Source organism: Micromonospora sp. NPDC049559 (assembly GCF_040676675.1).
Lineage (GTDB): Bacteria > Actinomycetota > Actinomycetes > Mycobacteriales > Micromonosporaceae > JBFAPK01.
The window spans coordinates 115,344-173,014 of sequence record NZ_JBFAPK010000011.1; the positions used below are offsets into that span (position 1 = coordinate 115,344).

Annotated in this window: 45 protein-coding genes, 2 tRNA genes and 2 pseudogenes (2 of these 49 cut by a window edge); 15 read left to right on the forward strand and 34 right to left on the reverse strand. The window is 72.7% G+C overall.

Translation table 11 applies throughout. The features are described 5' to 3' along the window. Positions 1–61 carry the 5' portion of a hypothetical protein gene (locus AB0J86_RS15190; RefSeq protein WP_363857326.1) on the reverse strand. Its footprint begins 503 nt before the window's first position, so the window shows 61 of its 564 coding nt (coding positions 1–61); it begins with the start codon at positions 59–61; its stop codon lies beyond the left edge, outside the window. A 119-nt stretch (positions 62–180) separates the two neighbouring features. After that, a pseudogene (locus AB0J86_RS15195) lies at positions 181–357 on the reverse strand (Tn3 family transposase); the annotation flags it as partial. 988 nt (positions 358–1,345) lie between these two features. Between AB0J86_RS15195 and AB0J86_RS15200 the strand changes: the two are divergent. Next, positions 1,346–3,220: a S8 family peptidase gene (locus AB0J86_RS15200; protein WP_363857328.1), complete on the forward strand. Its 1,875-nt coding sequence runs from the start codon at positions 1,346–1,348 to the stop codon at positions 3,218–3,220. 61 nt (positions 3,221–3,281) lie between these two features. Here the strand turns inward: AB0J86_RS15200 and AB0J86_RS15205 are convergent, their stop codons facing one another. From AB0J86_RS15205 to AB0J86_RS15220, 4 genes are all read right to left on the reverse strand, one after another. Next, positions 3,282–3,587 (reverse strand): hypothetical protein, encoded by a 306-nt coding sequence (locus AB0J86_RS15205; protein WP_363857330.1) that lies wholly within the window; start codon positions 3,585–3,587, stop codon positions 3,282–3,284. Between the two features lie 170 nt (positions 3,588–3,757). After that, positions 3,758–4,435: a hypothetical protein gene (locus tag AB0J86_RS15210; protein ID WP_363857332.1), complete on the reverse strand. Its 678-nt coding sequence runs from the start codon at positions 4,433–4,435 to the stop codon at positions 3,758–3,760. Between the two features lie 48 nt (positions 4,436–4,483). Continuing rightward, the gene (locus AB0J86_RS15215; RefSeq protein ID WP_363857334.1) at positions 4,484–6,640 is read right to left on the reverse strand and encodes a PQQ-dependent sugar dehydrogenase; all 2,157 of its coding nucleotides are present in this window, start codon (positions 6,638–6,640) and stop codon (positions 4,484–4,486) included. Between the two features lie 41 nt (positions 6,641–6,681). Next, the gene (locus AB0J86_RS15220) at positions 6,682–7,674 is read right to left on the reverse strand and encodes a hypothetical protein (protein ID WP_363857336.1); all 993 of its coding nucleotides are present in this window, start codon (positions 7,672–7,674) and stop codon (positions 6,682–6,684) included. A gap of 293 nt (positions 7,675–7,967) precedes the next feature. Between AB0J86_RS15220 and AB0J86_RS15225 the strand changes: the two genes are divergently transcribed. The 3 genes from AB0J86_RS15225 to AB0J86_RS15235 all read left to right on the forward strand — a co-directional run bounded on the left by AB0J86_RS15225 (position 7,968) and on the right by AB0J86_RS15235 (position 13,170). Further along, positions 7,968–8,933: a DUF4268 domain-containing protein gene (locus AB0J86_RS15225; protein ID WP_363857339.1), complete on the forward strand. Its 966-nt coding sequence runs from the start codon at positions 7,968–7,970 to the stop codon at positions 8,931–8,933. Between the two features lie 12 nt (positions 8,934–8,945). Further along, positions 8,946–10,016: a hypothetical protein gene (locus AB0J86_RS15230; RefSeq protein ID WP_363857341.1), complete on the forward strand. Its 1,071-nt coding sequence runs from the start codon at positions 8,946–8,948 to the stop codon at positions 10,014–10,016. Between the two features lie 79 nt (positions 10,017–10,095). Then, positions 10,096–13,170 carry a DUF3427 domain-containing protein gene (locus tag AB0J86_RS15235; RefSeq protein ID WP_363857343.1) on the forward strand — a complete coding sequence of 1,025 codons (3,075 nt, stop codon included), beginning with the start codon at positions 10,096–10,098 and terminating at the stop codon, positions 13,168–13,170. 31 nt (positions 13,171–13,201) lie between these two features. Here AB0J86_RS15235 and AB0J86_RS15240 read toward each other — a convergent pair whose 3' ends face one another. Beyond that, on the reverse strand, positions 13,202–13,594 hold the full coding sequence (locus AB0J86_RS15240; protein ID WP_363857345.1) for a hypothetical protein: 393 nt from the start codon (positions 13,592–13,594) through the stop codon (positions 13,202–13,204). Next, positions 13,591–13,857 carry a hypothetical protein gene (locus tag AB0J86_RS15245; RefSeq protein WP_363857347.1) on the reverse strand — a complete coding sequence of 89 codons (267 nt, stop codon included), beginning with the start codon at positions 13,855–13,857 and terminating at the stop codon, positions 13,591–13,593. Before AB0J86_RS15245 ends, AB0J86_RS15240 begins: the two co-directional genes overlap by 4 nt. 407 nt (positions 13,858–14,264) lie before the next feature. Between AB0J86_RS15245 and AB0J86_RS15250 the strand changes: the two genes are divergently transcribed. Both AB0J86_RS15250 and AB0J86_RS15255 read left to right on the forward strand, forming a co-directional pair. Further along, a complete protein-coding gene (locus AB0J86_RS15250; protein ID WP_363857349.1) occupies positions 14,265–15,275 on the forward strand; it encodes a DUF5954 family protein in 1,011 nt (336 codons plus the stop codon). 54 nt (positions 15,276–15,329) lie between these two features. Further along, complete coding sequence (locus tag AB0J86_RS15255; protein ID WP_363857350.1) at positions 15,330–15,887, forward strand: hypothetical protein; 558 nt, start codon at positions 15,330–15,332, stop codon at positions 15,885–15,887. A 108-nt stretch (positions 15,888–15,995) separates the two neighbouring features. Here the strand turns inward: AB0J86_RS15255 and AB0J86_RS15260 are convergent, their stop codons facing one another. The 7 genes from AB0J86_RS15260 to AB0J86_RS15290 all read right to left on the reverse strand — a co-directional run bounded on the left by AB0J86_RS15260 (position 15,996) and on the right by AB0J86_RS15290 (position 25,072). After that, positions 15,996–17,297, reverse strand: a complete 1,302-nt coding sequence (locus AB0J86_RS15260) for a HAMP domain-containing sensor histidine kinase (RefSeq protein ID WP_363857352.1) — start codon at positions 17,295–17,297, stop codon at positions 15,996–15,998. Beyond that, entirely contained in the window at positions 17,294–17,980 is a 687-nt protein-coding gene (locus AB0J86_RS15265) for a response regulator transcription factor (RefSeq protein ID WP_363857354.1), read from the reverse strand. Before AB0J86_RS15265 ends, AB0J86_RS15260 begins: the two co-directional genes overlap by 4 nt. A 50-nt stretch (positions 17,981–18,030) precedes the next feature. Then, on the reverse strand, positions 18,031–19,317 hold the full coding sequence (locus tag AB0J86_RS15270; protein ID WP_363857356.1) for a cation:proton antiporter: 1,287 nt from the start codon (positions 19,315–19,317) through the stop codon (positions 18,031–18,033). A 34-nt stretch (positions 19,318–19,351) separates the two neighbouring features. Continuing rightward, positions 19,352–20,725 carry a cytochrome P450 gene (locus AB0J86_RS15275; protein WP_363857358.1) on the reverse strand — a complete coding sequence of 458 codons (1,374 nt, stop codon included), beginning with the start codon at positions 20,723–20,725 and terminating at the stop codon, positions 19,352–19,354. Positions 20,726–20,765: 40 nt separating this feature from the next. Beyond that, positions 20,766–21,875, reverse strand: a complete 1,110-nt coding sequence (locus tag AB0J86_RS15280) for an alpha-hydroxy acid oxidase (RefSeq protein ID WP_363857360.1) — start codon at positions 21,873–21,875, stop codon at positions 20,766–20,768. A gap of 11 nt (positions 21,876–21,886) precedes the next feature. Further along, positions 21,887–23,467 (reverse strand): NAD(P)-binding domain-containing protein, encoded by a 1,581-nt coding sequence (locus AB0J86_RS15285; RefSeq protein WP_363857362.1) that lies wholly within the window; start codon positions 23,465–23,467, stop codon positions 21,887–21,889. A gap of 93 nt (positions 23,468–23,560) precedes the next feature. Beyond that, the gene (locus tag AB0J86_RS15290; RefSeq protein WP_363857364.1) at positions 23,561–25,072 is read right to left on the reverse strand and encodes an aromatic amino acid ammonia-lyase; all 1,512 of its coding nucleotides are present in this window, start codon (positions 25,070–25,072) and stop codon (positions 23,561–23,563) included. 73 nt (positions 25,073–25,145) lie between these two features. Between AB0J86_RS15290 and AB0J86_RS15295 the strand changes: the two genes are divergently transcribed. The 4 genes from AB0J86_RS15295 (at position 25,146) to AB0J86_RS15310 (ending at position 30,124) form a co-directional block, all read left to right on the forward strand. After that, positions 25,146–26,699 carry an NAD(P)-binding domain-containing protein gene (locus AB0J86_RS15295; RefSeq protein ID WP_363857366.1) on the forward strand — a complete coding sequence of 518 codons (1,554 nt, stop codon included), beginning with the start codon at positions 25,146–25,148 and terminating at the stop codon, positions 26,697–26,699. Beyond that, positions 26,686–28,347, forward strand: coding sequence for an AMP-binding protein (locus AB0J86_RS15300; protein ID WP_363857367.1), 1,662 nt, complete (start codon positions 26,686–26,688; stop codon positions 28,345–28,347). The genes AB0J86_RS15295 and AB0J86_RS15300 overlap by 14 nt, the downstream gene beginning before the upstream one ends. A gap of 154 nt (positions 28,348–28,501) precedes the next feature. After that, positions 28,502–29,266, forward strand: a complete 765-nt coding sequence (locus tag AB0J86_RS15305; protein WP_363857369.1) for an SDR family NAD(P)-dependent oxidoreductase — start codon at positions 28,502–28,504, stop codon at positions 29,264–29,266. A gap of 150 nt (positions 29,267–29,416) precedes the next feature. Beyond that, entirely contained in the window at positions 29,417–30,124 is a 708-nt protein-coding gene (locus AB0J86_RS15310; RefSeq protein WP_363857371.1) for an MFS transporter, read from the forward strand. 90 nt (positions 30,125–30,214) lie between these two features. Here the strand turns inward: AB0J86_RS15310 and AB0J86_RS15315 are convergent, their stop codons facing one another. Beyond that, a complete protein-coding gene (locus tag AB0J86_RS15315; RefSeq protein ID WP_363857372.1) occupies positions 30,215–30,943 on the reverse strand; it encodes a hypothetical protein in 729 nt (242 codons plus the stop codon). Positions 30,944–31,065: 122 nt separating this feature from the next. Between AB0J86_RS15315 and AB0J86_RS15320 the strand changes: the two genes are divergently transcribed. Then, the gene (locus tag AB0J86_RS15320; protein ID WP_363857374.1) at positions 31,066–31,758 is read left to right on the forward strand and encodes a hypothetical protein; all 693 of its coding nucleotides are present in this window, start codon (positions 31,066–31,068) and stop codon (positions 31,756–31,758) included. Positions 31,759–31,952: 194 nt separating this feature from the next. Here AB0J86_RS15320 and AB0J86_RS15325 read toward each other — a convergent pair whose 3' ends face one another. Continuing rightward, the gene (locus AB0J86_RS15325; RefSeq protein ID WP_363857376.1) at positions 31,953–33,020 is read right to left on the reverse strand and encodes a Gfo/Idh/MocA family oxidoreductase; all 1,068 of its coding nucleotides are present in this window, start codon (positions 33,018–33,020) and stop codon (positions 31,953–31,955) included. A gap of 158 nt (positions 33,021–33,178) precedes the next feature. Here AB0J86_RS15325 and AB0J86_RS15330 point away from each other — a divergent pair, with 158 nt between their 5' ends. Both AB0J86_RS15330 and AB0J86_RS15335 read left to right on the forward strand, forming a co-directional pair. Beyond that, positions 33,179–34,198, forward strand: a complete 1,020-nt coding sequence (locus tag AB0J86_RS15330; protein ID WP_363857378.1) for an LLM class flavin-dependent oxidoreductase — start codon at positions 33,179–33,181, stop codon at positions 34,196–34,198. Between the two features lie 164 nt (positions 34,199–34,362). Next, positions 34,363–35,538, forward strand: a complete 1,176-nt coding sequence (locus AB0J86_RS15335; RefSeq protein WP_363857379.1) for a low temperature requirement protein A — start codon at positions 34,363–34,365, stop codon at positions 35,536–35,538. A 133-nt stretch (positions 35,539–35,671) separates the two neighbouring features. Here the strand turns inward: AB0J86_RS15335 and AB0J86_RS15340 are convergent, their stop codons facing one another. Next, the gene (locus tag AB0J86_RS15340) at positions 35,672–36,394 is read right to left on the reverse strand and encodes a methyltransferase domain-containing protein (protein WP_363857381.1); all 723 of its coding nucleotides are present in this window, start codon (positions 36,392–36,394) and stop codon (positions 35,672–35,674) included. Between the two features lie 105 nt (positions 36,395–36,499). Between AB0J86_RS15340 and AB0J86_RS15345 the strand changes: the two are divergent. Beyond that, positions 36,500–36,790 (forward strand): annotated as a pseudogene (locus AB0J86_RS15345) (alpha/beta fold hydrolase); the annotation flags it as partial. 69 nt (positions 36,791–36,859) lie between these two features. Here AB0J86_RS15345 and AB0J86_RS15350 read toward each other — a convergent pair. From AB0J86_RS15350 to AB0J86_RS15370, 5 genes are all read right to left on the reverse strand, one after another. After that, a complete protein-coding gene (locus tag AB0J86_RS15350) occupies positions 36,860–38,398 on the reverse strand; it encodes a hypothetical protein (protein WP_363857383.1) in 1,539 nt (512 codons plus the stop codon). Between the two features lie 457 nt (positions 38,399–38,855). Then, positions 38,856–39,284, reverse strand: coding sequence for a PASTA domain-containing protein (locus AB0J86_RS15355; RefSeq protein WP_363857385.1), 429 nt, complete (start codon positions 39,282–39,284; stop codon positions 38,856–38,858). A gap of 293 nt (positions 39,285–39,577) precedes the next feature. Next, positions 39,578–39,654, reverse strand: a tRNA-Ile gene (locus AB0J86_RS15360). Positions 39,655–39,787: 133 nt separating this feature from the next. Next, positions 39,788–41,056 (reverse strand): NAD(P)/FAD-dependent oxidoreductase, encoded by a 1,269-nt coding sequence (locus AB0J86_RS15365; protein ID WP_363857387.1) that lies wholly within the window; start codon positions 41,054–41,056, stop codon positions 39,788–39,790. A gap of 113 nt (positions 41,057–41,169) precedes the next feature. Then, a tRNA-Asn gene (locus AB0J86_RS15370) sits at positions 41,170–41,242 on the reverse strand. 379 nt (positions 41,243–41,621) lie between these two features. On the opposite strand from AB0J86_RS15370, the gene AB0J86_RS15375 reads away from it, so the two are divergent. Further along, a complete protein-coding gene (locus AB0J86_RS15375; protein ID WP_363857389.1) occupies positions 41,622–42,002 on the forward strand; it encodes a hypothetical protein in 381 nt (126 codons plus the stop codon). Positions 42,003–42,326: 324 nt separating this feature from the next. On the opposite strand, the gene AB0J86_RS15380 is transcribed toward AB0J86_RS15375, so the two are convergent. From AB0J86_RS15380 to AB0J86_RS15430, 11 genes are all read right to left on the reverse strand, one after another. Continuing rightward, a complete protein-coding gene (locus tag AB0J86_RS15380; RefSeq protein WP_363857391.1) occupies positions 42,327–43,334 on the reverse strand; it encodes a sugar phosphate isomerase/epimerase family protein in 1,008 nt (335 codons plus the stop codon). A gap of 316 nt (positions 43,335–43,650) precedes the next feature. Further along, the gene (locus AB0J86_RS15385) at positions 43,651–45,765 is read right to left on the reverse strand and encodes a ThuA domain-containing protein (protein ID WP_363857393.1); all 2,115 of its coding nucleotides are present in this window, start codon (positions 45,763–45,765) and stop codon (positions 43,651–43,653) included. A 248-nt stretch (positions 45,766–46,013) separates the two neighbouring features. Continuing rightward, a complete protein-coding gene (locus AB0J86_RS15390) occupies positions 46,014–48,878 on the reverse strand; it encodes a PQQ-dependent sugar dehydrogenase (RefSeq protein ID WP_363857395.1) in 2,865 nt (954 codons plus the stop codon). A gap of 598 nt (positions 48,879–49,476) precedes the next feature. Next, positions 49,477–50,544, reverse strand: a complete 1,068-nt coding sequence (locus tag AB0J86_RS15395; protein ID WP_363857397.1) for a polyprenyl synthetase family protein — start codon at positions 50,542–50,544, stop codon at positions 49,477–49,479. Further along, positions 50,541–51,938, reverse strand: a complete 1,398-nt coding sequence (locus AB0J86_RS15400; protein WP_363857399.1) for a nucleotide pyrophosphatase/phosphodiesterase family protein — start codon at positions 51,936–51,938, stop codon at positions 50,541–50,543. The genes AB0J86_RS15395 and AB0J86_RS15400 overlap by 4 nt, the downstream gene beginning before the upstream one ends. Beyond that, positions 51,935–53,143 (reverse strand): metabolite traffic protein EboE, encoded by a 1,209-nt coding sequence (gene eboE, locus AB0J86_RS15405; protein WP_363857401.1) that lies wholly within the window; start codon positions 53,141–53,143, stop codon positions 51,935–51,937. Before eboE ends, AB0J86_RS15400 begins: the two co-directional genes overlap by 4 nt. Beyond that, positions 53,143–53,994 (reverse strand): TatD family hydrolase, encoded by an 852-nt coding sequence (locus AB0J86_RS15410; protein WP_363857403.1) that lies wholly within the window; start codon positions 53,992–53,994, stop codon positions 53,143–53,145. Before AB0J86_RS15410 ends, eboE begins: the two co-directional genes overlap by 1 nt. Then, positions 53,994–54,617 carry an EboA domain-containing protein gene (locus AB0J86_RS15415; RefSeq protein ID WP_363857405.1) on the reverse strand — a complete coding sequence of 208 codons (624 nt, stop codon included), beginning with the start codon at positions 54,615–54,617 and terminating at the stop codon, positions 53,994–53,996. Before AB0J86_RS15415 ends, AB0J86_RS15410 begins: the two co-directional genes overlap by 1 nt. After that, positions 54,614–55,549 (reverse strand): sugar phosphate isomerase/epimerase family protein, encoded by a 936-nt coding sequence (locus AB0J86_RS15420; protein ID WP_363857407.1) that lies wholly within the window; start codon positions 55,547–55,549, stop codon positions 54,614–54,616. The genes AB0J86_RS15415 and AB0J86_RS15420 overlap by 4 nt, the downstream gene beginning before the upstream one ends. A gap of 124 nt (positions 55,550–55,673) precedes the next feature. Beyond that, the gene (locus AB0J86_RS15425; protein ID WP_363857409.1) at positions 55,674–56,534 is read right to left on the reverse strand and encodes an SCO3242 family prenyltransferase; all 861 of its coding nucleotides are present in this window, start codon (positions 56,532–56,534) and stop codon (positions 55,674–55,676) included. Next, a protein-coding gene (locus tag AB0J86_RS15430) for an inositol-3-phosphate synthase (RefSeq protein ID WP_363857411.1) crosses the window boundary here: on the reverse strand, positions 56,518–57,671 show its 3' portion. 88 nt of this gene lie beyond the right edge of the window; 1,154 of the gene's 1,242 nt are visible here — the last part of the coding sequence; its start codon lies beyond the right edge, outside the window — the gene reads right to left on this strand; the stop codon is at positions 56,518–56,520. Before AB0J86_RS15430 ends, AB0J86_RS15425 begins: the two co-directional genes overlap by 17 nt.

Genomic DNA, 57,671 nt, shown 5'->3' on the forward strand with positions numbered 1-57,671 from the left:
GGAAGACGGCGACATGCCAGGCCGCGAAGAGCGTCGCCACGACGATCAGTGTGACGAGCATGACGAGCAGGACCCGGCCCGGCGAGCGCCGCCATCCGCGTCGCTGTGACTCTACGGACGGACCTGCTCCGCCCGTAGACGATTGCCCCATTGCCCATGTCTCCTCGATTGACCTCACCCGATTCTGCGCCGGTACGTCTCGTCCGCGAGGCACCGCGCGGCGTAGATCGTACGCCGCAGCGCCCCGTACTACTTGATCGCGGAAATGAGCGCGTTCTGCTGCCGCTTGGAGGAGCACAGTTTCCCGACGACCAGCCCGGCGGTGATCTGTCCACCTTCGAGGGAGGCGGCGACGCGCCAGCGTGGCGCCGTGCGTGTCGGTGGCGTGCTCGGTGATCGGCAGGTCAGAGCCTACGGTGAGGTTTGGCGCGATTGCCGCGCACTACGCGCGGACGAGGCGGGCGACCGATGCTCGGCGCCGAGAAGTGGTTGACCGGGAGCAAGCGGCCCGCCGCGCTCACCCCGCACCGCCGCGTATCTACTCTGAGCACAAGATCATTCGATTCCGAAAACCAGGCCCGGACAACTCACACTCCGACCGTCCGAACCTACCTTTCGGATCGCAGGTCGCAGCCTTGATCATCCGAATCCTTGACGAGGACAGGACACCGTCCATGCACGCTCGACGATCCGAGACGCACGACCGGCGCCCCGCCTCGGCGGGTCCGAGCGGCCCGAGCCGTTCCGCCAGCCACGCACGTGGGCGCGGACGGCGCCGCGACCGTGCCATTCCGCGCGCCCTCCGGGCGGAATGCGGGAAAACGGAGCGCCGGCACGGAAATGAACCGGCGCGTGGCGAAAGCGGATGGCATACCGTCAAAGGCGACACAACCGCGCAGGCTGGGTCGATCTTGAGGAATACGGCATCATCGGCCCTCCGCCGGGGCGGCGCGTTTCCGCCCGGACTGGCGGGAAGCCGCCCCGCCGAATAACGTACGCGCAGCGTGATCATCGCGGCGGCAAGACCTTCGGAGCAAGCGCGTTTCCGCTGGCGGCAGCGCCGCCCGGGCCGCGATCGCCCGCCACGGCAATAGCGGAGCGTATTCCGATCCGGGCTCGGAAATCGGACCGTGAACCCGTTAACCGGGGCGATACGGCGACGAAACGAAAAACGTCCGATGAACCGCGAGTAATCGAAACCGCACAGCATACGTCAGGGGTTCAGCAAATCAAATATCTCTACATTTCGATCAATGAGATCTAGCATCGTCTCAACCGATCGCAGGAGCCATCGGCAGTGCGCGCCACAAACGCGCCGGTCAGGTATCAGAAGGGGAGACGAGTCATGACACGCGTACCACCGTCGCCCGGGCGCCGCTGGCGTCTCGGTGTCGCCGCGGCCGCCGCGGTCACCGCGGTCGGCTTCGGCACACCCGCACAGGCCACCCCCGCCGAGGGACAGATCCTCGAACTCGGCGGACCCACCGCGGTCGCCGACTCGTACATCGTGGCGTTCAAGGACGCCGCGGTGTCCCGTACCAACGTCGCCAGCGGCGCCCGCGGCCTGGCCGAACGGCACGGTGGCAAGCTCGGGCGGACCTTCGAGAACGCGCTGCGCGGTTTCGAGGTACGCCTGCCGGAGCGGGCCGCCAAGCGGCTCGCCGCCGACCCGTCCGTCCGGTACGTCCAGCAGAACCACACCGTCAGGATCACGGGGACCCAGGCACCCACCCCCTCCTGGGGCCTCGACCGCCTCGACCAACGCAACCTGCCGCTGAACAACTCCTACACCTACCCGAACAACGGGGCGGGTGTGCGGGCGTACATCATCGACACCGGCATCCGCTTTTCCCACAACGACTTCGGCGGGCGCGCGGTCTCCGGCTTCGACGCGGTGGACGGTGGCACCGCCGACGACGGCAACGGTCACGGTACGCACGTCGCCGGCACCGTCGGCGGCAGCACGTACGGTGTGGCCAAGGGCGTCACCCTGGTCGGCGTACGGGTCCTGGACAACGGCGGCAGCGGCACCTACGACGGCGTCATCGCCGGCATCGACTGGGTGACCGGCGACCACGACCCCGGCGAGCGGGCGGTCGCCAACATGAGCCTCGGCGGCGGCTTCAGCCAGGCCGTCAACGACGCCGTGACCGCCTCGATCGCCGACGGCGTCGTTTTCGGCGTCGCGGCCGGCAACGACTACGGCGCCAACGCCTGCAACGTCTCCCCCGCCAGCACCCCGAACGCGATCACCGTCGGCGCGACCGAGTCGAACGACGCGAAGGCCAGCTACTCGAACATCGGTACCTGCCTGGACATCTTCGCGCCCGGCACCGGCATCACCTCGTCGTGGTTCACCTCGAACACCGCCACCAACACCATCAGCGGCACCTCCATGGCGACGCCGCACGTCGTCGGCTCGGCGGCGCTGGTGCTCGCGGCGAACCCCAGCTACACCCCGCAGCAGGTGCGCGACAAGCTCGTCAACGACGCCACCAGCAACGTGGTGACCAACCCCGGCAGCGGCTCGCCGAACAAGCTGCTCTACGTCGGCAACATCGTTCCGCCGACGCAGGACTTCTCGATCTCCGTCGCGCCGGCCGCCGGGTCGGTCAACCCGGGCAGCACCCTCACCGCCACCGTCGGCACGACCACCACGGTCGGCGCCGCGCAGTCGGTGAGCCTCGCCGCCAGCGGCCTGCCCAGCGGCGTCACCGCCAGCTTCAGCCCCGCCTCGGTCACCTCCGGCGGCTCCTCGACGCTGACCCTCAGCACCACGGCCGCCGCCGCGCCGGGCACGTACCAGGTGACCATCACCGGTACGGGCAGCGTCACCACGCAGACCACCTCGTACACGTTGACGGTCAACGGCCCGCCCGGCTGCGCGCAGACCAACGGCACCGACCTGAGCATCCCGGACAACGCGACGGTGGAAAGCTCGATCACCATCTCCGGCTGCGCGAGCACCCCGCGTACGAACAGCACCGTCGAGGTGCACATCGTGCACACGTACAAGGGTGACCTCGTAGTCAGCCTGGTCGCGCCGGACGGCAGCGCCTACGTCCTGCACAACCGCGCGGGCGGCTCGGCCGACAACATCGACCAGACGTTCACGGTCAACCTCTCCAGCGAGACCGCCAACGGCACCTGGAAGCTGCGGGTCCAGGACACCGCCTCGCTCGACACGGGATACCTGAACAGCTGGACGCTCTCCCTCTAGGCCACACCTGCGGCAGGCCGTGGGCCGGGGCACCGATCGGAGCCCCGGCCCACGTACGTGCTCAGGAAGCTCTCGTCGCGATATCGACGAGCAACTGCCGGGCGCGCCGTCGGTCGGGGGCACACAGGTCCTCGTGCTCGTCGTCGACCCGCACCGCCAGGCCGGCCCGGAGCACCGCCCCCGCGTCGTCGGTACGGCCCCGCTCGATCAGCAGCTCGCCGAGGCAGCACAGCGCCGTCACGAGCGTCACCACGTCGCCTTCGCGCTCGGCCCCGGTCACCGCGTCGCGGAGCAGGCGCTCGCCTCGTCCGGGGTCACCCCGGTCGAGCAGCAGGAGCGCCTTGTGCAGCTGCCGCGACGCCGGCATCACGGCCGCCTACCTGCGCCGGTTCATCATCACCAGCGCGGTGGTGATCCCGGCCGCGACCAGCGGCAGGAGGCAGCAGAGCGACAGGAGGAAAAGGTGCCACGGCTTGATCGCTCCCATGGCCCGGCACGGTAGCCGATGCCCGCCACCACCGCCGCCCGCCGACCCGGTCAGGAGGTGGCGGCGGCGTCCCGAGCCTCGCGGTACGGCCCCAGATAGGCGCGGACCGGCTCGGACAGTTCGTCCCAGCTCCGGTTCGCGCGGACCACCTCGAACCAGGTCAGGTTCTCCACCCAGAAGCGGTAGACGAACGACTCGAAGTCGGGTGCGACCACCACCAGGTCGGCGGCGGCACTGTCCGCGTCGACCTCGTACGCGTCGTACTGTTCGACGCCGCAGACCACCCGGTGTCCGCCGTCCGGGAGCAGGTAGAGGTACCAGAAGCAGCAGCCCTGCTGGTCGTTGAGGAACCGGACCAGCCGCGCGCCGTCCCCGAGCGGGCTCGGCGTCACCGCCGGTGTCAGGTCCCACCAGCAGGCGGTGCAGGAGGGCACGGCGCTCAGCAGCTCGGGCCGGCGCATGAACGCCGTGAACGAGGCCGGCAGATCCGACCCGAGGCGCTCCAGCGGGGCGCCGTCGATCGGTTCCAGGTACTCGATGTCGTATTCCTCGTCCTCGTCGTCGCTGGTCAGGCCACCGACCGGCGCCTCGGCGAGCCACGCGAAGGTGCCGTCGAACCGCTCCGTGGGCAGCGGCGGCAGGCTCTCGATCGGAAAAGCGCCGTAGGTGCTGGGGCACTCGCGGTAGCGGCCGAGATCGGTCCCCACCCATCCCTGGTTGAGTTTCACGGCGGCACCGTACCGGCCCCCACCGACATCCGGCGGGGGCCGGCGCGGTCAGGCCGGGGTGCCGCGTACCGTCAGCGCGCGCAGTCGGCCGACGTTGTCGAAGGAGCCGAAACCGACCCGTCCGGAGGCGAACGTGGTGTCCCTGGCGGTCATCAGCGGGTCTCGCGCCCCGTCGACGTACACGGCGATCTCGCCGGTGGCGGGCAGGTGCTTGATCCTGACGTCGTGCCAGGCCGCGTCGGTGATCGCCGGCGTGGCGCCCTCCGAGCGCCCGTTCCACTGGTGGTCGATCCGCTCCCGGTCGGCGTTGTTCACCTTGTAGATGCCGTTGTGCGGGTAGATCGTGTTGTCGGTCGAGAGGTGCGCGTAGTAGAACTCCGTGTCCGACCGCCAGCCGAAGATGATGATCACGTCCCGGTTGGTCACCTCCACGGGGGTGTCGAGACGTACCTCGGCCCGGACCTCGACCGCGCCGAACTCCGGTCCGGCGGTCAGCACCGCGTACTCGAACGGGCGGCGGGGGCCGGGCCGCTGCTCGCCCGCCTCGGCGAGGATGACCTGCCGGCCGGTGAAACGCCACTTCGCGGGGGTGACCGGCGCCCAGTTGCCCGGCGCCATGGTGCCCCGCACCGCCGTGCTACCGGCCCGGGCGGCGGCGAACTCCCGCGTACCCGTGACCTTCCAGATCTTGCCGTTCGCCTTGGCCAGGAGATACAGCTCGCCCCGCGCGTCGGTGCCGAACCGCAGGTCGACCCGGTTCGGGTCGCCGGGCGCGCCGGGTCCGGAGAGGTCCTGCATCCGTACCGCGTTGCCGGCGGCGTCGAAGAGCGCGAGCCGGTGCACGGGCGCCGGGTCGTGCCCGCGCCGCATCTGGTCGGCCTCGGTGTAGAGCACGCGCCCGTCGACGAGGTCACCGAAGACGTACTTGCCGCGCAGCGCCGGCACGTCCCGGCCCCGGTAGACGAAGCCGCCGGCCACCGCGACCCCCACGTCCGAGGTGCAGTTCCAGTCCGGCGCGGGCTCGTGGTCGTACGCGGCGACCGGGTACGTGTAGCCGGCGTCGTCCGCCGGCAGCGGGAAGAGCCTGTCGCAGGGGTTGGTCGACGCCTTGTCGAAGACGAAGGCGCCCTCCCGCTCGCTCCAACCGAAGTTGTCGCCGGCCCGTACCTCGTAGATCGCCTCGACGGCGTGCTCGCCGATGTGGCCGAGGTACATCCGGCCGGTGGCCCGGTCCCAGCTGAACCGGTGCGGGTCGCGCATGCCGACCGCGTAGATCTCGCCGAGCGCGCCGGCCCGGCCGACGAACGGGTTGCCCGGCGGGATGCCGTACCGCCCGTTCGGGGCGTTCGTGCCGGCCGGGTCGACGCGGAGCAGCTTGCCGTGCGGCATCGCCAGGTTCTGCGGGTCCGTGTTGCGGACGCCGAGACCGCCGTCCCCGGCCGCGATGTAGAGCAGGCCGTAGTCCGGATCGCCCGGCCGCGCGGTCGGGTTGAAGTTGATCTCCTGGATGCCGTGCACCTGGCCGCCGAAGCCGATCCGCAGCACCTCGCGGCGCGAGCCGGCGAAGGTCTCCGCCGCCGGGTCGGTGGCGGTCCACTCGGTGATCACGCCGTGGTAGACGACCCCGCTCTGCGTGTAGTCCGGCACCTCGGTCGCCGCGGACGCGGCCTCGGTGTGCACGGTGTAGAACCTGCCGTTGCGCCGGAAGTCGGGGTGGAAGGCGACGTACCCGAAGCCCTGGCCAAGGCCGCGACCGGAGAAGAACTTCGGCGCGAAGGTGGCGGCGACGTCGAGGTAGACGTGCGGCACGCCGTCACGCACGAGGTAGAGGTTGCCGTTCAGGTCGGGTACCGCCCGCCGGCCGGAGCCGTCCGGTACCTCCATGATCGTGTTGATCCGGGCCTGCCGCATGAGGCGAGCATCGGTCGGCGCCGGGATCGGCTCGGACTTCGGAAACGCCGCGTACTCGGTGAGGACGAGGCCGAGCCGGGACTGGAGCTGCTGTTCCGGTACCGGGTCGTAGACGGCGCCCTCGGCCCGGACCTCGGCCCGCTCCCCGGCTCCGGCCTGGGCGTGCACCTGGGCGTGTGCCCGGGCGTACGCCTGGGCCGGTGCCGCCGCGACCAGGCCGGCCAGGACGAGGACGGCGGCCGTGAGCGAGGCTGTGGTGGCGGAGCCGCGGTGGCGGTGGCGTGCGATGCGCATGCGGGGTCACTCCGTTCTGCCGGCGGATTCCGGTTCGTGGGTCAGCGCCGTCCGGTCACGTAGCGGTACTGCCGCTCGACGTCGCGCGGCGAGAGGACGGTGTCGAGGAACATCAGCGAGTCGAGCCGGCAGTCGCACGGGTTCTGCTCCCGGGTGTCCTGCGGGAAACTGCCACCGATCTTGATGCCCCGGGGATCGGTCGCCGTCGTACGGTGCTCTCCCGGGCCAACGACCGACCAGGGATCGTCGGTGCGGGTGTAGAAGCCGTCGAGCGGCCTGCCGTTGCGGTAGAGCGCCATGCTGCCGGCGGTGAAGTCGAAGGTGGCGGCGAGGAAAACCCACTCGCCGACCGGCAGCAACGTACGCCAATCCCCGCTCGCCGCGTACGTCTGCGAGTCGCCGCCGTCGAGCCGCCGGCCGAGCGCGACCAGCCGCAGTACGCCGTCGACGTTGATGAGTTCGAGCAGCGCCCGCACGGCGTGCCCGTCCGAGTCGCCGGTCAGCACGCCGAGCAGCCCGATCGCGTTGAACCGGTCGTCGGGGTCGGCGGTGTTGGAGTTCGGGCCCGGACCCTCGCCGGTCACCTTCACCCAGCCCATGACGGTCATCCCCGCGACCGCGTTGAAGGCGCGCAGGCTCGGTACGCCGCCCGGCGAGTAGACGCCGGCCTTCCAGTCGTCGTTGCCGGCCTCGGTCGGGCTCACCTGCCGGGTCCGCACCGCCCGCCCGCTGCCCGGATAGGCGCGGTCCGGTACCCGCATCGCGGCGCCGCCGTTGACCAGGTCAATCGCGGTGCCGGAGCGCCCGAGGTCCCGCTCGCGGGCGGGGTCACCGGGGACCGGGTGGTCGAAGTCGTAGAAGGCGACGAGGTCCGGGCGCAGCGACGGGTGCACGTCCCGATGATGCCGGCCGTGCCCCTGTGCCTCATGGCCCTGTGCTCCATGGCCTTGTGCCGGCGGTGGGGCCACGCCGGTCACCAGCGCCGCCGCCAGCAGGACGGCGGTGGCGGTCGCACCGCGCCGGGGTACCGACATCGCGCACACCTCTTCCGGGTACGGCGGCACCGGAAACGCCGAAGGGCGGCGCTACCGGGGCCGCGTCGGACGATGGAGTTGGACGCTGCCCTGGCACGATTGTGATCGTTACCGCAATGGATGTCTATCTCCGCAGGTAACCGCCGTGCTGCCGCGCGAACATAGGACAACGCCGCTGGTTCGTCGGAGCGGCGGGCGGGCCGGTCGGCCACCGGAGAATGCCGTCCTGGGCAGTCGTGAGCGGCCGGCCGCCGGACGGCGATCAACCGCCGCCGCTCGGTACGGTCGACGGCGTGACGACAGTGGAGGCTGGCGGTCTGCCCGCGCTCGGCAAGCTCGAAACACTGGACATCCGGTCGGTGTGGAAACACGAGGCGTACACGTTCACGCCGTGGTTGCTCGCCAACGCCGACGTGCTCGGCGAGGTGCTCGGGATGCAGTTGAGGCTGAAATCGGCCGAATATCCAGTGGGAGGCTTTTCGCTGGACCTCATCGGCGTCGACGAGGCGACCAACGAGACGGTCATCATCGAGAACCAACTGGAGCGGACCGACCACAACCACCTCGGGCAACTGCTCACCTACGCCGGAGGCGCCGATCCGGTGAACGTGGTGTGGATCGCGGCCAGCTTCCGCGAGGAGCACCGCGCGGCCCTGGACTGGCTGAACAACCGGACGGACGAAAACACCCGCTTTTTCGGGATCGAGATCAGTGCCGTACAAATCGGTGATTCCGCTCGCGCACCGCTGATGCGGGTGGTCGTCCAGCCGAACGACTGGGGCAAGCAGGTGAAGTCCCTGGCCCAGGCCGGCACGACGAGCGGCAAGAACCTGGCCTATCAGGAGTTCTGGAGCATATTCCTCGACGCGATGCATGACCGAGGACTGCGCTGGACCACATCGAGCAAGGGACTCCCGAACAACTGGCAATCCCTGCCGAGCGGCACGAGTGGAATCTCTTACGCCTGCACCTTCGGCAAGTCAGGGCTGGGAAGTGAGATCTTCTTCCAGCACCCGGACGCGACAGTGAACGACGAACGGTTCGCGGCAGCGCGCGCAAAGCTCGAACCGCCACTCCCCAGCCTCTCCTACGAGCCGCTTCCCGGCCGGAAGGGTTGCCGCATCGCGGAATACCGGCCCGGCGACATCGCCGAGCGGGACCGCTGGGACGAGTACGTCGACTGGTTCATCGCCGCCCAGCAGCGCCTCCGGCAGGCGGTAGACACAGCGGGCGGGCTGACCTCGCTCATCTCCTCCTGAGAGGAAACCCCGGTGCCGCTGTACGAGATCGACGGTGACCGGCTGCGCCGGCATGACGCCGCCCACTTCGCCGCGCTCGGCATCTACGAGCGCAGCAACCTGCAACGCCTGCTCCGCGACGACATCGGCGTGCTGAGCCCGGACCTGCTCGTGATTGCCGAGGAGTTCGGCAACTGGGAGGATTCCCGGCGCAGGATCGACCTGCTCGCCGTCGACAAGACGGGGCATCTGGTCGTCATCGAGCTGAAGCGCACCGACGACGGCGGACACATGGAGCTACAGGCCCTCCGCTACGCCGCCATGGTGTCGGCGCTGAGCTTCGACGAGGTTGTCGCGGCGTACGAGGCCCATCTGACCAAGGTGCGTCCGGACGAAGACCTCGATGCCCGTACCGACCTGCTCGCCTGGCTCGACCTCGGGGACAGCGACGAGGCGCCCATCATCTCCTCCGACGTGCGGATCCTACTCGTCTCGGCGGACTTCGGGCGCGAGCTGACCACCGCCGTGCTCTGGCTGAACCGGTTCGACGGCATGGACGTCCGCTGCGTACGCCTCATCCCGTACCGGATCGACGGGCGGATCCTGCTCGACATCCAACAGGTCATCCCGCTGCCCGAGGCGGCCGACTACCAGATCCGGGTGGGTCGCAAGGTTGTCGAGCAGGAGCGACGCGGCACCGACAACCGGGACTGGACCCGGTACCACGTCGTCGTCGACGGCGAGGTGCTGCCGGACGAGAACAAACGCCGCGCGGTCCGCCTGATGATCGAGAAACTGGTGGAGCGTGGGGTGCCGGCCGCCTCGATCGGCGGCGTACTGTCACCGGGACGTTTCCGGCCGCTCGCGGGAGAGCATCACACCGAGGAGGAGGTGCAGGCGGCGCTGGCCGAGCAGTACCCGGGCGTCGAGGTGAGCCGTTGGTTCACCGAGCACGCCCTGGTGCAGGACGGCCGGACGTGGTTGGTACGCAGGATCTGGGGGCGCAACACGGAGCCGACCCTGACCACGCTGCGCGACACGTTCCCCGAGGCGAAGGTCGGGTTCCGGCGCGCCACGCCCGCTTCGGCCGGCGGACAGCCGTGACCGGGCCGGGCGGCGACGGCCGATCTGCGTACCAGCACCGGGGACAGCGGGAACGTGATCGAGTGGCTACGGTCGTGGCGTGACCGATCTTGAGCGGGGTCTCTACGAGCACCTGATCACCGAGGAGTTGGCCGATCGGCTCCGAAACGTCGAGCCCGCCCGGATCCAGCGGGCCGACCTCGACCCCGCCGACGCTCCCGACATTCTCGCCCGGCACCTCGCCGCCCTGGCCCGCCGCGCCCTCCAGGCCGTGCCGGGCGGCGACGACCGGCTGTACCGGCAGGTCGAGCTGGCCAACCAGATCGCGGCGAGCATCGCCGCCGGCAGCCCGCACGCGGCGACCGTACGGGACCAGGTCAGCGACGCCGAGCAGATGCTGCACGCCATCGCCGCGCCGGCCGTACCACCCGCGCGGCCGACCTTCCCGCAGCGCCCGACCACGCCGCTGGCCACCGGCGCGCTGCTGGTCAACGGCCGACACCAGCCGCGCATCGGGCACGAGGTCGGCCACGAGATGGCCTCGGCCGACAGCGTCGACCTGCTCTGCGCGTTCATCAAGTGGTACGGCCTGCGCATCGTGGAGCCGGCGATTCGCGAGCTGATCGCCCGCGGCGGCCGACTCAGGGTGATCACGACGACGTACCTGGGCGCGACCGACCAGCGGGCCCTCGACCGGCTCGCCGAGCTGGGCGCCGAGATCAAGGTCTCGTACGAGACCAGGACCACCCGGCTGCACGCCAAGGCGTGGCTGTTCCGTCGGCACAACGGCACCAGTACGGCGTACGTCGGCTCCTCGAACCTGTCGAGGACGGCCCTGGTCGACGGCGTGGAGTGGAACGTACGGGTTTCGAACCTGGAGCAGCCGCACGTCATCGACACGTTCGCCGCGACGTTCGAGGACTACTGGAACGACCCGGCCTTCGAGACCTACGACGCCACCAAGGACGCGGACCGGCTCCGGCTGGCGCTGCGCGGCGAGCGCCCCGAGGACGCCGCCACGGAGATCGCGAACCTGGATGTGCGGCCGTACCCGTACCAGGCCGAGATCCTGGCCGACCTGGACGCCGAACGACAGGTGCACGGCCGCCACCGGAACCTCGTGGTGATGGCGACCGGCACCGGCAAGACCGTCGTCGCCGCGCTGGACTACCGCCGGCTGTACCGTCGCGGCCAGGTCGACTCGCTGCTCTTCGTCGCGCACCAGGAGCAGATCCTGCGGCAGAGCCGGTCGACGTTCCGGCAGGTCATGGGCGACGGCAGCTTCGGCGAGACGCTCGTGGGCGGCGCGGAGCCGCGACACTGGCGGCACGTCTTCGCCTCGATCCAGTCGCTGCACCGGCGGGAGATCGACCCCGAGGCGTACGACATGGTCATCGTGGACGAGTTCCACCACGCGGAGGCGCCGACGTACGCGCGGCTGCTGGAGCGGCTTCGTCCGCGCGTACTCCTCGGGTTGACGGCGACCCCGGACCGGGCCGACGGTGGCGACGTGCGGCGGTGGTTCGACGGCCGGGCGGCCGTGGAGCTGCACCTGTGGGAGGCGCTGGAACGGCAGTTGCTGGCGCCGTTCCAGTACTTCGGGTCGCACGACGACGTGGACCTGTCGCGGCTGCGGTGGAAGCGCGGCCAGGGGTACGACCCCGCCGAGCTGGACGGCGTCTACACCGGCAACGACGCCCGGGCGCGCTCGGTGCTGCGGGCGGTGCGCGAGACGGTGGACCCGGCCCGGATGCGGGCGCTCGGGTTCTGCGTCAGCATCGGGCACGCCGAGTTCATGGCCGACTTCTTCACCGGCCACGGCGTACCATCGGCGGCGGTGACCTCCCGGCTCGACGCGGCCCAGCGCCAGGCGCTGCTCGCCGAGTTCCGCACCGGCACGCGGAAGGTCCTCTTCACGGTCGACCTGTTCAACGAGGGCGTCGACCTGCCGATGGTCGACACGATCCTGATGCTGCGCCCCACCGAGAGCGCCACCATCTTCCTCCAGCAGCTCGGCCGCGGGCTGCGGCTGGACGACGACAAACCCTGCCTGACCGTGCTGGACTTCATCGGCGGCCAGCACGCCAACTTCCGCTTCGACCTGCGCTGGCGGGCGCTCACCGGGCTGAGCCGCAAGGACGTGGAGGCCGCCGTCGAGCAGGACTTCCCGAGCCTGCCGAGCGGATGCCACATCCAGCTCGACCGCGTGGCCAAGGAGGTGGTCCTCGCCAATCTGCGCTCGGCGCTGCCCACCTCCCGGCGAGGTCTCGTCGCGGAGCTGCGGCAGCTCGGGGACGTCGGCCTCGCCGAGTACCTGCGCCAGACCGGGCTGGAGATCGAGGACGTCTATCGGTCGGCGGGCGTCGGCGGGTGGAGCGGACTGCGGCGCCTCGCCGGGTGGGAGACGCGGACGCCCGGCCCGCATGACCGGGAGCTGGGCCGGGCGATCGGGCGCATGCTGCACCTCGACGACCCGGACCGGCTGGACGAGCTGGCCCGGGTGGCGGCGGGTGGTCGCCCGGCACCGGGGCGGCTCTGGGACATGCTGCACTTCGACCTGTGGGGGCCGAACGCTGCACTGGCCTCCCGGGAGGAGCGGTTGGTGCGGCTCTGGGCGGAGCCCGCCCGGTGCGAGGAGTTGCGGCAGGTGGCCGAGGTGCTCCGGGACCGGATCCACCGGGTCACGGTCCGGCCGGCGTTGGCGGCCGTACCGCTGCGGGTGCACGCCCGGTACAGCCGCAACGAGGCGTGTGCCGGCTTCGGCATGCCCAACCCCGGTTCCCTGCGCGAGGGGGTGAAGTGGCTGCCGGAGGCCCAGGCCGACCTCTTCTTCGTCACGCTGGTCAAGTCGGAACGCCACTACTCCCCCACCACCATGTACGCCGACCGGGCCATCACCGAGACGCTCTTCCAGTGGGAGTCGCAGAGCACCACCTCGGCGGCCTCGGCGACCGGTCAGCGCTACATCCACCACGCCGAACGCGGCTCGACGGTGCACCTCTTCGTACGGGAGACCAAGGTCGCCGACCGTGACCTCGGCGCGCCGGCCTACCTGTACGCCGGCCCGATGATCTACCAGCAGCACACCGGCGACCGGCCGATGCGGATCGTCTGGCGGCTGCGGCACCCGCTGCCCGCCGACACGTACGCCGCCGCCCGCGCCATCTCCGCCTGAGCATCGCCTCACGCGTCTGGAAAGTAACCCGTCAGATACGGCGGATGACCAGCCCTGGCTTGGCGTCGGAGGCGGCCGACAGCTGCGCGATGTCCTCGGGATCGCTGGTGAAGACGATGGCGCCGCAGGCCAGAGCAACGGTGACCACCGTGGCGCCGACAACGTCGTGCGCGCCAGCCTTGCCGCACAGTATGCCGGCCGCCTTCGCCAGCTCGAGACCGACCGGAAGAATCTCGCAGCTGTGCAGGAACCGGCCGAGCTGGACCTGTCGGCGAGGATCGCGCCATGCCTGTCCCACGACTACGGAGGGGACGAGCAGCCGCCGGCCCTCCTCCACGGCGAGGTGGTGGATCGCCCACATCCGCCGGTCGTTGCCGTCGATCGCGAGCAGCACCCCGGCGTCGTAGACGTAGGGGACACTCACGCCGCCGCCTGGCCCGACCCGCCGAGCGCCTGGGCGTCGGCAGCCGCCATCTCCGCGCGCGCCGCGGCGATCTCCTCCAGGGTGAAGGCGCCATGCTCGGCCTGCCAGTCCGCGACCAGCCGCCGCCCGACCCGCCGTCGAAGTTCGCCCTCGGCCGCGTTCGCGAGCAGCCTCGACAGCGGAACGCCGTCCTCGCGCGCTGCGGCGCCGAGCGCCTCGACCAACTCCTCCGGGAGGGTAATAGTGACCTTCTTGACCGCCATACGTTCACCATACCGGAGTATGGCAGCGCTGAAAGCCCAACCACCACGAGCCGGTCAACGTCGCAAGGTCGCCGGACGCAATACCGGAGCCGGTCGCGGAGGGCGGCAGCCTAACGGGCAAAGTTGATCACCCCAGGCAGTTTCGGGGCCAGCAGCCAGCCGTGCACGACGCGGCCGGCGGCCTTTGAGCCCAGCGATCCGCACCGACCGGGGCGGCGCGGGTTCAGCCGCCGCCGGGTATCACCGGGGCCGTTCACCTGTACGTCGTCGCGCCGGCTCCGCCCCGCTCTCGCGGAGTCCACCACACCACCACCTGTGTAGATCAGCTGGTAACCGCGAGAAAACTGTGGAGCGCTGTGGTGGTGGCGATGGGCGTGGATAGCCGGGCGACAAGGGACACTGCGTTCATGAGCCATCACGGAGAGCCCGTACCCGACCATTTACTGATCAAAATCGAGCATCGGGACGACCCCGTTTCGGCCGTCTCCGAGGACGACGCGGTACGCCGGTCGCTCGCCTACCCCAAGACGATGTGGGGAGCGCCGGTCTTCGGCGCCGCCGAGGAGGTCGACGGCCGGTGGCGGATCCTCAACCTCCTCGACGACTACCCGCAGGGCGCCCGGGACAGCCTCGCCTCCCACTTCCGGCGGCTGTTCAGCGAGGCTCCGGACACCCCGGAGAACGAGACCGCGCGCAACGAGTACCAGGCGGCGTTCGAGCTGCTCGACTGGGAGGTGGTCAACGATCTGACCGTGCACGGTCGGCGGTACCGGATCATCCGGGCGCAGCCCTTCATCCGCAGCGGCCCGGACGGGCCCGAACCACCGCGCCCCTCCGACCCGGACCCCTATCCGCCCGGCAGGACGCGCGACGTGCGGTCACCGGTGGAGGGGTTCGTCATCGACCCGGCCGCCGCGACCGGGCTCGCCGCCGGCCTGCTCCGCATGGAGATGAGCCCGGCGTTCTACAAGGCCGGAATGGTGCCGGACGACGTACGCGAGGATTCCCGCCGGGCGTTGGGCACCCACCCGAACGTGGTGCTTCTTCCGGTCGGCTTCACGATCGGTGAGCAGGTCGACGGCAGGTGGCAGCCACAGACCCCGGCCACGTACCCGACGCCGCAGGCCGCCCGCGACTCGGTGTTCCCCCGGTTCAGCGACATCATCCCGCACGAGAACGCGTCGATAGAGGAGATTCAGGCGGCGTACGCCCGGGCCCGAGCGGAGTTCGAGGCTCCCCGTACCGACGAGTTCGAGGTGAAGGGTGTCCGCTGCCGGGTGACCCGGGTCGAGTGTTTCATCCGGGTGGGCCCGGACGGCCCGGAGGGGCCACGGCCCTCCGACTGGGACCCGGAACCGCCGCCCGAGCTGCACGTCCAACAGCTCCGCGAGCAGGGCCTGATGCCCGACCCGGAGTAGTCGCCGCACGTTCACCGCCAGCCGCCGCCTGGTTCGACGCCGCGAGGAGATCCGATGACCCTGCCCCCGGTGTGGCTGCTCGACATCGACGGCGTGATCAACGCCGTCAGCAGGAAGCCCGACCGCGGTGTGTGGCCCGCCGACCAGTGGATCACCGGCGAGGCGAACGCCGACGGCGTCGACTGGCCGATCCTGGCCGCCCGCCCGGTCGTCGACTTCATCCGCGAGACGCACGAGTCAGGACGGGCCGAGATCCGCTGGCACACCACCTGGCAGCGGGACGCCGCCAACCTGGCGAAGCTGCTGGGCCTGCCGGAGTTTCCGGTGCAGCCGTGCCCCGAATTCGCCGCCGAGCGCCAGCTGCTGGCCGGTGCGGCCCCGGTCGGCCCCACCTGGTGGAAGCTGCCCGCCGCCGAGCGGGTGGTCGGCGACGAGGGACGCGCCCTGGTCTGGACCGACGACGACGCCCGGTGGGAACTGCGCGACCAGGACCGGGACGCCCTGTCCAGGCTCGCGCCGACGCTGATCGTGGCGCCGCGTACGCACCTCGGGCTGACCCGCAAGCAGTTGCGGAAGATCGACGCGTTCCTGACCGAGCAGGGCGGCGCATGACCCGCGCCGCGCATGGGCGGGGTCCGGCAGATCGGCGGGGTCCGGCAGATCGGCGCGGTCCGGCAGATCGGCCCCGTTCGGCAGGTCGTAGGGACCGGACCGGCGGGCTCAGCGGTCGACCGTCGTCGGCCCGGGGAGCCGGGTCACGGACGGCGCCGGGCTGGACCTGAGCGGCAGCCGTACGGCGAACCGGGCGCCCTGGCCCGGGTGGCTGCGGGCGTCGATGGTGCCGCCGTGGCCGGTGACCACCTCGCGCAGCAGCGCCAGCCCGAGCCCCGCGTGCCGCCTCTCCGGTCCCACCCCGCTGTGGAACCGGTCGAAGATGCGGTCGGCTGGGTCGAAGCCGCTGCCGGTGTCGGCGACCACCAGTTCGGCGACGTCGCCGTCGGCGGGACGGTGCACGGTCACGTCGATCCGCCCGCCGGCGGGCGTGTGCGTCAGCGCGTTGGTCAACAGCTCGCTGATCACCCGGCGCAGCGCCGACTCCACCCCCGGCACCGGCAGCGGCTCGTCGGGGCGGTCGAGGGTGAGCGTGACGCCCTGTTCGCCGGCGCGGTCGGTCTCGGCGACGACCGCGGTCTCGGCCAGTTCCGCCAGGTCCACCGGGGCGGTGGCCGGCTGGTCGCCCGGTACCGCCGCCAGCCGGGCGGAGAGCAGCAGGTCGTTGACGACCTCGCCGAGTCGTCGGGTGGTGCCGACCAGCCGGTCCAGCTCGGTACGGTAGTCGGCCGGAACTCCGGCGTTGCCGGCGCGCCGGGCGAGCACCTGGGCCCGGGTGTGCACCTGGGCGATGGGCGTACGCAGTTCGTGGCTGACGTCGGTGATGAACCGGCGCTGCCGCGCGAGCGCCTCGGCGAGGGGCGCGACGGCGAGCCGGCCCACCAGCAGTCCGCTGGCGATGGCGGCGAGCAGCCCGACCAGTTCGGCGACGGCGAGGGCGAGGAGCAGGTGGCGCCGGTCGGCGAGCTGGTACCGCGCGTCGAAGATCGCCTGGATCACGTCGTCGCCGCGGGGCTGGGTGAGGACGTGGTAGACGGTGCCGTTGCGCTCGATCACGGTGGTGCTCGACGTCCGGGTGGCGGCGGTGGTCTCCAGCGCGCCCGTGAGGGGGAAGCCGGGCGGCGCGGGCACCCGGCCGGTGACCAGCCGGCCGTCGTGGAGCAGGAAGAGCCAGGTGCATCCGGGTGGGCCGGAGGGGTCGCCCTGGGAGGCGGTGTAGGCGAGTTCCCGTTCGATCTGGCGCTCCTGGCCGCGTACGAGCACGCCGTAGCAGACGCCGCCGACCGAGGTGACCAGGACGGTCACCGCGAGTCCGACCAGTACGCCGACGCGCCGGCGGGCCCGGGCGACCACCGCGCGCTCGGCCGCGATCCAGGAGATTCCCGCCGGCGCCGAACGGCGGGCCCTCACAGCTCACCGAGCCGGTAGCCGAGACCGTGCACGGTACGGATCACCGTTCGGCCGAGCTTGCGGCGCAGGTAGTAGACGTACGTGTCCACGATGGAGGTGGCGGCGGCCTCGTCGAAGACCCGCCGGCGCAGCTCGGCCCGGGAGTGCACGGTCCTGGGGCGTACGGCGAGCACGCGGAGCAGCTCGAACTCCCGGGCGGAGAGGGCGACCCGGGAGCCGTCGGGGAGTACGACGTCCCGCAGGCCGAGGTCGATGCGACCGGCGCCGACCGGCAGGGCGTCGGCGCCGTCGGAGGTACGCCGGCAGAGCGCCCTGATCCGCGCGCTCAGCTCGTCCAGGTCGAACGGCTTGATCATGTAGTCGTCGGCGCCCGCGTCCAGGCCGGCGACCCGGTCGTCGACGGTACCGAGGGCGGTGAGCAGCAGCGCGCGGGCGCCGACGGCGCGGGAACGCAGCCGGGTCAGCAGGTTGAGCCCGTCGAGCGCCGGCAGCAGCCGGTCGATCACCATGACGTCATAGTTGCGGGTGAGCCCGAGGTGCAGGCCGCGCTGGCCGTCATGGGCGACGTCGATCAGGTAGCCCTCGTCGGCCAGCACCTCGGTCAGCAGGTCCGCGAGTTCCGCGTCGTCCTCGACGAGGAGCAGGCGGCGTACGGCCGGCGGGGCCTCGATTGCCTGTAGCACAGGTCGAGAATCCCACACCGACCAGGATACATAGACTGTGACCGATATCTCTATGCCGGGTCGACTCCGGATTGAACCGCCACCACCGGATCCCGCGTGTCACCTGGAACGGGGTTTTTCGCCTCCCGCCGCTCGATCCAGCTCAGCAGCGGCGTGGTCATCAGCGTGGTGACGAGGGCGACCAGCACCAGGGCGGTGAAGAGCGTCGGGTTGACGATTCCCGCCGACATGCCGACGTTGATGGCGATCAGCTGCATCAACCCCCGGGCGTTCATCAGCGCGCCGACCCGCAGCGCGACCCCCTTCGACTCGCCCCGCAACCGCGCCGCCGACCAGCAGGCGCCGAACTTGCCCACGATCGCGACCGTGACGCACCCGAGGCCGAAGAGCAGCACCGCCGGCTGGGCGAAGAGCCCGAACTCCGTGTGCAGCCCCGAGTAGGTGAAGAACAGCGGCAGGAAGACGATCTGGCAGACCGGGGTGGCGGTGGCGACCAGGCGGTCGGTACGGGGGTGGTGCGGCATGATCGCGCCGATCGAGAAGGCGCCGAAGACCGCGTACAGGCCGATCTCGTCGGTGTACCAGGCGACCGCGAAGAGCAGCGCCACCAGGCTGAGCAGCCGGGACTGGTCGCCGAGGCCGTCGTGGTGGACCAGCGCCCTGGTCAGCCGCCGGCCCACCGTCCAGAGCAGCAGCCCGAACAGGATCGCGCCGCCGACCGTGACGAGCGCCGGGCCGGGCCGGCCCGAGGCGGTGGCGAGCACGACGGCGAGCAGTATCCAGGCGACCGCGTCGTCGAGGGCCCCGCTGGCCAGGGCGAGCGAGCCGTGCCGGGTCCCCGCGTGCCCGCGTTCGGTGATGATCCGGGCGAGCATCGGGAAGGCGGTGATGGCGAGGGCGACGCCGACGAAGGCCGCGGTGACCCCGACGGAGGTCCCCCCGGCGACCACCGGCGCGTGCCCCGCCGCGCCGAGGACCAGCAGCACGCCGAGGCCGAGCGGCACGAGGACGCCGGCGATCGAGACCGTACCGGCGGTGCCGAGCAGCCCGTTGATCGGATGCGACGTGAACGCGTATCCGGCCTGGAACATGAAGATGACCAGACCGACCTGGCCCACGACGTACAGCACGGGGTAGAGCTGCTCCGGGAAGAGCGCGTCCTGGACGCCGGGGGCCAGCAGCCCGAGCAGCGACGGCCCGAGCAGGACGCCGGCCAGCATCTCGCTCACCACCGGCGGCTGACCCACCTTGTCCAGCAGCCACGTCACCGCCCGGCAGAAGAGCAGGATCGCCGCGACGGCGATGAAGAACCGTGGTGCCAGCTCAACCGGGGTCATGCCGAACCACCTTCCCGTGCCGAACCCGCCTCGGTCATGGCCGAACCTCCTCGAAGTAGCGGGCGCAGAGTCGTTGACGCCGCGCGTCGATCACCATCCAGCTGCCCAGCACCAGCTGGACGAGGCTGCGTCCCACGTCGGACCAGCGGTCCCCGCACCGCATCAGCCACCGCCGGGCGGGCCCGGGCGGCCGCGCGCCGGCCGGGACGAGGAAGCAGGGTCCGCGGTTCGGCAGCGAGCGGGTGTGCCGCACGGTGGAGACCAGGGCGTACCGGCGCAGCACCTCGCGGGTGACCGCGCGCATCATCACCGGGGCGACGCCGCGCGCCGGGCAGGCGCGGTTGGCCGCGACGCCGAACGGGACGAAGTGCGCGTCCCCCCGGCGTACGGTCAGCCAGCGGGTGGGGTCGAACGCGTCGTCGGCGGCCGGCCCGGTGCGCTGGAAGGCGAGGTAGTTGAAGAGCAGGACCGAGCCGGCCGGCAGCGTGACCGCCGCGTCCACCTCGATCGGCGCCGAGGTGATCCGGTGCGCCACGCCGAACAGCGGATGCACCCGCAGCGTCTCGTCGATCACCCGGTCCAGCACGCGGTCGCCCTCGCCGTCCAGGTCGTCCAGGGTGGCGAGCAGCTCGCGCCGGGTCGGCGGGTGCTGCGCGACGGCGAGCAGGAGGTGCGCCATCGCCTCGGACATCTGGACCACGGCGGTGTTGAAGAAGGCGCCCTGCAGGTACCAGGCCGTCTCCTCGGCGGTGAACGGCTCCGGCAGGGTGACCGGCGCGGTACCGGCCTCGACCCGGGCGCGCAGGTAGCGGGTGAGCCGCTCCCGTCGGTCCAGGTGCCGCAGCCCGCAGCACTTCAGCGCGGTGACCACGTCGTCGGCGTTGGCCACGATCAGCGCCCGGGCGTCGGGCGGGCACGCCTCGCCGAAGACGAGTTCGTGGTAGACCTCGGCCCAGATCGGCATCATCAGGTCGCGCAGCCGTACCCGGCTGGTCCGGCCGGCCGGCAGCTCGTCGAGGACGCGTCGGGCCGCCGCGCCGGCCAACTCGGTCGACCGGGCGTGCGGCACCGCGAGCACCCGTCGGGTCGTACGGGCCACCGCCCGGTACCGCTCGCCCGGCTCCAGGTGCTCCTGGTGCATCTGCGGGCCGGGCGCCAGCCAGTACCAGAACAGGTCGGAGAGGCCGGCGCCACGGCTGCGCCCGTCGGCGGCCGGGTGCGCGTAGACCCGTTCGAAGTGCTCGGGGCCGACCAGGGGTCCCGGCACCGGGATCCCCTCGGCGCCGTTCACCCGCGTGAAGATCCGTTCCCGGAGCCGGACCACCGCCGGCGGCAGCCACCGGGGCAGGGTCCACGCCACCGCGAGGACGGCCACCACGGTGCTGAGAAGCACGAGCGGCGCGCTCATCGCGGCACCCGCGTGATGCGGAGGAGCACGAGCGGCACGCTCATCGCGGCACCCGCGTGATCATGTCCGGGGTGAGGTCGGCGGGGCGGACCGCGCCGGCGAGCGCCATCGCCCGGGCGAGGTCGGCGCGGAGCAGGTCGAGCACCTGGCGTACCCCGGACTCGCCCCGCGCCGCGAGCCCCCAGAGGGCCGGTCGGCCGATCCCGACCGCGGCGGCGCCGAGCGCCAGCGCCGTGAGGACGTCCGTGCCGCGGCGGACCCCGCCGTCGAGTAGGACCGGTATCCGCCCCCGCACCGCGTCGACGACCGCCGGCAGCGCGTCGACGCTGGCCGGTACGCCGTCCAGTTGCCGCCCGCCGTGGTTGGAGACGAGCACGGCGTCGGCCCCGTACGCGACGGCGAGCTCGGCGTCGGCCGGGTGGAGGACTCCCTTGAGCACGATGGGCAGTCGGGTCCGCTCGCGCAGCCAGCCGACGCGCGCCCAGTCGAGGTCGGCGTCCATGACGATGTCCCGGACCCGCCCGGTCTCCGGGTCCCGCATGTTCTCGCAGCGCAGGCCGGGCGGCAGGTCGAGGAAGCCGTTGCGCAGGTCCCGCTCGCGGCGCCCGAAGACCGGCGAGTCGACGGTGACGACCAGGGCCCGGCAGCCGGCGTCCTCCACCCGTCTGAGCAGCGACTCGGTGAAGCCGAGGTCCGGCTGCGGGTAGAGCTGGAACCAGAGGCGCGGCGGCCGGCCGGCCGCGTCCGTCGCCCCGGCGACCGCCTCGACCGCGGTGGTGGCCGCCATGCTCACCACCATCACGGTGTCGGCGGCCGCGACCGCCCGGGCGCACGCCAGCTCCCCGTCCGGGTGGGCCAGCCGGTGGAAGGCGGTCGGGGAGACCAGCACCGGCATGGAGAGCGCGTCCCCGAGCAGTTCGGTGCGCAGGTCGCGGTCGCCCCCGCCGCGCAGCACCCGGGGCAGGATCCGGTACCGGTCGAAGGCCGCCTCGTTGTCGCGCAGGGTGCGCTCGTCGCCGGAACCACCGGCGAAGAAGTCCCGGTGGACCGGATCGAGCCGCTCGCGGGCCTCCTGCCACAGGTCCCGGAGGTTGACCAGGGGGCCCGCGCCGGCCGTGGGATTGCGGCGCGGGCCCGCCTGATCCGTCACCGCGGGCATGGTCAGCCCACGGTGCCGTCTAGGCAGCGGTCCAGGAACGCGACCAGCGGCGCCCGGTGCACGTCCGGCCGGTCCCACCGGTTCTCCAGGTTCTCCGCGAGGTGGTGGACCGCGAGCACCCGGCCGTCGCGGTGGTACCGGACCACCGGATGCAGGTACGCCGCGTCGTGCGCCTGGCCGACCACGTCCTGGGCGATCCGCCCCACCGAGATGTCGAACGGGTCGACCCGGTCGTGGTCGGGGCCGTACTCCAGCGTGACGACGAAGGCGTGCTCGACCGGGTGGTCCGCGGCGGCGAGCCCGGTCCCGGCGAAGTACTCGACCGGCACCTCCTCGTGGTAGCGGGCGTCCGTGCCGGCCACCGTCACCACGTCGGCGAGCACCCCGAACTGCTGCCAGAGGCCGGAGCTGCGGTTGACCCGCTCGATGATCGCGTCGGCCGCCGACTCGGCGGTGGCGTCGAGCTTCTCGGCCGGCCAGGGGGTGTCGTGGTACCGCCGTTCGAGGATGCGGTGCAGGGCCCGCACCGCGTACCGGAAACCGTGGATGAACCCGTTGGTCGACCTCTTGAAGTCCCGCTCCTGGGAGAGCGTGCCGGCGAAGTACAGGCCCGGCACGTTCACCGACTCCCACTCGGCGGTCTGGGCGGGGAACCGGTCGTTGATCACCAGCGCCGGGCGACAGCCGTCGTCGAAGATCGACGGGTCGAACCGGAAGCCGGTGCAGGCCAGCACCCGGTCGTAGCGCAGCTCCTTGGTGACCTCGTCCACCCGGGAGAAGCTGAAGGTCACCCGGTAGCCGTCCGCGTCCCGCTCGATCCGCCGGACGTTGCCGTCGAGGATCGCGTTGGCCGACTTGAGCTGGTACGTGTCGAGGAAGTTGTTGTTCACCGCCCGCAGGTGCCCGACGTAGTGGGTGCGCCACGCCATCCGGATCGAACTCGGCCCCGCCACGTGCACCAGCGTGGTGGTCTCCATCAGGTTGTCCGCCGTCTCGAACGCGGAGTTGCCCTTGCCGATGATCAGCACCCGCTGGTCGAGGAAGTCGCGCGGGTCGACCGACATCTCGTCGTACCGATCCGCGTGCTCGATGCCGGGGATCGGGGCGACGTACGGCTGGGAGACGCCGGTCGCCACGACGACCCGGCGCGCCCGGCGGGTCGTACCCGTCTGGTCGGTGACCTCGAAGCCGCCGTCCGCGGCCCGGGCGACCCGCACCACCCGGCTGCCGTACCGGACCCGCGCGCCGGTGGCCGCCGCGAAGTCCGCCAGGTACCGCAGCATCACGTCCGCCTGCGGGAAGTAGCGCTCGGTGTACCGGGTGAACCGCAGCGCCGGATCGTCGCTGAGCAGCGAGTTCCAGTCCAGCCGCAGGTTGAGTTCCGGGTCGTCGGAGCCGGTGTGCGGCTTGTTGATGGAGATCAGCTGACGGTGCCGCGGGTAGCGGGCGAAGAAGGCGCCGGGGATCTCGGCCGACTCCAGCACCAGGTAGTCCCGCCGGCCGTCCCGTTCCAGCAGGGCCGCGAGCTGCAGCCCGGCCGGACCCGCCCCGATGATCAGATAGTCGAGCGTCTCTGCGGTCACGCGGAGGAACGTACGAAGCAGAATTCAGAGAAAAATCAATCCGCGGCCCGGCGGGAACGCTCGCGGGCCTCGCCCGGGGCGCGCCGGCGGCGGCTACGCCGGCTCGACCAACTGGTCAAGCAGGTCGGCGGCGCGAACCACGTCCGCGTCGAGCGGCCGGTCCGGGTCGATCGCCGGTACCGCCTCGACGAGCCGGTCCAGCACCGCGGCGCAGGCGGGGGCGGTCGGGGTACGCGCGCCGACGTGCACGGCCTGCCGCAGCCCGACCGCGAGCGAGCCGCAGATCAGCCGGAGCAGCCGGGCCTGGTCCACGGCGCGCAGCGCGGCCTGGGTGCCGAACGGCACCACGTCCTGGTTGTGCAGGTTTGTCGGCAGGCTCTGCATGCTCGCGGGCGTGGCGTTGCGCCGGATCTCCGCGACCAGCGCGGTCGACGCCAGCTGCACGCCCTGCAGCCCGTGCTGCCGCCCCGGACCGGCGGCCAGCATGGGCGGCAGCCCGCCGTTGCGCGCCGGGTCGACCAGCAGGTCCAGCTGCCGCTCGACGAGGTTGCCCAGCTGCGCGGTCACGGTCGCCAGCACGTCGGCGGCGAAGGCCGCGGGCTGGCCGAAGAAGTTGCCGCCGTGCAGCACCAGGTCGTCGTCCGGGAAGAACAACGGGTTGTCGCTCACGCCGCGCAGGTCCGCCTCCACCACGCCGTCGACGTACCGCAGCGCCCCCTCGGCCGCACCGAGCAGCTGCGGGGTGCAGCGGATGCTGTACGCCTCCTGGAGCGGACGCCCGCCCGACGGCACCGCGCCGGCCAGGTACCCGCGCATCCGGGCGGCGAGGTCGACGGCGCCGGGGTGGGCGTACGCGGCCAGCAGCCGGGGGTGCAGGAACTGGCCGGGATCGCACCCGAGCACGTCGACGAGCAGGCAGGTCAGCAGCGCGGCCACCCGGTGGCAGCGGCGGACGCCGTCCAGGGCGAGCGCGGTCGCGGCCGTGGTCAGCGAGGTGCCGTTGACCAGCGCCAGCGCGTCGCGCCCGTCGAGGGCGAGCGGGGTCAGGCCGGCCCGGGCCAGCGCCTCGGCCGCCGGCAGGCGCTCCCCGTCCAGATAGGCCCAGCCCCGGCCGCGCAGCGACTGGGTGGCGTAGGCGAGCGGGATGAGGTCGCCGCTGGCCCCGACCGAGCCGAGGCGCGGCATCGCCGGTACGAACGTCGTCGCCAGCATCGCGGCGAGCCCCTCGACGACCCGTACCGAGGCGCCGGACGCCCCCTGGGCGAGCGACCAGACCCGGACCAGCATCGCGGCCCGCACGACCGCCGGATCGAGGTCCGGGCCGTGGCCCGCGCCGAGGTGGGCCAGGGTGTTGTCGCACTGGTCGGCCTCGTCGTCCCGGCCCGCGAAGCCGACGAGCGCACCGAACCCGGTGGTGGCGCCGTAGACGGGGCGGTCCTCGCCGAGGACCGCCCGCAGGTGGTCGCGGGAGCGCCGCACCCGGTCCCGCACCGCGGCGGTGATCTCGATGGAGACCTCGGACGCGGCCCCGCGCAGGTCGGCCACCCGCAGCGGTCGGGCCAGGTCGACGGGGTGGGCCGCTCCGGTCGCGGTCTGGGTCGTCATCCGGCGAAGGTAGCGGCGGAATCTCAGAACGAATCTGATTTATCTCTGATGACCGGCCGCTAGCGTCCGGCGGATGACGCACGATTACCTGATCATCGGCGCCGGGCCCGCGGGGCTGCAACTCGCCGCCCTGCTCGAACGCGACGGTCGTGACTACGTCGTACTGGAGGCCGGGGCCGCACCGGGGACGTTCTTCACCACGTACCCGCGACACCGCACGCTGATCTCCATAAACAAGGTCTACACCGGCTCGGACGATCCCGAGTTCAACCTCCGGATGGACTGGAACTCGCTGCTCGGCGACGAGACCACCCCGCTGTTCACCAGCTACAGCCGGCGCTACTTCCCGGCCGCCGACGACCTGGTGCGCTACCTGGCCGACTTCGCCGCCGCGACCGGGGTACGCGTGGCCTACGGGACCCGGGTGGTCCGGGTCAGCCGCGACGGCGACGGGTTCCGCGTTCTCGACGCCGACGGCCGCGGCTGGCGGGGCCGCCGGCTGGTGGTCGCGACCGGTGTCTCGCGGCTGCACGTACCGGCGATCGAGGGAATCGAGACCGCCGAGCGGTACGACACGGTCAGCGTCGACCCGCGCGACTTCGTCAACCAGCGGGTCATGATCATCGGCAAGGGCAACTCCGGGTTCGAGACGGCCGACGCGCTGGTGGAGACCGCCGCCGTCGTGCACGTGGCCGGGCCGCACTCGGTCCGGTTCGCCTGGCAGTCGCACTACGTCGGGCACCTGCGGGCCGTGAACAACAACTTCCTCGACACGTACCAGTTGAAGTCGCAGAACGCGGTGCTCGACGGCACGGTCGAGAGCATCCACCGCCGCCCCGAGGGCGGCTACCTCGTCCGGTTCCGGTACGCCCGCACGGTCGAGGCGATCCGGGAGATCGAGTACGACCGGGTGATCGCCTGTACCGGCTTCCGCTTCGACGCGGGCATCTTCGACGACAGCTGCCGGCCCCGGCTGGTCATCGACGACCGCTTCCCCGAGCAGACGCCGGCCTACGAGTCGACCTCCGTGCCCGGCCTGTACTTCGCCGGCACGCTCACCCAGCAGCGCGACTTCAAGCGCTCCACCAGCGGATTCATCCACGGCTTCCGGTACGGCACGCGGGCACTGCACCGCATCCTCGGCGCCCGCTACCACGACGTGGCGTGGCCGGCCACCCGGCTGGAGGCGACCCCCGAGGCGGTCACCGACGCGATCATCGCCCGGGTCAACCGCTCGTCCGCGCTCTGGCAGCAGTTCGGCGTGCTCGCCGACGTCGTGACGGTACGCGGGGAGGCCGCGTACCACCACGAGGAGGTGCCGGTGGCGTACCTCGCCGACGGCGGGCTCGGCGGCGACCCCGCCTTCGCGGTCACGCTGGAGTACGGGGCGGACCACGACACCGTGGACCCGTTCGACGTCTCCGTACCCCGCCCCGCGGAGAACGACGCGGAGGCCGCGCACCGCGCCACGTACCTGCACCCGGTCGTCCGGTACCACCGCGACGGGGCGGTGGTCGCGGTGCACCACCTGGCGGAGAACCTGGAGAACCAGTGGAACCTGGTCGGCGTCCACCAGCAGCCACTGGCCGTCTTCGTCAAGGAATGCCTGGCCGATGGCGCCCGCTGAACCGGGCTACCCGCGGGCCGTACTCGACCTGCTCGCCGCCGGCCGGGACCGCCCGGTCTTCGAGCACGGCCCGCGTACCGTCACCGCCGACGAGATGGCCGAGCTGATCGCCCGGATCGGCACCGGCCTGCGGGACGCGGGGATCGGGCCGGGTGACGGGGTCGCCATGGCCCTCGGCGTCTCGCCGGAGGCGTTCGCCGCCATCGTCGCGGCGCAGGTGGTGGGCGCCCGGGTGGCCGGGGTACGCCCCGGGCTGACCGGCGGCCAGCTGCGGCACCTGCTCGGCCAGGAGATCGCCGCGGCGGTCGTCGACCCGTCGACCGCGACCCCGGCGCTGCGGTCGGCCGCCGCCGGGCTCCCGCTGCTGGCGGTCGGCCCGGTCGACGGGCTCGCCGACCTCACCGCCGCCCGGCCCGACCCGGTTCCGCCGGTGCCCGCCGGACGACCGGACGACGTCGCCCGGGTCATCTACACCAGCGGCAGCACCGGCAACCCGAAGGGCTGCGTCCAGACGTACGCCGCGCTCGGTGCCGCCTGGGCGCCCCACCCGGACCGGTGGCCCCCGGCCGTCCGCGCCCTCGCCGCCAACCTCGACCGCTACCTGGTCTTCGGCTCGCTCAGCAGCCAGGTGATGCTGGAGTACGGCATCCTCACCCTGGCCGCCGGCGGCACCCTGGTCGTCGCCGAGCCGCCCCGGGAGCCGGAGCCCTTCTTCCCCGCCGCGATCGTCCGGCACCGGGCCACCGCCAGCGTGATCACCGTGCCCCGGCTGTCGAAGCTGGTGGCGATCCAGCGCACCAACCCGGTCGACCTGGGCACGCTGCGCGCCCTGCTGGTCTCGGGCTCCCCACTCGACCCGACCCGGCTCGCCGAGGCGATCTCCGTGCTCGGACCGGTCGTCTACCACGGCTACGGCCAGACCGAGACCGGCATGATCTCGATGATGACCCCGGCGGAGCTGACCGCCGCCCCGCGCGTCTCCTCGTTGGCGGCCCCCGCCCCGGCGGACCCGGCCGTCCTCACCCCGGCGGACCGGGGCCTCCCCGCCTCGGCCGACCGGGCCGTCCTCACCCCGGCGGACCGGGTGCCGGACGTCCTCGCCTCGGTCGGCCGGCCACCGGACGCCGTCGAGGTGCAGATCCGCGACGCCGAGGGCCGACCGGTGGCAACCGGCGTCGAGGGGGAACTCTTCGTGCGCACCCCGGCCCAGGCGAGCGGCTACTGGGGCGACCCGACGGAGACCGCCGAGGTCTTCGTCGACGGCTGGGTACGCACCCGCGACCTCGCCCGGCTGGACGCGGACGGGTACCTCTACCTGCTGGGGCGTACCCGGGATGTGGTCATCGTGAACGCCAACCTCGTGTACGCCGGACCGATCGAACGCGTCCTGGCCGCCCACCCGGACGTGGCCGAGGCGTACGTGGTGGCCGTCCCGGACGAGGAGACCGGCGAGGCGGCACACGCCTTCGTCGTACCCGCTCCGGGCCGGCGGCCGGACCCGGACGCGCTGCGGCGGCTGGTACGGGAGCGCCTCGGCGAGGCGAGCGTCCCCCGCGACGTCGCCGTCGTCGCCGAGGTGCCCGTCTCCCCCGCCGGCAAGCCCGACAAGCGCCGCCTGCCAACCGATACGCTCCCCGCCCGGCCGTGACCCGCGCGGGCCGCCCACCGGGGCCACCGGGCCGGGCCAGCCGGGCCGGGTGGACGCGGGCCAGCCCTCGGAGTGCGCCGCCTTTCCGCCCGAATCCGGATCACCGCGCTCCCGGTGCCGGTACCGTGCGGAACAACGGGGCGAGAGGAAGCGGATGGGCACGCTCGACGACAAGGTGGTGATCATCACCGGCACCGGCGGCGGCATGGGCCGCACCGCCGCGCTGGTCTTCGCGCGGGAGGGCGCGAAGGTTGTCGGCTGCGACATCCAGGCCGCCGGCAACGACGAGACGGCCGAACTCGTACGCCGCGGCGGCGGCGAGATGACCGCCATCGCACCGGTCGACCTTACCGACCCCGAGCAGGCCCGGCGGTTCGTCGAGGAGGCCGCGGGCGCCTACGGCGGGCTCGACGTGGTCTACAACAACGCCGCCTCGCTGCGCTTCGGCCCGATGCCCGACTACTCCGTCGAGGATTGGCGGGCGACCATCGCCGGCGAACTCGACATCCCCTTCTTCGTCTCGAAGTTCGCGTGGCCGCACCTGGTCCGGCGCGGCGGCGGCGTCATCATCAACGTCGCCTCCATGGCCGGGATGATCGCCGGCGAGGTTCCCCCGATGGTCGGGCACTGTGCGGCGAACGCCGCCATCATCGGCATGACCCGGCAACTCGCGCTCGAAGGCGCGCCGGCCGGGATCCGGGTGCTGGCCATCAGCCCCGGTCCGGTCCTGACCCCGGCCAGCGACCGCGACCTCGGGGACAACCAGGCCGCCCGGGACGCGATCACCCGCAAGACCCTGCTCAAGCGCTTCGCCCAGCCCGAGGAGGTCGTCGAGCTGGGCGCCTTCCTTGCCTCCGACCGGGCGGCGTACCTGACCGGTGCCAACATCCCGGTCGAGGGCGGCGCCACCGCCTGGTAGCCCGCCACCGTCCGGAACCGGGCCACCGGCTGGTAGTCCGCCGCCGTACGGAAGCTTGCCGCCGTACGGCAGCGCGAGCGGGCCGCCCGCCGACGAGCGGGGCCAGCCGCCACATCGGTCGGTGCCTGCACGGCGCACTACACTCGCCGGGTGACCTCACCCGGATACCCGGCGTCGACCCCCCAACCGCCGGTGGTACGCCCACTTTGGTCGCTCGCCGGCCCGGCGCTCGGCGCACTGCTCGCCGCCGGGCTGCTCACCGCCCCCATCGGGACGCTGGGCGGAACGATCCAGCGCAGCCTGCACCTCTCCGCCGGGGGCATGGCGGCGACGCTGGTCGCGCCGTACGTGGTGGCGACGGCGGCTCTGGTCGTGCCCGGCCACCTGCTCGGCCGGCGGTGGCCCACCGCGACCGCGGCCCCGGCACTGGTGCTCGTACTCCTCGGGAGCCTGGTGAGCGCGTTCGCGCCGGGTGCGGCGGTGCTGGCGGTCGGGCAGGTGCTCGCCGGGCTCGGCGCCGGGACCGTGCTCGGCGTCGCCTTCGCCATCTCCGGTCAACTGGGTCGCTGGCGTAGCCGGGCGCGGCTGGTGCTCGGCATCGCGCTCGGCGTCGCCCTCCTGATCGGACCCGTCATCAGCAGCGTGCTGACCCGGGCGCTGGACTGGCGGATCGCGTTCATGGTCGACGTGCCGGTGGCCGCGCTCGCGCTGGCCGCCACCGCGGCGAGCGGCATCGCCCTGATGGTCCTGGGCGGGTCCCGGTCGAACCCGCCGGCCGCCGCCCCCGCGACCGCGCCGCAGCCCGGCGACCCGACGCAGCCCGGCGACCCGACGCAGCCCGGCGACCCGACCCGCTGACGCCCCCGACCCGACCGCCGAGGCGGACGGTCGGGCCGGCACCGTCCACACCGGCGTCCGGGAGCCGTGGGTCACCGCCGGGCTGCCTCCTCACAGGTGGGCGACGACTCCCCGCACCACCACGTAGGTGACCAGGATGCCGGGACTCGCCGCCACGGCGACGACGAGCAGCAGGATCGCGCCGGCGTCCGACCAGCGCCAGTGCCGCCAACCGGCCTCGGCGACGATGCGGACGAGCGTGGCCACCGCCACCAGCACGACCAGCACGCCGAGCAGCCAGCAGCCCAGGACCGTCCAGCCCTGCCGGCTTCCGGGCCACGCCTCCTGGCCCACGAGAACGATCCCGGTCAGCAGCCCGCTGGTCAGCGCCAGGGCGGCCGGTTGCCACGTCGGCCGCCACCGGACCGGTCGTACCGGTGGCGCGGGCGGTCGTGCGGGCCGCGCGTACCCGGGCAGCGATGCCGCCCGGGGCGGCGCGGACGGGATCGGCGGCGACGGTGCCGGGCCGGGCGGCGCGGACGCGGCGGTCCCGGCGGGTCGGGTCGAATCCTCGGCGGGACCGGTCGGGCCCTCGGCAGGCCACATTGGAGTGTCGGCGGGACGGGCCGGACTCTCGGCGGGACGGATCGCGGAATCGGCCGAACCGGCCGGGGGTGCCGCCGGGGGTGTTTCACCGGCCCGGGGCGGCGCCGAACGTCCGGCGTCCGCCTCCCGCCGGGAACGCCGGGCCTGGGCGACGGTGGCGATGGTCCCCACGACGCCGGCCACGGTGCTGACGGCGGCGAGCACGAGGTTCAGCAGCGCGGTCGGGTCTGTCACGCCCCCATCCTGGCAAAGGAATTCGACCGCTGTCGTTCGACCTTTCCGCCCGACGCAACGGCGTTCGCTAGTGCCCTGACCAGAAACGTTGACCGTGTCGGCCATGGCACTAGGCTCCACTGATGCGTCCGGAAGCCGTTCTCGAACAGACCAACTGGCGGGCACTGGCACACAGCCACGGGCCAGCCTGGCCGGAGACGCCGCGACTCCTGGCGGGGCTACTGACCGGTGACCGTGACGACGCGCGGCGGGCTCTCTCCCACCTGTGGGAGGAGTTGTTTCACCAGGGCACCTTCTACGAGGCGACACCCGCGGCGGCCCGGTTCGTCGCCGTGGCGCTGGCCGACCCGCGGGTCCGGGCCCAGCCCGGCCCCACCCGCGAATATGGTGACGGACCGCTGCGGGCCGCACTGCTGCTCTGGCTGTCCCAGCTCGGCTACGCGATGGGTGTCCAGTGGCGGGAGTGGTTCGGCGATGACGCCGCCGGAGGCGAGAACATCGGCGGTCCGCTCCGCCCGATGCGGCCGCGACTCTACGCCGTGGTCACCGCCTGCCTCGACGACCCCGACGAGAACGTGCGCGACGCCGCCCTCATCGCCGCTGTGAACCTGGCCTCCGCACCCGAACTCACCCCGCACCGCGCTGCCCTGTCCGCCCGCGTCAGAGCCGCTATCGCCGCCGACCCGCACTGGCGTCACACCGAAACCGCAGTGCTCAACCTGCGTTATTGGGGTGAGCACGACCTTCGTTGGACGGAGCCCGCGATGCCGGCCTACGAGCCGCGGCAGGGCATCTACGATGACGCCCCTTTCTAGTGCTCTGACCAGAAACGTACACGGCGTTGGATGACACGCCGCTCGACCCGCGGGGCTCGCCTCCGCTGGTGGGAACACCGTGCAACGCCGCGAACGCGCCCGGATCCGCTCCGAACGCCAGCACCGATGGGGTCAGACCGCACGGGCAGCGGCCTGACCAACACCGTCAACGTTTCTGGTCAGGGCACTAGGGCTCAGCGGGTCGGCGGTACCGGCAGCGTCACGCCCCGGGCCGCGGCCTCGTGGGCCAGCTCGATCAGCGCCACCACCTCGACCGCGTCGGCCGGGTCGACCGGCATCGGGCCGCCGCCGGTCAGCGCCGCCGCGACCCGCGCGTAGAACTCCTGGTAGCGCCCGTTCTCGGTGGGCACCGTGGGCGCTTCGCCGTCGGCGCCCAACCGGCCGTACGCCGACGGGTCGACCCGGCTCCAGGACGGGTCGTCCGGCCGGTGGCCGGCGCGCAGCAGCGCCTCCTGGACGTCCAGTTCGTCGACGACGTACGCGGCCCGGTCGCCGAGCACCCGCAGCCGCGGGCCGGTCTGCGCGGCCACCGCGCTCATCCAGAGGTGCGAGCGGACCCCGCCGGTGTGGGTCAACGCGACGAAGGCGTCGTCGTCCACCTCGACCCCGGGCCGCCGCCGGTCCACCTCGGCGTAGACCCGCTCGGCCGGCCCGAACAGGCGGAGCGCCTGGTCGATCAGGTGCGCGCCGAGGTCGAACAGCGCACCGCCCGCCTCGCCGACGGCGCCGGACTCCCGCCAGCCCGGCTTGATCGCCGGTCGCCACCGCTCGAACCGGGACTCGAAGCGGTGGACCCGGCCCAGGCGCCCCTCTTCGACCAGCCGCCGTACGGTCAGGAAGTCGCCGTCCCAGCGGCGGTTCTGGAACACCGTGAGCGGTACCCCCGCCGCGGCGGCCTCCCCGACCAGCGCCCGCCCCTCGGCCGAGGTGGGCGCGAGCGGCTTGTCCACCACCACGGGCAGGCCGGCGCGGATCGCCGCCCGGGCCAGCGGCACGTGCTGCCGGTTCGGGGTGGCGACCACGACCAGGTCCACCGTCTCCGCGGCCCGCCACAGCTCGTCGGCGTCGGCGAGGAGCCGGGCGTCCGGGTGGTCGGCCCGCACCTGCTCGCGCCGACCCGGGTCGCGGGTCACCACGGCGTCCAGCCGCAGCCCCGGCGTCGCGGCGATCAGCGGGGCGTGGAACACCCGCCCGGCCAGCCCGTACCCCAGGAGCCCCACCCGCAGCGGCGCCCGCGTCATGTCGTTCCCCCTCTTCCCCGGTGCGTCCCCGAATCTACCGAGCGCGCCCGGCGGCGGCGCGGAGGTTCCCCCGGTGAGCGCTCTGCCTGTTTTCCGATCGGTTAAGGGGACTATGGTTACGCCGTCGCCGTCGCCGTCCGACCGTGCCGGAGGAGCCCGTGCCCGTACCCTCGACCCCGCTGCGGAAGCTCGGCTTCCTCACCATCGGCCTGTTCGACGAGGCCGACCCGCGCGCGGGCCACGAGTCGACGCTGGAGCTCATCGTGCTGGGCGAGCGGCTCGGCTTCGACAGCGCGTGGGTGCGCCACCGCCACCTGCAGTACGGCATCTCCTCGCCGATCGCCGTCCTGGCGGCGGCCTCGCAGCGCACCAGCCGCATCGAACTCGGCACCGCGGTCATCCCGCTCGGCTGGGAGAACCCGCTGCGCCTCGCCGAGGACCTGGCCACCGTCGACGTCCTCTCCGGCGGTCGGCTCAACCCGGGAGTGAGCGTCGGGCCGCCGATGCACTACAACCGCGTACGGGGATCGCTGTACCCGGACACCGCCGACGCCGAGGAGTTCGGCTATCCCCGGGTACGGCGCCTGCTCGACCTTGTCCGGGGCGAACCGGCCAGCGACTTCGAGGGCGTCGAGGGCGTCGAGGTGTACTCCCGGCGGGTGCAGCCCCACTCCCCCGGTCTCGCCGGCCGGATGTGGTACGGCGCCGGCAGCCTCCGCTCGGCCCGCTGGGCCGGCGAGCAGGGCATGAACCTGCTCACCAGCAGCGTGGTGAAGGCCGAGGAGTCGACGGACTTCGCCGAGATCCAGCTCGCCCAGATCCGTACCTTCCGGGCCCACCACCCGGACGGCGACCGGGCCCGCGTCTCCCAGGGCCTGGTCGTCATCCCCACCGACACGGCCACCGCCGACCAGCGCGCCCGCTACGAGGAGTACGCCCGGCAGCGCGCGCCCCGGACCGCGTCGCCGCAGGGACCGGCCCGGATGATGTTCGCACCCGACCTCGTCGGCCCGGCCGAGGTGATCGCCGAGCGCCTGTCCGCGCACGCCGCGTTCCGCGAGGTGACCGAGGTCGCCTTCGCCCTGCCGTTCACCTTCGCACCCGCGGACTACGTCCAGATCCTCACCGACATGGCGAGCCGGCTCGGCCCGCTGCTCGGCTGGCACCCCGCCGGGTAGGTCCAGCCGAACGCGTTTGACCGGGGGTTGAGCGGGAACGGCGACGGCCATGACGGCGGTTGGCCCGGTGATCCGCATCGCCGGGCGACCCTGAGCGCCGGACCAGGTCGGTGTCGGCGTCGCCCCGGGGGCGGGGGATACGGGACTTCCTCCGGTCCCGGACGGTGCCGACCAGCGTCGAGAACCAGCGCGCGACCCTCTTCGAGATCTTCTTCGACCTCGTCTTCGTCTTCGCGCTGACCCGGATCATCGCCTTCATGGGGCATCCACCCAGCTTCATCAGCATGGGGCGGGGAGCCCTGCTCCTGCTGCTGCTCTGGTTCTCCTGGGCCTCGTACACCTGGCTGAGCAACCAGGCCCGGGCCGACGTCGGGCTGATCCGCGGCGGCACGCTGCTGGCGATGGCCGCGCTCTTCGTGGCCGCGCTCGTGATCCCGGCCGCCTGGCGCACCCCCGCCGGCACCATGGCGGCACCGCTGATCCTGGTCGGCGCCTACATCGCGCTGCGGGCCGTACAGATCGTCCTCTACTACCAGGTGACCGCGCACGACCCACGGGTCCGGTTCGGGCTGCGGCTGATCGCGATCCCGATCGTCCTCGCCTGGATCCCGCTCGTCCTCGGCGCGGTCGCCGGCGGCGAGACGCAGACCCTGCTCTGGGCGGTGTCGCTGGCCGTCGACATCGGCGGACAGCGGACGATGCTCGCGGCCACCGGGGGCTGGCGGCTGCGCAGCCCCGGTCACTTCAGCGAGCGGCACAACCTGGCGCTGATCATCGCCCTCGGCGAATCGCTGATCTCCGTGGGTACCGGGGCCGGCACCGTCGTCACGCGCGCGCCGGTGCTGGTGGCGGCGCTGCTGGCCTTCGTCGCGACGGTGTGCCTGTGGCGGACGTACTTCGAGTACGTCGGGCCGGCCGTGGCCCGTACGCTCGACCAGGCGGCCGCCCGACAGCGCGACCGGATCGCCGCCGACGGGTACGGCCTGGCCTACCTGCTGCTGATCGTCGGAATCATCTACCTGGCGCTCGGGGTCGAACAGGTCGTGTCCGACCTGGCCGAGGAGCGGTCCGGCCGGTTCGCCGGCGAGCCGCTGGGCTGGCCGGCGACCATCGCCCTCTACGGCGGGGTCGCCCTCTACCTGGCCGGCCGGCCACTGTTCCTCTGGATCGCCGTCCGCTCGGCGCCCCGGGCGCAGCTCGCCGCGATCGGCGCCGCGCTGGTGCTGCTGCCGGTGGGACGCCACCTGTCCGCCCTGGCCGCGCTCGGCCTGGTCACCGCGCTCCTGCTGGTGGTCGCCGGCCACGAGCGCTCGACCCGGCGGCCGGAATCGAGGCGGTAGGCGGCGGGGTCAGCGCGGGCTCATCCCGGCGGGGGCAGCGGGCTTACCCCGGCGTGGGGGCGGGCTCATCCCGGGGTGGGGGCGGGGCTCATCCCGGGGTGGGGGCGGGCTCATCCCCGGGGTGGGGGCGGGCTCATCCCGGCGGGGCGGCGACCGGTATCGGCGTGGCGGTGACGCAGGTGAGCACCCGGCCCTGCCCGCGGGCCTCGGTCGTTGCGGTGGTGGTGAACCCCTGGGCCCGGAGCAGCCGCTCCGTGGAGGTGAGGTTCGCCTCGGGATGCACGGACGTGGGCCGCTCGCCGAAGACGTAGAGCCGTCCGCCCGGCGCCAGCAGGCTCCGGATCCGGTCGATCTGCCGCGTCGCCGCGCCCAGCCAGAACAGGTTGACGTTCACCGCGAAGATCTTGGTGAAGTACCCGGCCGGGAGGTCCACCGACGCGAACTCCGCGCATCGGATCTCGACCGTGCCCGAGTCGATGTGGCTGGCGTTGCGCTCGGTCGCGAGCCGGGCCATCGTCGCCGCCCGGTCGATCGCGACGATCCGGCCGGTGGTGAGCCGACCGGCGACCAGGGAGACCGCCACGCCACGGCCACATCCGATCTCCAACAGCCGGTCGTGGGGCCCGACGGCCATCGTCTCCACCGCCCAACGCTGGCGGTACGGTGCCGCCGACGCCTGGGCCGACTCGTCCGGGGCCGACTCGTCCGGGGCCGACTCGTCCGGGGCCGACTCGTCCGGGGCCGACTCGTCCGGGGCCGACTCGTCCGGGGCCGACTCGTCCGGCGACGGGACGGGACCGCCGGCGACGAGACCTGGATCGCAGGTCGGCGGGGCGCATCTCACGACGTCACTCACCAAGCCGTCTTCTGCTCACACAATCGATTGCACCTCGCCGGACGGCCGAATGCACAGTGCCCTCGGTCACCAGCGGCAAGTATGCGGCAGAGTGCGCCGGGCGGTATGCGGGCCGGGATCGGGCTGGCCCCGCCCCGCGGCCGGCCCCGCGACAAATCGTCGGCATTCGCGCCGCTGGCTGAGGTGTTGGCGCCGCGGTGGCGGGTGATCGCGCCCGGTCAGCGTGGGCATGGAGCGTCGGATGGTGCCGAGAGACACGAGCGGGACGGCTACGTCGCCGACGTCACCGCCTTCCACCGGAATCTGCGAGTCGGTCCTGCGGCGGTGCTGGGCCACTCACTCGGCGGCGTAAACGCGCACCAGTACGCCGCCCGGCACGCGGACCGGTTCACCGCGCTGATCGTCGAGGACATCGGCGCGGTCGTGGCCGCGACTGGTCGTTCACCAGGCGCAACGCGCGGCAGGTCAGGCCGCTGGCAGGCTGGTGAACACCAGCGGCCCGGACGGTGCCGGAGTACCGCCGTTGGGGTACCCCCAGGACGCCCCGTTACCCGCCGAGGTGCTGAGCGTGAAGCCCACCGTGTACGTCCCTGTCGGCAGGGCGGAGAAGGACACCGGCAGCGAGACGTGCCCATCGGGCCCGACACGGACGCCGCCGCTCGCGCCGCCCACCGAGTGACCGAGGGAGTTGTAGATGGTGGTCGAGAACCCGGTCACTGGAGCAAGCGTGACGTCGTCGATGATGACGTTGACGCTGATGCCGTTGAACAGGTCACCCGGAGCGGCCTCGGTGCGGCTCAGCGCTGCCGCGATCGCCACCGGCCTGGCCGTGTCGGGCACCCGAGTGGCCCGCAGGTCCAGCACGGGCCCGCCGTAGTAGGCACCGTACACCGAAACCGCACCGGCCGCGTCGGTGAGCAGAATACCGTCGATGGTGCAGGAGCTGTTCAGCTCATGCATCACCACCGGGAGTGAGTACGTACCCGCCGGTCCCTCCGTCAGCACCTGGTTCCAGGTCGAGCAGCCCGAGGTCGCGACCGTGGCGGTCAGCCCGCCCTGTACTCCGCTCGCGCTAAACGTCAACGTGGTCGTCGCCGACTGGCGCCAGTTGTTCACCTGCGTCGGGCTCAACGCGAACCCGCTGGCGCTTATTACCTCGTTGCGAGTGACCCGCACCGTCTGCGCATCGAGGCCGGTGTAGCGCTCGGTGTTGCCGGCCCGGTCAGTCAGGCTGACCTCCTTCACTTCCCAGTCGCCGGTGGGGCTGCCCGCAGGCAGCGTTACCGGCAGTTCGCACCCGACGAACCAGGAGTCCCAGTTCTGCATGTCACCGCAGAGCATGCCGCCCTGGTCGCTGTATCCCAGGGTGATCGGTGCGACGACCTCGATGGTGCCGGGGCCGTCCAGCACGATGTGACCCTCCCAGAAGCCCGCGCCCGGCTCGTCCTGGACGTACAGGCCGTAGCGCAGGGTTGCACCGGAGCCGTCGTCGTATACCTGATTCTTGGTCGGCGAGGCGAGCCAGACCCCGTCTGTCACCGGCGGCGCGGTGTCGGGGGTTTGGGTGGCCGCCAGCACGGCAGCCGGGCTGATCTCGTCGCCGGACAGGGTCCGCGTGGTGCCCTGGTCGTCGGTTGCGGTGATCCTATTGACGCGGTAGGTCACCGGCGCGGCCGGACCGTACTCGGTCAGGTGGAAGTCGTACGCGTATGACGAGCTGGCGATCTCGCCTGTGTACGGCCCGACGACGGGCCACCCGCCGTCGAGACTGAACCGGATCTGCTCGACCGGCCCGACCGCGGTGGTGCCGCTGTAACCCTGCACATAGATGCTGCCGCTGAGGTCGTGGGCGGTGGTCGACGTGTCGGTCACCGTCCAGTTCAGGGTGACGGTCGTGCCGCCGGTGGTGGTGTCGACGTGGTCCGTCGCAAAAGCGATGCCCGAGAAGCCGATCTCCGGGTTCCCTGCCGCGACGGCCGGTGCTGCCGCCGCCGCGAGCAGCACCGTGGCCGCAGTTACGGTGGCCGAGATTCGTGAGACTGCGCGAAGGTGCCCAGCGACCATGTGTCCTCCCCAGTGACGTGTGACCGGACCTCGATGGTCCGGTCGGCGCGGGCCGCCGTACCGCGGACTGCGCGCGCAGCGTATTAGATGCGTAACAGCGACGGAAACGCGATTTCAGCCCCTCCGCGCGCCTCGGAGGAGGCGTACGGTGCGCCCGGTCAGCTGACCGCAGGACAGTCCACGATGGATCTCCGGCCGAGTGGACTGCCGCACGGTGGGAGCAGGAGCAGCCCGATGGCGGGCCTGGGGTGGTGAGCCGCGACATCAAACGAGCCCTGACGCGACCGCATCAGGCGCACGTGATCGTGTGGCACGGCACCAACCGGATCCGGGTCGGCAACGAACTGATGTTGCGGCTCGCTGCCGACCGGCACCCGCTCGATACCCGAGGCTGCGGTTACTGCTTGGTGCAGGTCAGCACGATCAGCGCATCCGACGGAAGCCTCTCCCCCGCCTTCGCTGACTGCTTCGTCACCGTCCAGTTGGCCAGCAACAGAACGACCTTGTCGTCCGGATCCGCCGACCCGTACTGGATATTGGTGAAGCCGAGCCGCTTGAGTTCATCGTCCGCTATGGCGGCGTTCTTGCCGATTAGGTTCGGCACGGTAGCCACCTTCAGGACTGCCGATGTAGATGTAGCTCCGGATGATGCCGCTTTCGAAGGCGCGGCGGTGGTCGGCTGCTGGCTCGGTACCGCGGGCAGGCTGAGCGTCGGTGCTGGCGCCTGGCTTGCCTGCCTGGGATCGTCCTGGTTTGCGCCGATCGCGGCGAGGACGCCGCATCCGAGGCAGGCGAGCACCAGGACGCCGCCGACAGCGGCGAGCACGATCCAGAGGGTGCGGTTGCTCTTTTTCGGCGACTGCGGGGGCGGGTAGGGCAAGCCTCGTCTGCCCCCGACTGGTCGCCGCAACTCAACGCTGGATACTCGATCAACTGGTCGACCACCACGGGCCGGGTTGGGCAGGCGTGGTCACCAAAGGCATAGGTCGGACAATTTACTAGATCGCGAACCCGGCCATTGCCAGCCAGTTGGCGGCGGCCGGGCTACTGTCTGGGAAGCGATGCACCCACGGTGCACCCAGAGGCGGAAAACCAAGATCTACTATCTAGCGTTTGTGCTGGTGGGGCGGGCGGGACTCGAACCCGCGACCGAGGGATTATGAGTCCCCTGCTCTAACCGGCTGAGCTACCGCCCCCCGCCGGGCGACAGCCTAGCCTACGATCCGGAACTTACGGGGTCACCACGGGCCGGCTCCGCACACCGGCCCGCTCGCCCGCCGGGGAAACCGCAGCTCAGCGGCGTACCAGGTCCGGAAGCCCGACCGCCCGTCAGCCCGCCGGCGCGGCGCGCAGCGTGTCGACCACGGAGCCGGCGACCCGCCAGCCGCTGGCGAGCGCCCCCTGGATCGAGGGGCTGTCCCGGTGGTCACCGGCCACGAAGATCCCCTCTCCCACCCGGGCCGGCCGGCGCAGTCGGCCCTGGGGCGGCGGCGCGGCGGGCAGGGCCGCCGGCAGCGAGACCGTCGTCAGATGTTCCCAGTCGGCGGTGGCGCGGCCGTACAGCCGGGCCAGTTCGAGGCGTACGGCGGGCTCCGGCGGCGCGGTCGGTCCCGCCCGGCCGACCACCGTGGTGGCGACCAGGTGCCGCCCCGGCGGGGCGTACCCGGGCGCGGCCCGGCTCACCACCACCGTGTTCGCGACCAGTTCCCGCCGGTCGCCGTCGACCAGCAGGATCGGTGCGCTCGTCGGCGGCCGGTCGGTCGAGTGGTAGTACGTGGTGAGCGGGTGCATCCGGATGCGGCCGAGCGCGGGGAGCAGCCGGCTCGCGGCCGGCGGGTCGACCGCCACCAGTACGGCCCGGCAGCGCACGGCGCCCGACGGGGTACGCACCAGCCCCGGCTCGACGGCTTCGACCGGTACCCCGGTGACGAGCAGCGAGTCCGGCAGCGGTACGGCGACCGCCTCCGGCAGCCGTCCCATCCCGCCGGCCGGTACGCCGAGCCGCCCGCGCACGAACGAGCGCGCCACCAGCGCGAGCACGTGGCTGGAGGTCTCCAGCTCCCGGTCGGCGAAGACGCCGGAGAGGAAGGGGCGGAGCAGTTCCTCGACGATCGCGTCGGAGAGCCCGGCGCGGCGCAGGGCGGTTTCGGTGGTGACCTCGGGCGCGGCCAGCAGCCGGTGGACGGGCAGCGTGGCGCAGCCGCCCGCGAGGAGCGCCAGGCGCAGCCGGTCGAGGACGCTGCCGACGCGGGCGCGGGCGGCGCGCGGCCCGGCGGTGGGGCGGCGCAGCGGGTGCTCCAGCCGCACCAGCGCCTCGCCGCGGCGCACCAGCACGCCGGGGGTGAAGTAGCGGAGTTCCAGCGTCGCCAGGTCGACCAGGCCGCCGAGCCTCGGGTACGCGGTGTTGACGAGCTGGAATCCCCGGTCGAGCAGGTACCCGTCGACCGCGTCGGTGGCCACCCGCCCGCCGAGCCGGTCGCCGGCCTCCAGCAGCAGCCACGGTACGCCGGCGCGGTGCAGCCGGCGGGCGGCGGCGAGTCCGGCCAGCCCACCGCCGACGATCACCACGTCTGTCTCGTCGGGCAGTTCGGGTGCCACGGCCACCTCCCTCCCGCCGCCGTCGTGCGCCGCGCGCACCCGGCCCGGCGACGCGGGCCCGCAGATACGACGATGCCCGCCGGCGGGGCCGACGGGCGGGCTGGTGGGAAAAGCTCCCCCGATTGGACTCGAACCAATAACCTGCCGGTTAACAGCCGGCTGCTCTGCCAATTGAGCTACAGGGGATCGCGGCTGGCTCCGGATCTCTCCGGCGCCCTTGCGACGGCATAAGAGTACAGGACTCCCGGGGGTGTTGGTCCACCGGGTTGTTCCCTCCCCGCCCGGCCGTCCGGTCCCGCCCCCACCCCGCCCCCACCCCGCCGATCATGGACTTGTGGTCGGCCCAGAAGGGGCTAAAGCGGCATAAGGTCCGCCACAACTCCTTGATCGGCGGGCGGTGTGCGGGGCGCAACGCGGAATCGGACAAATCGACAGGTGGCCCCGCCACGCATGAGCGCGGAGGAGGATGGGTACTTACCTGAGGACAGACGACGCAGGCGCGACAGGGTGGCCGACCGGGGACGACCGGTCGTCAACCCCGCGTCAGGTACGAGAGGAGCCGCGGATGCGCGGAAAGCTTCTGTTCATCGGCGGGCTGGCCGCGGGCTTCGTCCTGGGCGCCCGCGCCGGTCGGGAGAAGTACGAGCAGCTGGTCCTCCAGGGCCGCAAGGTGCTCGACCACCCCACCGTGCAGGAGGCGGCCGGCGTGGCCCAGGCACAGGCCACCCGCCTCTACACCGAGGGCCGGGAGCGGCTGAGCCACACCCGGCTGGGCGAGAAGCTCGGCGGCATCACCGGGGACAGCGAGCGCACCACGGAGCTGCCCAGGTCGGACGGCGCGTACGCGACGTCGACCAGCGGCGGCTCGGGGAGCAAGTCGAGCTCGACCTCGGCCACGCCGCGGAGCAACCCGTCCGGCCCGAACGCCAACGGCACCGGCCTCTGACCGTCGAAGAGCCGTCCGGCCCGGTGTCCGGGTCGGCGCCGCGAACGGCCGGGCCGTTCGGACGCGACGCCGTCCGAGCGCGCCCGGACGCGACGCCGCCCGAGCGCCTCGGCGCCGGACGGCGGCAGGACGCGGATCCCGGTGGCCAGGGCGAGATTCGGCGGATTGTCGTCTCGCCGCCCTGACCACCGGGATCGTCGTCGTACCCGGGCTTCCGCCGCCGCGCCCACGCGGGCACCGGGCGAGGGCGACCGCTCCCCCGGCCACGCACACACCGGCGAGGCCGCTCCCCCGGTCCGCGCCGCCGCGTGCGCGGGCGCTCGCTCAGTCCTTGCTGGCGAAGGCGGCGTCGAACGCCGCGGCCGGAGCGTCGAACGCCAGCCGGCGGACGAACTGGAGTGCCTCCGGCGCCCCGACGAGCCGGTCCATGCCGGCGTCCTCCCACTCGATCGAGATTGGGCCGTCGTAGCCGATCGCGTTCAGCGCCCGGAAGCAGTCCTCCCACGGCACGTCGCCATGGCCGGTGGAGACGAAGTCCCAGCCCCGGCGCAGGTCGGCCCAGGGCAGGTGGGAGGCGAGCCGCCCGCGCCGGCCGTCACCGGTACGGACCTTCGCGTCCTTGCAGTCCACGTGGTAGATCCGGTCGGCGAAGTCGAAGATGAAGTTGACCGGGTCCAGCTCCTGCCAGACGAAGTGGGACGGGTCCCAGTTGAGCCCGAACGCGGGCCGGTTCCCGATCGCCTCCAGGGTCCGCTTGGTGGTCCAGTAGTCGTACGCGATCTCGCTCGGGTGCACCTCGTGCGCGAACCGCACGCCGACCTCGTCGAAGACGTCCAGAATCGGGTTCCAGCGGTCGGCGAAGTCCTGGTAGCCGCGCTCGATCATCGACGGCGGTACCGGCGGGAACATCGCGAGCGTGTGCCAGATCGAGGAGCCGGTGAAGCCGATCACCGTCTTGACGCCGAGCTTGGCGGCGGCGCGGGCGGTGTTCTTGATCTCCTCGGCGGCCCGCTGCCGGACCCCCTCCGGCTCGCCGTCGCCCCAGATGCGGGCGGGCAGGATGCCCTGGTGCCGCTCGTCGATCGGGTGGTCGCAGACCGCCTGCCCGACCAGGTGGTTCGAGATCGCGTAGACCTTCAGGTTGTACTTGGCCAGCGTCTCCCGCTTGCGGTCGACGTACGAGTCGTCGGCGAGCGCCTTGTCGACCTCGAAGTGGTCGCCCCAGCAGGCAATCTCGAGTCCGTCGTAGCCCCACTCGGAGGTGAGCCGGCACACCTCCTCGAACGGGAGGTCGGCCCACTGGCCGGTGAAGAGGGTGATGGGTCGCGCCATGATGTTCTCCCCTGTCGGTACCGCGGGATTCGCGTGGTGCGCCGCCGAGGGCGGCGGGGACTGGGGCGAGGATGACCGGTCCGGGCAGGACGCCGACCCGGGGTACGCGGAACCGGGACATGCCAGGCATCCGAGCCGGGCGGGTTGCGCCTCCCGCACCGGGTCGCCGGCCACTCCCACGGGTCGCCGTGAACACTCTAGGCCGGCGCCACGGGTGTTCGGAAGGGGCCCTTGCCACACCGCGAGGGCCCCCGGGACGGACGTCGAGGGGCTCGCCCGGAGCGAGCCCCTCGACGCCGCCCGTCGCGGAATCAGGTCAGGGCAGGGTCCACTTCTGGTTCGCCGCGCCGGTGCAGGTCCAGAGGTGCACGTCCTGGCCGTCGGCGGAGCTGTTGTTCGACACGTCCAGGCACTTGCCGGAGGACGGGTTGCGCAGCGTGCCGTCGGCCTGCGCCGCCCAGTTCTGGGCGCCGGTGCCGTTGCAGGTCCAGAGCTGGATCTTCGTACCGTCGGCGGTGCCGCTGCCCGAAACGTCCAGGCACTTGCCGAGCGCCCGCAGCGTCTGCCCGGTCACCGTCCAGGTCTGCCGGGCCGCGCCGGTGCAGGTCCAGATCTGCACCTGGGTACCGTCGGCGGTACCGCCGTTGTCGACGTCGAGGCACTTGCCGGCGAGCCCCTTGACCGGGCCGGTGCCGGGCGTACCGCCGCCGGTGCCGCGCACGAGCGTGAAGTCGTCCACGTCGAACAGCCCCGTACCGTTGCCCGTGAAGGTCAGGTACACGTTCTGCGTGCCGCTGGGCACGCCGCTGAGCGTGGTGGAGACGTTCGCGTAGCTCTCCCAGCCGCCGGTGTTCGGTACCGCCACCGAGCCGAGCACCGGGCCGGTGGTGGAGCCGGTACGCAGCTGCAGCGTGCCGCCCGCTCCCCCGGAGACGACCCGGGCCCGCAGCGAGGTGGCGCCGGTGAGGTCGAGCCCGGTGTAGCCCGCCCAGTCCCCGTTGTCGATGTAGCCGATGGTCGAGCCGCCGTTGGCGCCGGTCTTGCCGACGACCTGCACGCCGCCGGTGGAGCTGAAGCTCTCCGCCTGCACGGTGGTCTCGCCGCCGGTGGGCGGCGTGCCGCCGAGCTCCTTGATCCGGATGTTGCGGAACGAGACGTCGTCGCCGGTGCCGTGGTTCTGGATGCCGACGTAGCCGGCGAGCGAACGGACCGGGTCGGTGTTCGTGAAGTCGTTGATCTTCACTCCGTTGAGGAAGATCTGCAGCCGCTCACCCTCGACGAGCAGCTCGTAGGTGTTCCACTCCCCCGCCGGGTTCAGCGCCGCGTCCCGGGCCGCGAGGTCGGCCGACTTGAAGCTGTAGACGGAGCCGGTGGTGCGGTCCGGCGTGTCGGTCGGGTCGATCTGGATCTCGTACCCGTTGTTGACCGCCGAGTTCGGGTCGCTGGAGGCCGGGAAGCCGATGAAGACGCCCGAGTTGTCGTCGCCGGCCATCCGCCAGTCCAGCTTCAGCGAGTACGACGTGAACTGCTTGTTGCTGTACCAGAACAGGCCCATGCCGCCGACCGAGGTGAGGGTGGCGTCGGAGTTGGTGAAGCTGCCCGGTCCCGCCTGCGACCAGCCGGCCGTGGAGCCGTTGTAGAGGGCGGTGTACCCGGTTTCCGGCCGGCAGTCGGCCTTGCTGCGCCCGGACGCGTACCGGATGCCACCGAGCAGGTGGGCCCGGAACGCCGCCTCGGTGTAGGACTGCTGGGTGTGGCCGCTGCCGGTGTAGAAGGAGCGGCCGCCGGCGTACGCCTTGCACCAGGCGTGCGGGTGGTCGGCCCCCATGCCGCCGCCCGAGTACGACGACTCGTCGAGGGTGGCCAGCACGTGCGCGGTCGAGCGCGGGTTGGTGCGGTAGTTGTACCACTCGTCGGTGCGGGTCCAGGTCTGCGGCAGGTGGGCCGTGGCGGCGTGGCCCCGGTCCTCGACCTTGATGTTGGCCTGCTGGATCGCCGGGTGCGACGAGAACCAGGCGCCCACCAGTTCGCCGTAGAACGGCCAGTCGTACTCGGTGTCGGCCGCGGCGTGCACGCCGACGTACCCGCCGCCGCCCCGGATGTACGACTCGAAGGCGCTCTGCTGGGTGGCGTTGAGCACGTCGCCGGTGGTGCTGAGGAAGACGACCGCCTCGTACTGGGCCAGGTTGGCGGTGGTGAACGCGGCGGCGTCCTCGGTCGCGGTGACCGTGAAGTTGTTCGCCGCGCCCAGCTCCCGGATGGCCTGGATGCCGTTGGGGATCGAGTCGTGGCGGAAGCCGGCGGTCTTCGAGAAGACCAGTACGTCGTAGGGGGCGTCGGCGGCGCTGGCCGGCGTGGCCGGAGTGGTGCAGGCCAGCACGGCCAGCGTCGCGGTCGCCGCGCCGAGCAGCGGGCGGAGGAGTCTGCGCATGGTGGTCTCCCTGTCGAGGAGGCGGTGCTCCCGGATCGGAGCGTTCTCCCGGATCGAGGTGGTGGGCTCGGGTCGGGGTGGTGGGAAGGGCCCCTTCGTCGTACCGGTCCTCTCGAAGCCGGTGCGACGGGGCGACAAGGGGCCCTTCCCGGTGGCCGCGCGGCGGCCCGGACCACCTGGCCGGCGCCGGGGTCGGCGGGGGCCGGGTGGCCGGGCCGTCGCGGCGGCCCGGCCTTGCCGCTACCGGGTCAGGGCAGCGTCCACTTCTGGTTCGCCGCGCCGGTGCAGGCCCAGAGCTGGGCGTCCTGCCCGTCCGCGGAGCTGGTGCCCGGGATGGTCAGGCACTTGCCGGAGGACGTGTTACGCAGCGTCCCGTCGGCCTGCGACGCCCAGTTCTGGGCGCCGGTGCCGTTGCAGGTCCAGATCTGGATCTTCGTACCGTCGGCGGTGCCGGCGCCCGACACGTCCAGACACTTGCCCAACGCCCGCAGCGTGGAACCGGTCACCGTCCACGTCTGCGCCGCGCTGCCGTTGCAGGTCCAGAGCTGCACCTGGGTACCGTCGGCGCTCGCGCCGTTGTCGACGTCCAGGCACTTGCCCGCCAGCCCCTTGACCTGCCCGTTGCCGCCGCCCGGGGTGCCCCCCGTGACGAAGGTGAACGCGTCGAGGTCGTAGAGCGCGCCGGTCCCCGTACCCGCGAAGGTCAGGTAGAGCGTGGTGGTGCCGGCCGGCGCGCCGGAGATCGTGCCGGTCACCGTGGTGAAGGTCTCCCAGCCGCCGGTCACCGGTACGGTCGCCGAGCCCAGCACCGTGCCGGTGGGCGAGCCGGCCCGGACCTGGAGGGTGCCGCCGGAGCCGGCGGAGGAGACCCGGGCGGTGAACGAGGTCGCGTCCGCGAGCCGGTACGGCTCGAACGCGATCCAGTCGCCGTTGTTGATGTCACCGACGGTCTTGCCGCCCTCGGCCGGCGTCTTGGTGAACGTGTTGATCCCCGACGAGGTCTTGAAGTGCTCGGCCTGCCGGTGCTTGAACTGCAGGGTGTGCTGGGTGTGCGTGGTCAGCCCGCCGTTGTCGGTGTACGCCGCGTCGAAGATGGCGAAGATGTTCGCCGCGCTGTCGTGCTCCCCGTCCACGGGGATCGTGATCGAACCCGTGCAGCCGGTCTTCGAGGTGATCTGGTGGCCGTGCTGGTCGTGGCCGAGCACGTAGGTCATCGTCACCCGGGCGCAGTCGACCGTACCGTCCTCCGGGTCGGTCACCGTGATCTGGAACGGCACGGTGTCGCCGAAGGCGACCAACTGCCCGTTGATCGGGGTGTTGATGGTGACCGTCGGGGCGCTGTTGCCCACGCTGATGACCACGCTGGAGCTACCCGTGGCGCCGGCCGGATCCCGCACGGTCAGCGTCGCGGTGTACGTCCCGTTGGTGGTGTACGTCTTCGACGGGTTGGCCGCGGTCGAACTGGTGCCGTCGCCGAAGTTCCACGAGTAGGTGAGCGCGCCGCCCTCCGGGTCGGACGAGCCCGCCGAGGAGAACGCCACGGTCAGCGGCGCCGGCCCCGACGTACGGTTCGCGCTGGCCACCGCCGTGGGCGCCCGGTTGCCACCGCCGACGTACTCGAACCGGTAGAGCGCCGAGTTGGCGTCCCCGTTGAAGTATCCCGTCCCGTAGTCGAGCACGTAGTACGCGCCGTCCGGGCCGAACGCCGAGTCCATCACCTGCTTGCCCGTCCACGGGAACGTGTCGATCGTCCCGCGCGAGCCGTCGGCGTTGACGTGGATCGGCTTGATCCAGCCGCGGCCGAACTCGGTGGCGAAGAACTGCCCGTCGAAGGACTGCGGGAACTTGATCGACGAGTTGAGCGCCGCGTCGTACCGGTACACCGGGCCGCCCATCGGCGACTCGGAGCCGCCGCCGAACTCCGGCGGCGTGCCGGAGTCACCGGCGTACTTGATCCAGGCGGGCCGGGCCGCCGGCAGCGTCGTCTGCCCGGTGTTGCGGAACGAGTTGTTCGTCGGCCCGCCCGTGCAGTTGTACTTCGCGCCGCCGGTGTTGCTGGCGAAGTCCCACTCGTTGTACGTCTCGCTCGACGTGTTCGTACCCGTGCAGTACGGCCAGCCGTAGTTCCCGGGCGACGTGATCCGGTTGAACTCGACCTGGCCGCTGGGGCCCCGGTTCGGGTCGGTCGAGCCCGCGTCCGGGCCGTAGTCGCCCACGTACACGGCACCCGTGGCCTTGTCCACGCTGATCCGGAACGGGTTGCGGAAGCCCATCGCGTAGATCTCCGGCCGCGTGTTCGCGGTGCCCGGGGCGAACAGGTTCCCCGCCGGGATCGAGTACGTCCCGTTGGCGTTCACCTTGATCCGCAGGATCTTGCCGCGCAGGTCGTTCGTGTTGCCCGCGCTGCGCTGCGCGTCGTACGACGGGTAGCGGTTGGTCCGCTCGTCCAGCGGCGAGTAGCCGTTCGACTCGAACGGGTTGCTGTCGTCCCCCGTCGACAGGTACAGGTTGCCGGCGGCGTCGAAGTCGATGTCGCCACCGACGTGGCAGCACATACCCCGGTCGGCCGGCACGTCCAGCACCGTCACCTGGCTGCCCGTGTTCAGCGTGAAGTCCGCGTTCAGCGTGAACCGGGCCAGCCGGTTGACCCCGGCGAACGGCGCGAACTGCGCGGGCGTGCCGCTGGCCGGCGCGTCACCGGCGGGGGTGCTCAGCGGCGGAGCGTAGTAGAGGTAGATGAAGCGGTTGCTGGCGAAGCCCGGGTCGACCCCGACGCCCTGCAACCCCTCCTCGTCGTGGGTGTAGACGGGCAACGTACCGATCACGGTCGTGTTGCCGGCCGCGTCGGTACGCCGCAGGGTGCCGTTGCGGGCGGTGTGCAGGACCGAGCGGTCCGGCAGTACCGCCAGCGACATCGGCTCGCCCATCTCGGCCACCCCGCGCGCCAACTCCACCTGCTGGAAGTCGGCGGCGTTGATGGTGTGCGCCTGTGCGCTCCCGGCCGTGGTGAGCGAGGTCGTGACCGTGGTGGCGACCGTACTGGCGACGAGCAGCAGCGCGGCCCCGGCCGCGTGCCATCGTCGACTGCGGAGTGTTTCGTGCCTCATGGACATGGTCGAGCTGTCCCCTCCTGACCGAAATGACTGCCAGGCAGGGCGCGCGCCGTCGCGCCGATTGCCGTAGCCGGTGCTGTTGCGACCCGCTGAGCTGCCAACTCAGCCGGCCGTGACCGCCGATCGCTCGGACCACCGCGCTCGGAGGTCACCAGTCGATGGGCAAACCGCGCCGTCGGTTACATCGACGAAACATCCTCGTGTTGGGAGAGAGATTAATTTCTGTCGTTCGATGTGTCCATACCTTCTGCCCGACTCCGAGGGACTTTTGTTCAGACCGAAGAAAAGTCGCCCGTCGCCGGGCCCCCGGCCGGCAGCGCGGCACGTACCCGCACCAGGTCAGGGTCCGAACCGGACCGGGCCGCACGGACCCGGACCAGGTCAGGGTTGGGGGCCGGATTGCCCGCGACGGGATCAAGCCTGACCGCCCAGAGCGGGTAATCCGGCCCCCAACCCCCGCACGGCGACCCACGCGCCCACCCGGCACCCGCACGACCCGAGGAAGCGGGTGACGGCCCAAACCCACGCGCCCACCCGGCACCCCGCGAACCGAGGCACCACCCAAGGCAGCACCGAGCCCGAGGCACCCCGGGACGGGTCAGAGCCGCCGATCCACCGCCTCCGCCGCCAACGCCGCCAACACCTCGCGCGCCTCCGGCACCACCGGCGCCTGCTCCAGCGCGGCCAGCGCCGCCTCGGTACGCACTCTGATCATTTGTTCGATCCGATCCAGCGCGCCGGTCGCCACGATGATTTCGCGCAGCTCGGCGGCGCCGTCGGCGTCGAGCCCAGGGTTCCCGAAGAGGGTCTTGATCCGCAATGCCTGGTTGCGGTCCGCGCTGTCCCGGGCGAGCGCCATCATCACGGTGCGCTTTCCCTCGCGCAGGTCGTCCAGGATCGACTTGCCGGTCACGGCCGGGTCGCCGAAGACGCCCAGCACGTCGTCGCGGAGCTGGAAGGCGTCGCCGAGCGGGTCGCCGAACGCGGCCAGGGCCGTCATCAGGTCGGCACCGGCGCCGGCCAGCGCGGCGCCGATCTGCAGCGGCCGGGTCACCGTGTACCGCGCCGCCTTCATCCGGATCACCGTGAGGGCGCTCGCCACGGACCCGTCCCCGACCCCGGAGACGAGGTCGAGGTACTGCCCGGCGATCACCTCGGTACGCATCAGCGAGAAGATCCGGTAGCCCTGGTGCACCTCGTCCGTGGAGAGCCCGCACTCGTGGAACATCTGATCGGACCAGGCCGCGCAGAGGTCGCCGCAGAGCAGGGCGGTGTTGCGCCCGTACGAGCCGGCGTCGCCGCGCCAGGCCGAACGGGCGTGCAGGTCGGCGAAGAGCTGGTGCACCGAGGGCTCGCCCCGGCGCCGCTCGCTGCCGTCCATGATGTCGTCGTGGATCAGCGCGAAGGCGTGGAACAGCTCCAGCGCCGCCGCGGCGACCACGATGGGCGTACCGTCGGCACCGCCGGCTCCGCGCCAGCCCCAGTAGCAGAAGAGCGGGCGCAGCCGCTTGCCGCCCGCCAGCACGAACCGGTGCAGGGTGCGGAACACGCCGCGGGGGGCGCCGTCGGGCCAGTCCGGGTCCTGCCGGTCGAGGAAGTTGGCGAGCTCCGCGTCGAACCGGGACCGCAGTCCGGCCGTGTCGGGCAGCGGGGCGGTCGCCGTCATGCGTCCACCCCCGGCGACGGCAGCCCGGCCAGCCGGAGCAGCAGCTCCTTGACCTCGGTGGCGGCGAAGCGGTCGCGCGCGGCGGCCGGGTCGGAGCAGAGCAGCACGGGCCCGTCGGCCGGGTCGTCCGGCAGCCGGCCGTGCGAGCCGCGTACCGCCCGGGCGCCCGCGTCCAGCCCCACCACGTCCATCAGGTACCGCATGCCGAGTTTCTTGCGGGCCAGCGCCAACCCGGCCCGGCGCTTGGCGGCGCCGGGGGCGGCCGGGTCGAAGAAGAGCTCCGCCGGGTCGTACCCGGGTTTGCGGTGGATCTCCACGAGCCGGGCGAAGTCCGGGGCTGCGTCGTCGTCGAGCCAGTAGTAGTACGTGAACCAGGCGTCCGGCTCGGCGACCAGCACCAGCTCGCCGGCGCGCTCGTGGTCCAGCCCGTGCTCGGCCTTGCCGGCCGCGTCCAGCACCCGCGCCACCCCCGGCAGCCCGGCGCAGAGCTTCGTCACCGCCGGCAGGTCGGCCGGGTCCCGTACGTAGACGTGCGCCACCTGGTGGTCGGCGACCGCGAACGCCCGGGAGGTCCACGGGTCGAGGTACTCCATGCCGTCCTGGGTGTAGACCCGCAGCAGCCCTTCGGCGCGCAGCAGCCGGTTGACGTCGACCGGCCGGGACGCGTCGGTGATGCCGTACTCGGAGAGCGCCACCACGGTCGTGCCGCGCGCCGCCGCCGCGTCCAGCAGCGGGCCGAGCACCTGGTCGACGGCCTTGGCCGCGACCACCGCCTCCAGCGAGCCGGGGCCGTGCCGTTGCAGGTCGTAGTCGAGGTGCGGGACGTAGACCAGGGTCAGGTCCGGGTCGTGGTCGGCCATGACCTGTTCGGCGGCCCGGCAGATCCAGCGCGACGACGGGATGCCCGCCCCGGGCCCCCAGTACGTGAAGAGCGGGAAGTCGCCCAGCCGCCCGGTCAGCTCGTCGTGCAGCTCCGGCGGGTCGGTGTAGCAGTCCGGCTCCTTGCGCCCGTCGGCGTAGTAGATCGGGCGGGGCGTCACCGTCCAGTTCACGTCGGCGCCCATCGCGTACCACCAGCAGACGTTGGCCACGGTGTAACCGGGGGCCGCCCGGCGGGCCGCGTGCCACAACTTGTCGCCGCCGACCAGCGCGTTGTGCTGTCGCCAGAGGAAGACCTCGCCGAGGTCGCGGAAGTACCACCCGTTGCCGACGATCCCGTGTTCGGCCGGGAGCGCCCCGGTCAGGAAGGTGGACTGCACCGAGCAGGTCACCGCCGGCAGGACCGTACCGAGTTCGGCCGAGAAGCCCGCCTCGGCGACGGCCCGCAGCCGGGGCATGTGGGCCAGCAGTCGGGGCGTCAGCCCCACCACGTCGAGCACCAGCAGCTTGTTCATGCCCGCACCGCCCGCGTCCGGCCGATCGTCCCCGGCCGCGCGGCCAGCCCCAGCGCGACCAGTTCGTCCCGGGTGAAGGCCAGCTCGGCGGCGATGCCGGCGGCCAGTTCGTCCGGTGTGCCCGGGCGCCGGGCCGGTGGCAGGACCCCCCAGGTGTACGTCTCCACGTCGAGGTGGTCGCAGCCGGCGTCCGCGCCGCCGAGCAGCTCGGCCAGCGCCGCCCGCAGCACCGGTACGGTCGAGGTGAGCGGCGGTTCGGGCGCCGCGTGCACGGGCACGTGGTAGTGCACCCGCCAGGCCCCGGCGAGCCCCGCCGCCAGGGCGAGGTCCAGGTCGTCGGCGCTGCGCCCCGGATCGGCCGGGTCGCCGGCCGGCCCGTCCACCTCGGCGCGGGTCTGGTGCAGGAAGCGCGGCTCGACGTACCCGCGCAGCACCTCCTCGGCGGCGACCGGGTCGGCGGCCTGCAACGCGGCGGAGACCTGCACCTTCACCACCGGCAGCCCGGCCGCGCGCAGCCGGGCCAGCGCCGCCGCCGGCTCCTCCCAGGCGCAGGCCAGGTGCGCCAGGTCCAGGCAGATCCCGAGCCACTCCGGGTCTGCGGCGGTGAGCCGCTCGGCGGCCTGCGCGGTGGTTTCCACCACGCAGCCGGGCTCCGGCTCGAAGCCGACCCGCACCGTCCGGCCGCTGTCGCGGCGCAGCTCGGCCAGGCCGGCCGCGAGTTCGGCGAGGGCGCGGTCGCCGGCGGCGGCCCGCCGGGCGTCCCACGGCTCCCGCCAGGCCAGCGGCAGCGTGGAGATCGACCCGCGGGCCGCGTCGTCGGGGAGCAGGTCGACCAGGATCCGGGCCAGGTCGAGGGTGTAGTCGAGCCGCTCGCGCGTGGTCCAGTCCGGGTGGTACACGGCGTGCTTGACCACCGGCGCCTGGAACGACCGGTACGGGAAGCCGTTGAGCGTGACCACCTCCAGGCCCCGGGCGTCCAGCTCGGTACGGAGCCGCCGCCGCGCCTCGGGCCGCGCCGCCAGCTCGGCCGCGACCGGCGCGGCCAGCCACAACCCCAACCCGAGTACGTCGGAGTCGAGCCGGCGCCGGATCGGCACCGCGTACGCGTCGAGCTGCGCGAGCACCCCGTCGAGGTCCTCGGCCGGGTGCACGTTCGTGCAGTAGCTCAGGTGGACGGTCTGCCCGTCGGCATGCCGCAGTCGCATCAGCTGCCTCCCCGCAGGATCGAGTTGCCCTCGAAGGTCGGCGCGGCCCCGGCCGCCTCGGCGAGGTCGAGCCGGCCGGACTGGCCGTAGAACTCGACCGGGTTGCGCCACAGCACCCGGTCCACCTCGTCGTCGTCGAAGCCGGCCGCGCGCATCGCGTCCCCGGTGGCCCGGGTCAGCAGCGGGTCCGAGCGTCCCCAGTCGGCCGCCGAGTTGACCAGCATCCGCTCGGTGCCGTACCGGCGCAGCAGCTCCACCATCCGGGGCGGGGACATCTTCGTCTCCGGGTAGATGGAGAAGCCGAGCCAGCAGCCGCTGTCGCGGACCAGCTCGACGGTGACCTCGTTCAGGTGGTCGACGAGCACCCGGCCCGGGTCGATGCCGGACTCGGCCACCACGGCCAGGGTCCGCTCGGTGCCCCGCGCCTTGTCCCGGTGCGGCGTGTGTACCAGCGCCGGCAGGTCGTGCTCGACCGCGAGCGCGAGCTGCGCGGCGAAGACCTCGTCCTCGGCCGGGGTCATCGAGTCGTACCCGATCTCGCCGACCGCGACCACGCCGTCCTTCTCCAGGTAGCGCGGCAGCTCCTTGAGCACGTCCCGGCAGCGCGGGTCGTTGGCCTCCTTCGGGTTCAGCGCGATGGTGGCGTGGTGGCGGATGCCGAACTGGCCCGCCCGGAACGGCTCCCAGCCGACCAGGGAGTCGAAGTAGTCGAGGAACGACCCCACGTTGGTGCGCGGCTGGCCGAGCCAGAACGCCGGCTCGACCAGGGCGCGTACGCCGGCGGCGGCCATCCGCTCGTAGTCGTCGGTGGTCCGTGAGGTCATGTGGATGTGCGGGTCGAAGATGCGCATCACGCCTCCTTGGCGGTACCGGTCGGGGCGCTGGTCAGCCGCTGTAACAGGGCGGTGGCGTCGGCGGGCAGCGCCCGGCCGGCGGCGCGGCGCTCCTCGTTCAGGCCGGCCAGCATGATCGCCAGTTCGGTGTCCGCCCGCTCGTCGAGGTCGTCCACGACGTCCAGCGGTACGCCCATGAAGACGCACTTGAGCACCGCCTGGCGCCAGGTCGCCGGGTCCAGGTGGCGGGCGGCCGGACCCAGCGCGGCGGCGACCAGGCGGGTGTCGTTGGTCCGGATCGCGTCGTGCAGCAGCGGTACCGCCTCCGCGCCGACCGGCAGCAACGGCAGGGCCCGCAGCACGGCCCGCTTCTCGGTCGCGTCGCCCTGCCGGTAGAGGGTCTCGGTCCACCCGGTCACCGCCGCGGCGGGCAGCGCCGCGAGCAGCAGTGCCCGCGCGGCCTCGTCGGCGGTCCAGCCGGCGGCGTCCGGCAGCGGGGCCCGGCCGCACCGGCGCCCGGCCGCGGCGAAGTACCGGCCGATCGCGGCGGGCTCGGCCGCGACGGCGCGCAGCGCCCCGTCCAGCCAGTCCCGGTCCGGTACGGCGGCCTCCAGTGCGGCCCGCAGTCGTTCGACGGTCACGGCACCTCCCTTCCGCCGGTGGCCCCGGTGGGGGTCACCGGTCTGATCCCGGCCTGTTCGGCGGCGGTACGCAGGAAGTCGATCGAACGGGCGGCGACGGCCGGTGCGGCGTGCGAGTGCCGGGGCAGCTCGACCGCGACCAGCCCGCGGTATCCGGCGTCGGCGAGCGCGCGCAGCACCGGCGGGAAGTCGATCTCGCCGGTGCCGAACTCCAGGTGCTCGTGCACGCCCCGCCGCATGTCGTCAATCTGTACGTTGACCAGGTGCGCGGCGACCTGCGCGACGCACTCGGGCACCGGCGCGGGCTCCAGGCACCGGCAGTGCCCGATGTCGAGGGTGATGCCGAAGCCGGGCGGGTCGCCCAGGTCGCGCCGCAGCCGCCACCAGTCGGCGATCTCGGCCACCAGCATGCCCGGTTCCGGCTCGAAGCCGATCGGCACGCCGGCCGCGTCGGCCGCGCGTACCACCTCGGCGCAGCCGGCCACCAGCCGGTCCCAGGCGGCGCCGGCGGGCAGCCCGCCCGGCCGGATCCCGGCCCAGCAGGAGACCGCCTCGGCGCCGAGGTCGGCGCCGATGGCGACGGCCCGGCGGAGGAAGTCGACGCGCCGGTCGCGGTCGTCGTCGAGCAGGGTCGGCGCGTGCTTGCGCCAGGGGTCGAGCAGGTAGCGCGCCCCGGTCTCGACCACCACGCCCAGCCCCAGCTCGGCGAGGCGCCGGCCGACCGCGGCGACGCGGCCGGCCAGCCCGGGGGCGTACGGGTCGAGGTGGTCGTGGTCCAGGGTCAGCGCGACCCCCTGGTAGCCCAGGTCCGCGATGATCGCCAGCGCGTCGTCGAGCCGGTGGTTGCCGAAGCCGTTGGTGCCGTACCCGAGGCGCGGCGGCACCACCTCCGGGGAGGCCGGGGCACCGCCGGCCGGTACTCCGGCGTTCATCGGGCGCGCCGGGAGGTAGGTCGCGGTCCGGGCCGCCCCGGGCCCCGCGAGCGGGGCCCCTCGGAGCCGTGGCCCTGCCGGCCGGGGCCCCGCCGGTGCCGGCCGGACGAGCGTTGCCGGCCGCTCATGTCGGCGACACCTTCCGCGCCAGCCGCCGGCCGAGCGGCGCGGCGGCGGCCACGGCGAGCCCCAGCAGCCCGGCTCCGGTACGGGCCACCAGCGCGCCCTGCAACGCCGGCAGGCCGGTGATCCCGGCGCCGACGGCGGCCCGGATCCGGGGCGCCGTCGGCTCGGCCGCGGCCCGGACCTGGGCGGCGCCGTACTGCGCGGTGTACCAGCCGGCGAGCGCGCCGGGGAGCAGCCCGCGCCAGCCCGGGCGGCGGTGGCCGGTCGCGGCGACGGCGGCGACGGCCGCGGTACCGGCGAGGGTCGTCGCCGGCAGGCTCCACCGCGCGCCCTGCATCTCGCGCTGGGAGAGCGCGGTGACCGTGTACGTGTGCGCGGCGACCGTGGCCGCCGCCGGCAGCGCCCGCAGCGGCCGGCCGGTGCTCGCGCCGAGCAGCACGTTCAGCCCCCGGCAGAGCGCCATCACCGCCGGCCCGGCCGGGGTGTTCTTGGCGCCCAGGTCGTACGCCCAGACCGCGCCGGCCAGCGAGGCCGCCGCGACCAGGGACCTGCGTCCGCCGGTGTACCCGGCGATCGCGAGCCCGGCGGCGGTGAGCCCGGCCGAGATTCCCAGCGCGGCGGTCGGCGAGACCCGGCCGCTCGGGATCGGCCGGCCCGGCCGCTCTTCGGCGTCGATGTGCCGGTCGGCCCAGTCGTTGGCGGCCATGCCCGACCAGTAGAGCAGCACGGAGGCGCCGGCCAGTCCGGGGCTGCGCCGGTCCAGCCGTCCGGCGGCGGCCGCGCCGGCGAGCACGTCGCCCGGCACGGAGAGCGCGGCCGGGGCGCGGACCAGCTCGGCCACGTCAGCCAGCGACGCCACGGCGGTCCCCCTCGTCGCCGGCGGTCCCCTCGGTGCCGGCTCTCGCCTCGCCTGCGGTCCCCTCGGCGCCGGCCGTCTCGGCGCCGATGCCGGCGTCGAGCCCGCGGACGAAGCCGACCAGCTCGGCCCACTGCTCGGCCAGCGCGTGCGGGCCGGACCCGAGCGGGTCCTTGAAGAAGAAGGCCAGCTCGACCAGGGGCCCGGTACGCCCGGCGGCGTGCGCGGCCGCCGTGAGGCGGGCGAGGTCGAGCACGAGCGGCGCGGCCAGCGCCGAGTCGCAGCCGTGCCAGCTGAACTCCATCCGCATCGAGGTACCGAGGAAACCGGAGAAGGTGACCAGGTCCCAGGCGGTCTTGAAGTCCCCGATGTCGTCCACGTACTCGATGCGGGTGTTGCCCTGCGGGACGTACCCGAGCGTCTCGCCGAGCACGCGCTGCTTGCTGGCCGCCTTGGCGGCGTTCGCGGCGGGCTCGGCCAGGTTCGCGCCGTCGCCGCCGCCGAGCAGGTTGACCCCGGACCAGGTGCGCACCCGCAGGTGACGCATCGCGAACATCGGCGCCAGCACCGACTTGACCAGCGTCTCGCCGGTCTTGCCGTCGTGCCCGGCGTACGGCAGCCCCCGCCGCCGGGCCAGCTCGGCCAGCGCCGGCAGCCGGGTACCGGTCGACGGGGTGAAGTCCACGTACGCGCAGCCCGCGACGAAGGCCGCGTACGCGTACGCGGCGCTGGGCGGCAGCACGGCCGCCTCGGTACGCAGCGCCGCCTCCAGCGCGGCCAGGTCGGCGTGGGCCGGGTGCGGTGGCGGCGCGGGCTCGGTGGACGAGACGTTGACCACCACCACCCGGTCCAGGTCGTGCCGCCGGCGGAACCGGTCCAGGTCGGCCGTGATGGCGGCGACGGCGTCGGCCTGGCGCTCGGCGGTCGGCGCCGGTCTGATCTCCTCCTCGACCGCGGCCAGCTCGTCGTGGAGCGTCGCCACCAGCCGGCCGGGCAGCACCCCGGCGTCGGCGAGCGCCTCGGCCTTCTTGGCCAGCGGGGTGAGCGCCACGTCGTGCCCGCCGAAGACGAGGTCGGCGAAGCCGGGCAGGCGCGGGGTGCGCAGCGCCGGCAGCTCTGTCACACAGCCGGTCGGATCGG

Excerpts from the sequence above, each read along its gene's own strand:
- AB0J86_RS15200 (WP_363857328.1), top strand. The coding sequence starts at position 1,346 with ATGACACGCGTACCACCGTCGCCCGGGCGCCGCTGGCGTCTCGGTGTC.
- AB0J86_RS15205 (WP_363857330.1), bottom strand. The coding sequence starts at position 3,587 with ATGCCGGCGTCGCGGCAGCTGCACAAGGCGCTCCTGCTGCTCGACCGG.
- AB0J86_RS15215 (WP_363857334.1), bottom strand. The coding sequence starts at position 6,640 with ATGCGCATCGCACGCCACCGCCACCGCGGCTCCGCCACCACAGCCTCG.
- AB0J86_RS15220 (WP_363857336.1), bottom strand. The coding sequence starts at position 7,674 with ATGTCGGTACCCCGGCGCGGTGCGACCGCCACCGCCGTCCTGCTGGCG.
- AB0J86_RS15245 (WP_363857347.1), bottom strand. The coding sequence starts at position 13,857 with ATGGCGGTCAAGAAGGTCACTATTACCCTCCCGGAGGAGTTGGTCGAG.
- AB0J86_RS15250 (WP_363857349.1), top strand. The coding sequence starts at position 14,265 with ATGAGCCATCACGGAGAGCCCGTACCCGACCATTTACTGATCAAAATC.
- AB0J86_RS15255 (WP_363857350.1), top strand. The coding sequence starts at position 15,330 with ATGACCCTGCCCCCGGTGTGGCTGCTCGACATCGACGGCGTGATCAAC.
- AB0J86_RS15270 (WP_363857356.1), bottom strand. The coding sequence starts at position 19,317 with ATGACCCCGGTTGAGCTGGCACCACGGTTCTTCATCGCCGTCGCGGCG.
- AB0J86_RS15275 (WP_363857358.1), bottom strand. The coding sequence starts at position 20,725 with ATGAGCGCGCCGCTCGTGCTTCTCAGCACCGTGGTGGCCGTCCTCGCG.
- AB0J86_RS15290 (WP_363857364.1), bottom strand. The coding sequence starts at position 25,072 with ATGACGACCCAGACCGCGACCGGAGCGGCCCACCCCGTCGACCTGGCC.
- AB0J86_RS15295 (WP_363857366.1), top strand. The coding sequence starts at position 25,146 with ATGACGCACGATTACCTGATCATCGGCGCCGGGCCCGCGGGGCTGCAA.
- AB0J86_RS15300 (WP_363857367.1), top strand. The coding sequence starts at position 26,686 with ATGGCGCCCGCTGAACCGGGCTACCCGCGGGCCGTACTCGACCTGCTC.
- AB0J86_RS15305 (WP_363857369.1), top strand. The coding sequence starts at position 28,502 with ATGGGCACGCTCGACGACAAGGTGGTGATCATCACCGGCACCGGCGGC.
- AB0J86_RS15320 (WP_363857374.1), top strand. The coding sequence starts at position 31,066 with ATGCGTCCGGAAGCCGTTCTCGAACAGACCAACTGGCGGGCACTGGCA.
- AB0J86_RS15325 (WP_363857376.1), bottom strand. The coding sequence starts at position 33,020 with ATGACGCGGGCGCCGCTGCGGGTGGGGCTCCTGGGGTACGGGCTGGCC.
- AB0J86_RS15375 (WP_363857389.1), top strand. The coding sequence starts at position 41,622 with ATGCGCGGAAAGCTTCTGTTCATCGGCGGGCTGGCCGCGGGCTTCGTC.
- AB0J86_RS15380 (WP_363857391.1), bottom strand. The coding sequence starts at position 43,334 with ATGGCGCGACCCATCACCCTCTTCACCGGCCAGTGGGCCGACCTCCCG.
- AB0J86_RS15385 (WP_363857393.1), bottom strand. The coding sequence starts at position 45,765 with ATGCGCAGACTCCTCCGCCCGCTGCTCGGCGCGGCGACCGCGACGCTG.
- AB0J86_RS15390 (WP_363857395.1), bottom strand. The coding sequence starts at position 48,878 with ATGTCCATGAGGCACGAAACACTCCGCAGTCGACGATGGCACGCGGCC.
- AB0J86_RS15395 (WP_363857397.1), bottom strand. The coding sequence starts at position 50,544 with ATGACGGCGACCGCCCCGCTGCCCGACACGGCCGGACTGCGGTCCCGG.
- AB0J86_RS15400 (WP_363857399.1), bottom strand. The coding sequence starts at position 51,938 with ATGAACAAGCTGCTGGTGCTCGACGTGGTGGGGCTGACGCCCCGACTG.
- eboE (WP_363857401.1), bottom strand. The coding sequence starts at position 53,143 with ATGCGACTGCGGCATGCCGACGGGCAGACCGTCCACCTGAGCTACTGC.
- AB0J86_RS15410 (WP_363857403.1), bottom strand. The coding sequence starts at position 53,994 with ATGCGCATCTTCGACCCGCACATCCACATGACCTCACGGACCACCGAC.
- AB0J86_RS15420 (WP_363857407.1), bottom strand. The coding sequence starts at position 55,549 with ATGAACGCCGGAGTACCGGCCGGCGGTGCCCCGGCCTCCCCGGAGGTG.